61 protein-coding genes (1 of these 61 cut by a window edge) are annotated in these 54,639 nt (G+C 66.9%); 32 read left to right on the forward strand and 29 right to left on the reverse strand.

Features of this window, described 5'->3' with window-relative positions; translation table 11 throughout:
* Positions 1–75: 75 nt before the first annotated feature.
* A complete protein-coding gene (locus ACLJPD_RS31305) occupies positions 76–483 on the reverse strand; it encodes a MarR family winged helix-turn-helix transcriptional regulator (protein WP_410876994.1) in 408 nt (135 codons plus the stop codon).
* A gap of 100 nt (positions 484–583) precedes the next feature.
* Between ACLJPD_RS31305 and ACLJPD_RS31310 the strand changes: the two genes are divergently transcribed.
* On the forward strand, positions 584–982 hold the full coding sequence (locus ACLJPD_RS31310; RefSeq protein ID WP_410876995.1) for a RidA family protein: 399 nt from the start codon (positions 584–586) through the stop codon (positions 980–982).
* A gap of 6 nt (positions 983–988) precedes the next feature.
* On the opposite strand, the gene ACLJPD_RS31315 is transcribed toward ACLJPD_RS31310, so the two are convergent.
* Positions 989–1,597: a TetR family transcriptional regulator gene (locus tag ACLJPD_RS31315; RefSeq protein ID WP_410876996.1), complete on the reverse strand. Its 609-nt coding sequence runs from the start codon at positions 1,595–1,597 to the stop codon at positions 989–991.
* Between the two features lie 145 nt (positions 1,598–1,742).
* Here ACLJPD_RS31315 and ACLJPD_RS31320 point away from each other — a divergent pair, with 145 nt between their 5' ends.
* Positions 1,743–3,530 carry an acyl-CoA dehydrogenase gene (locus ACLJPD_RS31320; protein WP_410876997.1) on the forward strand — a complete coding sequence of 596 codons (1,788 nt, stop codon included), beginning with the start codon at positions 1,743–1,745 and terminating at the stop codon, positions 3,528–3,530.
* Here the strand turns inward: ACLJPD_RS31320 and ACLJPD_RS31325 are convergent.
* Positions 3,437–3,910, reverse strand: coding sequence for a cold-shock protein (locus tag ACLJPD_RS31325; protein WP_410876999.1), 474 nt, complete (start codon positions 3,908–3,910; stop codon positions 3,437–3,439). The two genes, ACLJPD_RS31320 and ACLJPD_RS31325, sit on opposite strands and share 94 nt — an antisense overlap.
* A gap of 154 nt (positions 3,911–4,064) precedes the next feature.
* Positions 4,065–4,484 carry an Hsp20/alpha crystallin family protein gene (locus ACLJPD_RS31330; RefSeq protein WP_410877001.1) on the reverse strand — a complete coding sequence of 140 codons (420 nt, stop codon included), beginning with the start codon at positions 4,482–4,484 and terminating at the stop codon, positions 4,065–4,067.
* A 158-nt stretch (positions 4,485–4,642) separates the two neighbouring features.
* On the opposite strand from ACLJPD_RS31330, the gene ACLJPD_RS31335 reads away from it, so the two are divergent.
* Positions 4,643–4,951 (forward strand): MerR family transcriptional regulator, encoded by a 309-nt coding sequence (locus tag ACLJPD_RS31335; RefSeq protein WP_410877003.1) that lies wholly within the window; start codon positions 4,643–4,645, stop codon positions 4,949–4,951.
* A gap of 68 nt (positions 4,952–5,019) precedes the next feature.
* Entirely contained in the window at positions 5,020–5,391 is a 372-nt protein-coding gene (locus ACLJPD_RS31340) for a MerR family transcriptional regulator (RefSeq protein ID WP_410877005.1), read from the forward strand.
* A gap of 7 nt (positions 5,392–5,398) precedes the next feature.
* Here ACLJPD_RS31340 and ACLJPD_RS31345 read toward each other — a convergent pair whose 3' ends face one another.
* Complete coding sequence (locus ACLJPD_RS31345) at positions 5,399–5,824, reverse strand: MerR family transcriptional regulator (protein WP_410877007.1); 426 nt, start codon at positions 5,822–5,824, stop codon at positions 5,399–5,401.
* Positions 5,814–7,334 (reverse strand): SulP family inorganic anion transporter, encoded by a 1,521-nt coding sequence (locus ACLJPD_RS31350; RefSeq protein ID WP_410877009.1) that lies wholly within the window; start codon positions 7,332–7,334, stop codon positions 5,814–5,816. Before ACLJPD_RS31350 ends, ACLJPD_RS31345 begins: the two co-directional genes overlap by 11 nt.
* 306 nt (positions 7,335–7,640) lie before the next feature.
* Between ACLJPD_RS31350 and ACLJPD_RS31355 the strand changes: the two genes are divergently transcribed.
* Together ACLJPD_RS31355 and nhaA are read left to right on the forward strand one after the other, a co-directional pair.
* Positions 7,641–9,746: an acyltransferase family protein gene (locus tag ACLJPD_RS31355; protein WP_410877010.1), complete on the forward strand. Its 2,106-nt coding sequence runs from the start codon at positions 7,641–7,643 to the stop codon at positions 9,744–9,746.
* 206 nt (positions 9,747–9,952) lie between these two features.
* On the forward strand, positions 9,953–11,254 hold the full coding sequence (gene nhaA / locus ACLJPD_RS31360) for a Na+/H+ antiporter NhaA (protein WP_410877011.1): 1,302 nt from the start codon (positions 9,953–9,955) through the stop codon (positions 11,252–11,254).
* 55 nt (positions 11,255–11,309) lie between these two features.
* Here nhaA and ACLJPD_RS31365 read toward each other — a convergent pair whose 3' ends face one another.
* A complete protein-coding gene (locus ACLJPD_RS31365) occupies positions 11,310–11,489 on the reverse strand; it encodes a hypothetical protein (protein WP_410877013.1) in 180 nt (59 codons plus the stop codon).
* A 173-nt stretch (positions 11,490–11,662) separates the two neighbouring features.
* On the opposite strand from ACLJPD_RS31365, the gene ACLJPD_RS31370 reads away from it, so the two are divergent.
* Both ACLJPD_RS31370 and ACLJPD_RS31375 read left to right on the forward strand, forming a co-directional pair.
* The gene (locus ACLJPD_RS31370) at positions 11,663–12,166 is read left to right on the forward strand and encodes a GtrA family protein (protein ID WP_410877015.1); all 504 of its coding nucleotides are present in this window, start codon (positions 11,663–11,665) and stop codon (positions 12,164–12,166) included.
* 114 nt (positions 12,167–12,280) lie between these two features.
* Positions 12,281–13,087 (forward strand): sulfotransferase family protein, encoded by an 807-nt coding sequence (locus ACLJPD_RS31375; protein ID WP_410877017.1) that lies wholly within the window; start codon positions 12,281–12,283, stop codon positions 13,085–13,087.
* Positions 13,088–13,094: 7 nt separating this feature from the next.
* On the opposite strand, the gene ACLJPD_RS31380 is transcribed toward ACLJPD_RS31375, so the two are convergent.
* Positions 13,095–14,036 carry an SDR family oxidoreductase gene (locus tag ACLJPD_RS31380; RefSeq protein WP_410877019.1) on the reverse strand — a complete coding sequence of 314 codons (942 nt, stop codon included), beginning with the start codon at positions 14,034–14,036 and terminating at the stop codon, positions 13,095–13,097.
* A 141-nt stretch (positions 14,037–14,177) separates the two neighbouring features.
* On the opposite strand from ACLJPD_RS31380, the gene ACLJPD_RS31385 reads away from it, so the two are divergent.
* Positions 14,178–15,023: a helix-turn-helix transcriptional regulator gene (locus ACLJPD_RS31385; RefSeq protein ID WP_410877021.1), complete on the forward strand. Its 846-nt coding sequence runs from the start codon at positions 14,178–14,180 to the stop codon at positions 15,021–15,023.
* Between the two features lie 9 nt (positions 15,024–15,032).
* Here ACLJPD_RS31385 and ACLJPD_RS31390 read toward each other — a convergent pair whose 3' ends face one another.
* From ACLJPD_RS31390 to ACLJPD_RS31405, 4 genes are read right to left on the reverse strand one after another with little or no spacing between them, the layout of a single operon-like run.
* Positions 15,033–16,070 (reverse strand): zinc-binding dehydrogenase, encoded by a 1,038-nt coding sequence (locus ACLJPD_RS31390; protein ID WP_410877022.1) that lies wholly within the window; start codon positions 16,068–16,070, stop codon positions 15,033–15,035.
* A 46-nt stretch (positions 16,071–16,116) separates the two neighbouring features.
* Entirely contained in the window at positions 16,117–16,743 is a 627-nt protein-coding gene (locus ACLJPD_RS31395) for a DUF4203 domain-containing protein (protein WP_410877023.1), read from the reverse strand.
* Positions 16,744–16,771: 28 nt separating this feature from the next.
* On the reverse strand, positions 16,772–18,454 hold the full coding sequence (locus ACLJPD_RS31400) for a SulP family inorganic anion transporter (RefSeq protein ID WP_410877025.1): 1,683 nt from the start codon (positions 18,452–18,454) through the stop codon (positions 16,772–16,774).
* A 12-nt stretch (positions 18,455–18,466) separates the two neighbouring features.
* On the reverse strand, positions 18,467–19,123 hold the full coding sequence (locus tag ACLJPD_RS31405; protein ID WP_410877027.1) for a GAP family protein: 657 nt from the start codon (positions 19,121–19,123) through the stop codon (positions 18,467–18,469).
* A 123-nt stretch (positions 19,124–19,246) separates the two neighbouring features.
* Between ACLJPD_RS31405 and ACLJPD_RS31410 the strand changes: the two genes are divergently transcribed.
* Both ACLJPD_RS31410 and ACLJPD_RS31415 read left to right on the forward strand, forming a co-directional pair.
* Positions 19,247–19,669, forward strand: a complete 423-nt coding sequence (locus tag ACLJPD_RS31410) for a DUF6325 family protein (RefSeq protein WP_410877029.1) — start codon at positions 19,247–19,249, stop codon at positions 19,667–19,669.
* Positions 19,670–19,682: 13 nt separating this feature from the next.
* A complete protein-coding gene (locus ACLJPD_RS31415) occupies positions 19,683–19,994 on the forward strand; it encodes an SHOCT domain-containing protein (RefSeq protein WP_410877031.1) in 312 nt (103 codons plus the stop codon).
* Positions 19,995–20,045: 51 nt separating this feature from the next.
* Here the strand turns inward: ACLJPD_RS31415 and ACLJPD_RS31420 are convergent, their stop codons facing one another.
* The 3 genes from ACLJPD_RS31420 to ACLJPD_RS31430 form a co-directional block, all read right to left on the reverse strand.
* On the reverse strand, positions 20,046–21,011 hold the full coding sequence (locus ACLJPD_RS31420; RefSeq protein ID WP_410877114.1) for a DUF389 domain-containing protein: 966 nt from the start codon (positions 21,009–21,011) through the stop codon (positions 20,046–20,048).
* Between the two features lie 12 nt (positions 21,012–21,023).
* A complete protein-coding gene (locus ACLJPD_RS31425) occupies positions 21,024–22,655 on the reverse strand; it encodes a SulP family inorganic anion transporter (RefSeq protein WP_410877032.1) in 1,632 nt (543 codons plus the stop codon).
* Positions 22,656–22,734: 79 nt separating this feature from the next.
* A complete protein-coding gene (locus tag ACLJPD_RS31430; RefSeq protein ID WP_410877116.1) occupies positions 22,735–23,112 on the reverse strand; it encodes an SHOCT domain-containing protein in 378 nt (125 codons plus the stop codon).
* 170 nt (positions 23,113–23,282) lie between these two features.
* Here ACLJPD_RS31430 and ACLJPD_RS31435 point away from each other — a divergent pair, with 170 nt between their 5' ends.
* Positions 23,283–23,717, forward strand: coding sequence for a hypothetical protein (locus ACLJPD_RS31435; RefSeq protein WP_410877034.1), 435 nt, complete (start codon positions 23,283–23,285; stop codon positions 23,715–23,717).
* A 16-nt stretch (positions 23,718–23,733) separates the two neighbouring features.
* Here ACLJPD_RS31435 and ACLJPD_RS31440 read toward each other — a convergent pair whose 3' ends face one another.
* The 4 genes from ACLJPD_RS31440 to ACLJPD_RS31455 all read right to left on the reverse strand — a co-directional run bounded on the left by ACLJPD_RS31440 (position 23,734) and on the right by ACLJPD_RS31455 (position 28,004).
* Entirely contained in the window at positions 23,734–24,132 is a 399-nt protein-coding gene (locus tag ACLJPD_RS31440) for a nuclear transport factor 2 family protein (RefSeq protein WP_410877036.1), read from the reverse strand.
* Positions 24,133–24,261: 129 nt separating this feature from the next.
* Complete coding sequence (locus ACLJPD_RS31445; RefSeq protein ID WP_410877038.1) at positions 24,262–24,837, reverse strand: TerD family protein; 576 nt, start codon at positions 24,835–24,837, stop codon at positions 24,262–24,264.
* A gap of 82 nt (positions 24,838–24,919) precedes the next feature.
* On the reverse strand, positions 24,920–26,926 hold the full coding sequence (locus ACLJPD_RS31450; protein WP_410877040.1) for a hypothetical protein: 2,007 nt from the start codon (positions 26,924–26,926) through the stop codon (positions 24,920–24,922).
* 37 nt (positions 26,927–26,963) lie between these two features.
* A complete protein-coding gene (locus tag ACLJPD_RS31455; protein WP_410877042.1) occupies positions 26,964–28,004 on the reverse strand; it encodes an acetyl-CoA carboxylase biotin carboxylase subunit family protein in 1,041 nt (346 codons plus the stop codon).
* A gap of 395 nt (positions 28,005–28,399) precedes the next feature.
* On the opposite strand from ACLJPD_RS31455, the gene ACLJPD_RS31460 reads away from it, so the two are divergent.
* The 3 genes from ACLJPD_RS31460 (at position 28,400) to ACLJPD_RS31470 (ending at position 29,786) form a co-directional block, all read left to right on the forward strand.
* Positions 28,400–28,678, forward strand: coding sequence for a hypothetical protein (locus ACLJPD_RS31460; RefSeq protein WP_410877044.1), 279 nt, complete (start codon positions 28,400–28,402; stop codon positions 28,676–28,678).
* Positions 28,679–28,729: 51 nt separating this feature from the next.
* Positions 28,730–29,311 carry a TerD family protein gene (locus ACLJPD_RS31465; RefSeq protein WP_410877046.1) on the forward strand — a complete coding sequence of 194 codons (582 nt, stop codon included), beginning with the start codon at positions 28,730–28,732 and terminating at the stop codon, positions 29,309–29,311.
* Between the two features lie 145 nt (positions 29,312–29,456).
* Positions 29,457–29,786, forward strand: a complete 330-nt coding sequence (locus tag ACLJPD_RS31470; protein ID WP_410877047.1) for a hypothetical protein — start codon at positions 29,457–29,459, stop codon at positions 29,784–29,786.
* Positions 29,787–29,797: 11 nt separating this feature from the next.
* Here the strand turns inward: ACLJPD_RS31470 and ACLJPD_RS31475 are convergent, their stop codons facing one another.
* Positions 29,798–30,835: a beta-ketoacyl-ACP synthase 3 gene (locus ACLJPD_RS31475; protein WP_410877049.1), complete on the reverse strand. Its 1,038-nt coding sequence runs from the start codon at positions 30,833–30,835 to the stop codon at positions 29,798–29,800.
* 89 nt (positions 30,836–30,924) lie between these two features.
* Here ACLJPD_RS31475 and ACLJPD_RS31480 point away from each other — a divergent pair, with 89 nt between their 5' ends.
* Positions 30,925–31,506 carry a TetR/AcrR family transcriptional regulator gene (locus ACLJPD_RS31480; RefSeq protein WP_410877050.1) on the forward strand — a complete coding sequence of 194 codons (582 nt, stop codon included), beginning with the start codon at positions 30,925–30,927 and terminating at the stop codon, positions 31,504–31,506.
* Positions 31,507–31,512: 6 nt separating this feature from the next.
* On the opposite strand, the gene ACLJPD_RS31485 is transcribed toward ACLJPD_RS31480, so the two are convergent.
* Positions 31,513–32,415 (reverse strand): alpha/beta hydrolase fold domain-containing protein, encoded by a 903-nt coding sequence (locus tag ACLJPD_RS31485; RefSeq protein ID WP_410877052.1) that lies wholly within the window; start codon positions 32,413–32,415, stop codon positions 31,513–31,515.
* Positions 32,416–32,515: 100 nt separating this feature from the next.
* On the reverse strand, positions 32,516–33,058 hold the full coding sequence (locus ACLJPD_RS31490) for a YaeQ family protein (protein ID WP_410877053.1): 543 nt from the start codon (positions 33,056–33,058) through the stop codon (positions 32,516–32,518).
* Positions 33,059–33,143: 85 nt separating this feature from the next.
* On the opposite strand from ACLJPD_RS31490, the gene ACLJPD_RS31495 reads away from it, so the two are divergent.
* Positions 33,144–33,575 (forward strand): hypothetical protein, encoded by a 432-nt coding sequence (locus ACLJPD_RS31495; RefSeq protein ID WP_410877055.1) that lies wholly within the window; start codon positions 33,144–33,146, stop codon positions 33,573–33,575.
* 32 nt (positions 33,576–33,607) lie between these two features.
* Here ACLJPD_RS31495 and ACLJPD_RS31500 read toward each other — a convergent pair whose 3' ends face one another.
* From ACLJPD_RS31500 to ACLJPD_RS31520, 5 genes are all read right to left on the reverse strand, one after another.
* A complete protein-coding gene (locus ACLJPD_RS31500; protein ID WP_410877057.1) occupies positions 33,608–33,946 on the reverse strand; it encodes an MmcQ/YjbR family DNA-binding protein in 339 nt (112 codons plus the stop codon).
* A gap of 50 nt (positions 33,947–33,996) precedes the next feature.
* Entirely contained in the window at positions 33,997–34,881 is an 885-nt protein-coding gene (locus ACLJPD_RS31505) for a metal ABC transporter permease (RefSeq protein WP_410877059.1), read from the reverse strand.
* Positions 34,878–35,612 carry a metal ABC transporter ATP-binding protein gene (locus tag ACLJPD_RS31510; RefSeq protein WP_410877061.1) on the reverse strand — a complete coding sequence of 245 codons (735 nt, stop codon included), beginning with the start codon at positions 35,610–35,612 and terminating at the stop codon, positions 34,878–34,880. Before ACLJPD_RS31510 ends, ACLJPD_RS31505 begins: the two co-directional genes overlap by 4 nt.
* Positions 35,609–36,547, reverse strand: a complete 939-nt coding sequence (locus ACLJPD_RS31515; RefSeq protein ID WP_410877063.1) for a metal ABC transporter substrate-binding protein — start codon at positions 36,545–36,547, stop codon at positions 35,609–35,611. Before ACLJPD_RS31515 ends, ACLJPD_RS31510 begins: the two co-directional genes overlap by 4 nt.
* A 67-nt stretch (positions 36,548–36,614) precedes the next feature.
* Positions 36,615–36,989, reverse strand: coding sequence for a cupin domain-containing protein (locus tag ACLJPD_RS31520; protein ID WP_410877065.1), 375 nt, complete (start codon positions 36,987–36,989; stop codon positions 36,615–36,617).
* A 79-nt stretch (positions 36,990–37,068) separates the two neighbouring features.
* On the opposite strand from ACLJPD_RS31520, the gene ACLJPD_RS31525 reads away from it, so the two are divergent.
* Entirely contained in the window at positions 37,069–37,509 is a 441-nt protein-coding gene (locus tag ACLJPD_RS31525) for a MarR family winged helix-turn-helix transcriptional regulator (RefSeq protein ID WP_410877066.1), read from the forward strand.
* Positions 37,510–37,721: 212 nt separating this feature from the next.
* Entirely contained in the window at positions 37,722–37,952 is a 231-nt protein-coding gene (locus ACLJPD_RS31530; RefSeq protein WP_410877068.1) for a hypothetical protein, read from the forward strand.
* 46 nt (positions 37,953–37,998) lie between these two features.
* On the opposite strand, the gene ACLJPD_RS31535 is transcribed toward ACLJPD_RS31530, so the two are convergent.
* Positions 37,999–39,423: an amidase gene (locus tag ACLJPD_RS31535; RefSeq protein WP_410877070.1), complete on the reverse strand. Its 1,425-nt coding sequence runs from the start codon at positions 39,421–39,423 to the stop codon at positions 37,999–38,001.
* Between the two features lie 100 nt (positions 39,424–39,523).
* Here ACLJPD_RS31535 and ACLJPD_RS31540 point away from each other — a divergent pair, with 100 nt between their 5' ends.
* The 9 genes from ACLJPD_RS31540 to ACLJPD_RS31580 all read left to right on the forward strand — a co-directional run bounded on the left by ACLJPD_RS31540 (position 39,524) and on the right by ACLJPD_RS31580 (position 49,392).
* Entirely contained in the window at positions 39,524–40,801 is a 1,278-nt protein-coding gene (locus tag ACLJPD_RS31540) for an ATP-grasp domain-containing protein (protein WP_410877072.1), read from the forward strand.
* The gene (locus tag ACLJPD_RS31545; protein ID WP_410877074.1) at positions 40,798–41,625 is read left to right on the forward strand and encodes a hypothetical protein; all 828 of its coding nucleotides are present in this window, start codon (positions 40,798–40,800) and stop codon (positions 41,623–41,625) included. The genes ACLJPD_RS31540 and ACLJPD_RS31545 overlap by 4 nt, the downstream gene beginning before the upstream one ends.
* Positions 41,622–42,662 (forward strand): PLP-dependent cysteine synthase family protein, encoded by a 1,041-nt coding sequence (locus tag ACLJPD_RS31550; RefSeq protein ID WP_410877076.1) that lies wholly within the window; start codon positions 41,622–41,624, stop codon positions 42,660–42,662. The genes ACLJPD_RS31545 and ACLJPD_RS31550 overlap by 4 nt, the downstream gene beginning before the upstream one ends.
* Positions 42,659–43,990, forward strand: a complete 1,332-nt coding sequence (locus ACLJPD_RS31555; protein ID WP_410877078.1) for an MFS transporter — start codon at positions 42,659–42,661, stop codon at positions 43,988–43,990. The genes ACLJPD_RS31550 and ACLJPD_RS31555 overlap by 4 nt, the downstream gene beginning before the upstream one ends.
* A gap of 5 nt (positions 43,991–43,995) precedes the next feature.
* Complete coding sequence (locus ACLJPD_RS31560) at positions 43,996–44,943, forward strand: hypothetical protein (protein ID WP_410877079.1); 948 nt, start codon at positions 43,996–43,998, stop codon at positions 44,941–44,943.
* A complete protein-coding gene (locus tag ACLJPD_RS31565; protein ID WP_410877081.1) occupies positions 44,940–45,845 on the forward strand; it encodes an ABC transporter ATP-binding protein in 906 nt (301 codons plus the stop codon). Before ACLJPD_RS31560 ends, ACLJPD_RS31565 begins: the two co-directional genes overlap by 4 nt.
* Complete coding sequence (locus ACLJPD_RS31570) at positions 45,842–46,930, forward strand: FecCD family ABC transporter permease (protein WP_410877082.1); 1,089 nt, start codon at positions 45,842–45,844, stop codon at positions 46,928–46,930. The genes ACLJPD_RS31565 and ACLJPD_RS31570 overlap by 4 nt, the downstream gene beginning before the upstream one ends.
* A gap of 71 nt (positions 46,931–47,001) precedes the next feature.
* Complete coding sequence (locus tag ACLJPD_RS31575) at positions 47,002–47,979, forward strand: ABC transporter substrate-binding protein (protein WP_410877083.1); 978 nt, start codon at positions 47,002–47,004, stop codon at positions 47,977–47,979.
* A 111-nt stretch (positions 47,980–48,090) separates the two neighbouring features.
* On the forward strand, positions 48,091–49,392 hold the full coding sequence (locus tag ACLJPD_RS31580; protein ID WP_410877085.1) for an AIM24 family protein: 1,302 nt from the start codon (positions 48,091–48,093) through the stop codon (positions 49,390–49,392).
* Between the two features lie 63 nt (positions 49,393–49,455).
* Here ACLJPD_RS31580 and ACLJPD_RS31585 read toward each other — a convergent pair whose 3' ends face one another.
* The gene (locus tag ACLJPD_RS31585) at positions 49,456–50,748 is read right to left on the reverse strand and encodes a hypothetical protein (protein WP_410877086.1); all 1,293 of its coding nucleotides are present in this window, start codon (positions 50,746–50,748) and stop codon (positions 49,456–49,458) included.
* A 403-nt stretch (positions 50,749–51,151) separates the two neighbouring features.
* Between ACLJPD_RS31585 and ACLJPD_RS31590 the strand changes: the two genes are divergently transcribed.
* The 4 genes from ACLJPD_RS31590 to ACLJPD_RS31605 form a co-directional block, all read left to right on the forward strand.
* A complete protein-coding gene (locus tag ACLJPD_RS31590) occupies positions 51,152–51,712 on the forward strand; it encodes a hypothetical protein (protein ID WP_410877087.1) in 561 nt (186 codons plus the stop codon).
* Between the two features lie 112 nt (positions 51,713–51,824).
* The gene (locus tag ACLJPD_RS31595) at positions 51,825–52,970 is read left to right on the forward strand and encodes an acyl-CoA dehydrogenase family protein (RefSeq protein ID WP_410877089.1); all 1,146 of its coding nucleotides are present in this window, start codon (positions 51,825–51,827) and stop codon (positions 52,968–52,970) included.
* A 228-nt stretch (positions 52,971–53,198) separates the two neighbouring features.
* The gene (locus ACLJPD_RS31600; protein ID WP_410877091.1) at positions 53,199–53,654 is read left to right on the forward strand and encodes a DUF4254 domain-containing protein; all 456 of its coding nucleotides are present in this window, start codon (positions 53,199–53,201) and stop codon (positions 53,652–53,654) included.
* Positions 53,655–53,777: 123 nt separating this feature from the next.
* A protein-coding gene (locus tag ACLJPD_RS31605) for a metallophosphoesterase (RefSeq protein ID WP_410877092.1) crosses the window boundary here: on the forward strand, positions 53,778–54,639 show its 5' portion. Its footprint extends 518 nt past the window's final position; 862 of the gene's 1,380 nt are visible here — the first part of the coding sequence; the start codon lies at positions 53,778–53,780; its stop codon lies off the right edge, out of view.

Raw genomic sequence — 54,639 nt, forward strand, 5'->3', positions numbered from 1 at the left:
GGGCGCCACAGAATTACACGTTATCATTATTATAATGACGATTACCTCTGAAATATATAGCCACCCAGTCTTCGCTCAGGGGCGGAGCTTGGTGACGAGGTCGCTGACCCGGGCGTCCGCGGACGCCTCGGCCATGGCGTCGGCCAGGGCTTCCCGGTAGGTCGGTTCGGCCTGGTCCCGCAGGGCGCGGCCCTTGTCGGTGATCACGGTGTACACACCCCGGCGATCCTTGGGGCACAGGTCGCGGCGGGTGAGGCCCGCCGATTCCAGGCGGGCGGCCAGGCGGCTGACCGAGCTCTGGTTGAGGCCGATCAGCTCGGCCAACTCCTGCATCCGTAGTTCGCCGTCGTCGGCGCGCGCGAGTCGGCACAGGGCCTGATACTCCGACAGCCCGATGCCGTGCCGCCGCTGCACCTCCTTGGCCAGCCGTTGGGTCACCATGCCGTGCAAGGTCTCGACCTGATCCCAGCTCGTCGGGTCCATGATCCCGCCTTCCGTGTTGACGTCAGATTACATGCAGTGCCATTATCTGCATGCACCTACATTAGTTGCATGCACATGCACTATCTGAGAGGAAGTCGCCATGCCCGCGCAGCGCGTCGAGAAGATCGCCACTACCCCCGATTGGTATGAGCCGTACAAGATCTCGCAGGCCATCAAGGCGAACGGCCTCATTTACGTGTCCGGTCAGGCCGGCATCGACGAGCGGGGGCACACGGTCTCCGAGGACTTCCTGACGCAGGGACGTCAGGCCTTCGCCAACATCGGGCGGGTGCTCGCGCAGGCAGGCGCCGACCTGACCGATGTGGTGAAAGTCGGCATCTTCGTCACCGACATGGCCGCCAACCTCGATAACATCATCGCGCTACGCGGGGAGTTCCTCAGTGAGCCCTACCCCGCCGACACCTTGCTCGAGGTGTCCTCCCTCGCCCAGCCCGACTGGCAGATCGAAGTAGAAGTCACTGCCCTCGCCCGCCCCTGACCACACCTAAAGCGGCGGCGCCCCGACGATTCGCAGCGCCATGTCCGCGTACTGGTCAGCCACCTCGACCACCGACCGGTCACCGCCTTCGCGATACCACCGAGCGATGTCGATACCGAGCGAAAGCACAGCCACCACAGCCATTTTGAGATCGCGGATGTCGAAATCGCCGGAGCGGACCCCTTCGGCGACGAGCGCGCGCACCGCGTTCTCGGTTTCTCGCCGAATGCCACGGATCTCGGCCAAATGCTCGGGGCTGAGCGCGGCCAGTTCGTAGTTCAGGATGCGCGCGACAGTAGGTCGGCCCGCGTGCTCGGAAACGAAGGCGTGGACGAGTCCGTACAGCCGCTGAGCAGGCGTTCCATCGACCGCCGCGGCCTCGACGACGAGGCGGAGAATTTGTTCGTGGCCGCCGCGCGAGATGACGTACAGCAACTCTTCTTTGGACTTGTGATGCATGTACAGCGCGGCCGGGCTCATCCCGGCCGCGGCGGCGATATCGCGCGTCGTCGTTCCGTAGTAGCCCTTGGCCGCGAAGGCCGCGACCGCGGATTCGAGCAGGCGGGTCCGCGTGGCCTCCGCCCGCGAGGTATCCGCCTGGGGCGCATCGGTCATGGTTCGATTCTGTCAGCGTGCCGACCGGCCCGAGCGCGGAGGTGCTTGACGACCAGCCGTACCAGGCGCCAAGATAGAAATTAAGCAAGCGCTTATTTTCCGTCTGCCGGGTAGTGGCCGGCTTCGAATCTCAGAACGGACGAACGTGACCGACGACGTACTCTGCCAGCGCGATCTCGAATTCCTGCTCTACGAGTGGCTCGATATCACCCAGCTGACCAGCCGTGATCGGTTCGCAGAGCATTCGCGGGAGACCTTCGACGCGGTGCTGGCCCTCAGCGCCGACATCGCGATCAAGGAATTCGCTCCGCACAACAAGAAGGCCGACCAGAACCAGCCGGTCATGCGGCCCGACGGCACCGTGGAGATGATCGACGAGGTCGCGCACGCGCTCGAGATCTTCGCCAAGGCCGGGCTCATGTCGGGCCAGTTCGACGAAGAGCTCGGGGGCATGCAACTGCCCGCGACGATCGCGCGCACCGCGATGGCCTGGCTGCAAGCCGCGAACGCCGGTACCTCGGCCTACCCGCTGCTCACCACCGCCAATGCCAACCTTCTCGCCGAGTACGGCACCGCGAGCCAGATCGACGAGTACGTGCGGCCGATGCTCGAGGGACGCTACTTCGGGACGATGTGCCTGTCGGAACCGCAGGCAGGCTCCTCGCTGGCCGACATCACCACCCGCGCCACCCGCCAGGACGACGGAACCTATCGCGTGACCGGGACCAAGATGTGGATCTCGGGCGGCGATCACGAACTCACCGAGAACATCGTGCATCTCGTGCTGGCCAAAACCCCTGACGGTCCCCCCGGGGTCAAAGGCATTTCCCTGTTCATCGTCCCGAAGTACCTGCCCGAGGGCGGGGAACGCAATGACGTCACCCTGATCGGCCTCAACCACAAGATGGGCAATCGCGGCACGACCAATACCCACCTCGCCTTCGGCGACGGCACCCACTCCCCCCGCGGCAAGGCGGGCGCGGTCGGATTCCTCGTGGGCGAGCAGGGCCGCGGCCTGTCCTACATGTTCCACATGATGAACGAAGCCAGGGTCGGCGTCGGCATGCTGGCCACCGCTCTCGGCTACACCGGCTACCTCAAATCCCTCGCCTACGCGAAGGTGCGCACGCAGGGCCGGGCTCTCGGGGCCAAAGATCCACTGTCGCCGCCTGTTCCGATCATCGAGCACCCCGATGTGCGCCGGATGCTGCTGGCGCAGAAGTCCTACGTCGAAGGCGCCATGGCGTTGAACCTGTACTGCGCGCGATTGGTCGACGACTCGGCCACCGCGCCGGAGCCCGAGGCCCGCGACGCCGCCGCATTGCTGCTCGACGTGCTGACCCCGGTCGCCAAGAGCTGGCCCTCGCAGTGGTGCCTGGAGGCCAACAGTCTCGCGATCCAGGTACACGGTGGCTACGGCTACACCACCGATTACGACGTCGAACAGCTCTACCGCGACAACCGCCTCAACCCCATCCACGAGGGCACCCACGGCGTGCAGGGCCTCGACCTGCTCGGTCGCAAGGTCGTCATGCAGGGTGGCGCCGGAATGGCGCTGCTCGGCGCGGAAATCGAGAAGACGGTGCAGCGCGCACGCGAGCTCGGCGGGCAGCCCGCGGCCAATGCCGAACAGCTCGATGCCGTGTGGCGGCGGGTCGTCGAGACCACGATGCGATTGTGGTCCACCGGCGACCCCGCGGTCGCGCTCGCGAACTCCTCGCTCTACCTCGAGAGCTTCGGCCACGTCGTGATCGCGTGGATCTGGCTCGAACAACTCGTCGCCACCGGCCACAGGGAAGGGCCGTTCTACGACGGCAAACGCGCCGCCGCCCGCTTCTTCTACACCTTCGAACTACCCAAGATCGCACCCCAACTCGACATCCTGGCGTCCCTGGACACCCTGCTCCTCGACACCGACCCGAACTGCCTCTGATCCGATAGTGACAGCCGGTCCCACCGACACGGTTCTATCGACCGCAAGCCGACCCTCGGCAGGAAGGTCGGCTCGGCGGTGGCAGGCTCGGCGTAGGTCAGGATTCGAACGGCTTCGGGTCCGCGGTCGGTGTCGGTCGCGGTGAAGATCACTCGCTGGCCGGCGTGCAGGGTCTTGTAGCCGGGGGCATCGATGGCGGTGTAGTCGCAGAACACCGCGGGCCCACCGCGGTCGGGCGTCACGAACCCGAACCCCTTCTCGGCGTCGAACCAGGCGACGTGGCCGGGCTGCCACGATCGAGCCTCGGTGGTCTCGTGCCGGTGCGGGTTCGGGTATACGGGCTGGTCAGTAGGCGAGGCAGGAGAAGTCGTCGTCGGCACTGGGAACGCTCCATGCTTGGTCGATACGGTCGGGCGCGGTGGCCGGCCCAGTGCGGGGCTCGGCCACCGCGACGGCGGGAAGCCGGGATCGATGGCCGTCAGCCTCGGCCGTCGTCGACGATCGAGGCTGACATCGTCGATCCCCAGCTCGAGCTCAGGCGTTGATCACCTGGGGTTCGTGGTCGCGGGCGATCTCGATCTTGCGGGGTTTGGCCTTCTCCGCCACCGGGATCGACAGGCGCAGCACCCCACTGCGATAGTCGGCGCGGATCCGGTCGGTGTCGAGGCTCTCGCCGAGGAACAACTGACGGCTGAACACCCCGCGCGGGCGCTCCGCGGCGATCATCGACCGATCGGCATCGAGGCCGGGTCGCGACGCGCGCACGGTCACCACATTGCGTTCGACATCCAGGTCCAGCGACTCCGGGTCGATTCCGGGCAGGTCGAACTCGACGACGAACTCGTCACCTTCGCGCCAGGCATCCATCGGCATCGCCGTCGGCTGCGCTGCTGTGCCGAACATCTGCTGGGTCCACCGGTCCAGATCGCGGAAAGGATCGGTACGCATCAACATGGTCGCCACCTCCAACTCACTCCATTCTCAGTAGGACGGTTATCAGATAACCTCTGTCATCTGACATAGATATTTTTTAGCACTCGACCTAGATGAGTGCAAGTGCCGAAACCAGGTAATCTGAATCAGGATCGAAGGAATCGAGGTGAGTACAAGCGATGGTCTCCCCACACGACGGCATGCCGTCGCCCGCGCATGCGGTGTACGCGATCTCCGTAGCCGCCGAGCTGGCCGGTATCGGGGTCCAGACCCTGCGCCTCTACGAGCAGCACGGCCTGCTCACACCCGAACGCAGCGCAGGCGGAACCCGCCGCTACAGCGGCGAGGACCTCACCCGCCTGCACCGGATCACCACACTCACCGGCGAGGGAATCAACCTGACCGCGGTGGCCCGCATCCTCGAACTCGAAGACACCGTCACCCGCCTGCGCGCCGAACGCGATCGACTCCGCGCGAGGTCGGAGTAGTCCGCCGCACACTCGACCGCAAGGCCTACCATTGACGTCAGAGGGAAGCATTTGCGAAGGAGGTCTCGGTGCGGATCGGTCAGCTGGCGGAGCAGGCAGGGGTGAGTGTTCGCTCGCTGCGCTACTACGAGGAACAGGGACTGCTGACCAGCACGCGCAGCCCCAGCGGCCAACGGACCTACGTCGACGGTGCTGTCGAGCGGGTCCGCCTGGTCCAGCACCTGTACGCCGCCGGACTACCGAGCCGCACCATCGCCGAGCTACTCCCCTGTGTCGACGCGCCGAGCGCCGAGCAGACCGACGAAACCTGGGCGCGCCTGCTGGCGGAACGCGAGCGCCTGGACGCGCGCATCGCCGACCTGCTCCAGGCCCGCGACGCCCTCGACGCGGTCGTCACGACCAACCGCGACCATCGCGAAACATACGCCGAAAAGCCGTGAGCCCGACTCAGTCTCGTGCCTTCGCGGAACGGCGCGCGATGAGCAGCTCGGTGAATTCCTCAGCGTAGTCGAGCTGTCGGCGCAGCTTCTCGCAGCTCTGTGTCGCGGTCGCGTGGTATTCGAGCACGACCGCGCTCGCTCGCTCGCGTTGTTCGTGTCCACCGGCGGAATCGGCGAGAACCGCCAGCGCTTCGAGGAGTTCACGCATCTGGTGCAGGGTGAAACCGAGCGGCTTCATCCGCCGGATGACGAGCAGACGTTCGACATCGGCCTCGGTGTAGAGGCGAAACCCACCCGCGCTGCGTGCCGACGGTGTCACCAGGCCGACTTCGTCGTAGTGGCGGATCGTCTTGATCGACAGTTCCGTGCGGTCGGCGACCTGGCCGATCTGCAGGTGCGCGCGAGTGGGTTCGCCGGGCAAGTCAGTGTCCACTCGACAAGTGTCCGCTGAGGCGGTCGTGGCGTTGCTCGGAGGCTTCGTTGAGACCGACGATCTCGACGGTCTTGCCCTTGGACTCGTACTTGGTGGTGATCGCGTCCAGCGTGGCGACGGTCGACGCGTCCCAGATATGGGCGTCGGTCATATCGATGACGACATTGCTCGGATCGTCGACATAGTCGAATTGGTAGATCAGGTCATTGCTGGAGGCGAAGAACAGCTCGCCGCGCACCTTGTAGACGCGGGTGTCGATGTCGCCGTCGTGGTCGATGTCCGCGTCACCGATCTTCACCACCTCGGTGAAGTGCGCGACCCGATGGGCGAAGGCGACCATCGCCGTGAGCACACCCGCGATCACGCCGTAGGCGAGGTTGTGACTGATCACGGTGACCACCACGGTGACGCCCATGACCGTGGTCTCGGCAATCGGCATGCGCCGCAACGTCTTCGGGGCCACCGAGTGCCAGTCCACGGTGCCGACCGAGACCATGACCATCACCGCGACCAAGGCGGCCATCGGGATCAGTGCGACGACATCACCAAGGCCGACCACCAGGATCAGCAGGAACACACCGGCCAGGAACGTCGAGATCCGCGTGCGCGCCCCCGACACCTTCACGTTGATCATGGTCTGACCGATCATCGCGCAGCCGCCCATGCCACCGAAGAACCCGGTGACCACGTTCGCGACACCCTGACCCCAGCCTTCGCGGGTCTTGTCGGAGTGGGTGTCGGTGATGTCGTCGACCAGCTTCGCCGTCATCAGCGATTCGAGCAGCCCGACCAGCGCCATGGCCAGCGCGTACGGGGCGATGATGCGCAGCGTCGCCAGGTCGTACGGGACATCGGGGATCAGCCACGACGGCAGACTCGACGGCAGTTCGCCCTCGTCACCGACGTCGGGCACGTTCAGCGAGAACACCAGGGTCGCCGCCGTGAGCAGCACGATCGCCACCAGCGGAGCCGGGACGACAGTGGTCAGCTTGGGCAGAAACACCATGATCACGATGCCGAGCGCGACCATCGGATACACCAACCACGGCACCCCGATCAGGTGCGGGAACTGGGCGGTGAAGATCAGAATCGCCAAGGCGTTGACGAAACCGACCATCACACTGCGCGGGATGAACCGCATGAGTCGCGCCACCCCGATCACGCTGAGCACGATCTGGATCACCCCGGCCAGCAGCACCGTGGCGATCAGGTAGTCCAGGCCGTACCGCTCGACGACGGGGGCAATCACCAGTGCGACAGCGCCGGTCGCGGCCGAGATCATCGCCGGACGGCCCCCGACGATCGAGATCGTCACCGCCATCGTGAACGAGGCGAACAGCCCGACCCGCGGATCGACCCCGGCGATGATGGAGAACGAGATCGCCTCCGGGATCAGCGCCAGCGCGACCACCAGCCCGGCGAGTACCTCGATCCGCAGCCGCTTCGGGCTCCGCAAAGCGCCCAACACCGACACGTCGGTTTCCTTTGCGATGGACACGACTGTCCCCATCAACGATCTCCATTCGGTCGTTTACGCAGGCGGCCGGATTGTCCGGGAACCTCGACGAGAAGAATCTACTCTCCCGTACGGGTAGATTTGCGATCGACCGGGGTCGACGGACACCCGCGCTGTCGACCACGATCACGGCAGATTTCGACGCCGCCATGGCGAAACTCCTTGTAGCACAGGGCCGCCGAATGGACCTGGCGGATTCGACCGTGGTAGGAGAGTCGTCATGTCGTGGTCATCGTCTGTTCTCCGAGGTACCCGCTCGCCTGTGCCCGATGTGAGCGCGCCGAGGCGGTGTTCGGGACTGTGAGCAGTGTCGATACCGCTTACTCGGTCGGACATCCGCCCCACCCCACCGCGACGGCAACCGGTCCCGGGACGGAGTACCGCTTCGATTTGGACGGCTTGCGGGGGCTCGCGATCGCGTTGGTCGTGGTCTTTCATGTGTGGTTCGGTCGTGTTTCCGGTGGTGTAGACGTCTTCCTGGTGCTTTCGGGATTCTTCTTCACCGGCTTGCTGCTGCGCCGGGCAGAGTCCGCGGAACCGTTCTGGGCGTGGTCGATCGCGCGCCGCACGCTGCGGCGTCTGGTCCCCGCCATGACCGTCGTACTGGCGGCGGTCGTCGTCGCGACCGTACTGCTACTGCCGTACACACAATGGTCGACAGCGGCAGCGCAGGTTCTGTCGTCGCTGTTCTACTACCAGAACTGGCAACTCGCCCTGACCTGGTCGGACTACCTTGCCGCCGACCCTTCGGTCAGTCCGCTGCAACATCTGTGGTCGATGTCGGTGCAGGGGCAGTTCTACCTGGTCGCGCTGTCGGCGGTCGCGGCTACCGCCTGGTTGTGTACTCGGCTCGCACGTCCGGGTCGGATTCGCGCGGCTGTCGGCGCGCTCGTGGTCGCGATGTCGGCGGCCTCGTTCATCTACGCCGCCTACGGCGCCGCCACGCATCAAGGATGGAACTACTACGACAGCTTCGCCCGCGCGTGGGAGTTGTCGGTCGGCGCCGGACTCGCTGTCGTCGCACCGTCTCTGGTGCCGTGGCGTCGGCTGCGCGTCGCGCTCTCGGTGTTCGGTGTGCTCGGTGTCGTGCTGTGCGGGTGGCTGATCATCGACGGCGCCAACCGATTCCCCGGGCCCGCGGCACTGCTCCCGGTCTGCGCGACGGCCGCGGTGATCCTTTCGGCGTCGCGTCTGCGGTACGCCGACTGGCCGCTGCCGAATCGGCTACTGGCTCATCCGACCATGCGGTGGCTCGGCGAGATCGCCTATCCCCTGTATCTGTGGCATTGGCCGATCCTGATCTTCTTCCTCGCCGAACGCGGCAACACCCACGCCGGGCTCGTTGGCGGCACCGGCGTGATCGGACTGTCGGTCGTGCTGGCCTGGATGACACACCGCTGGATCGAAGAGCCACTGCGGCAGCGCATTACGCGCGTCGACGGCGGATACGCACGATCGCGGCACCTGGTCGCCGCCGCGGTCGCGGTGGTACTGGTGGCAACCGTCACCGTCACCGGCGGCTGGCAGTTCACTGTCATTCGCGTCAATCCACCGGTCGTGGCCGGGCAGCTCGGCCCGGCGAAATACCCCGGCGCGGAGGCATTGGCTTCCGGCGCCGCGACACCCGACGAGCCGATGAAACCCTCCGTCTTCGAAGCGCCGACCGAAGTCCCCCCGCCAACGGCGGACGGGTGTATCGCGGACTGGAACACCCGTGACGTGGTCACCTGCACCTATGGTGATCCGGATGCCGATCGGACACTGGCACTGGTCGGTAGCTCCCACGCCGAGCACTGGCTGCCCGCGCTCGAGGTGCTCGCCACCGAATATCCGTTCCGCATCCAGGTGTACTTGAAGATGGGCTGCCCGCTCACTCTCGACGAAAACGCCATGGACAACGGCGAACCCATCCCGGACTGCCGGGACTGGTCGGCCGAAGTGATCGACCGCCTCGGTGCCGACCGTCCCGACTGGGTGTTCACCACCGGTACCCGCCCTCGCGACGAGGGCGGCGACGAGACTCCCGCCGACTATCTCGCCGTCTGGGCAGCCCTGTCCGACCGCGGTCTGAAGGTGATCGCCATCCGTGACACCCCGTGGCTACGCCGCGGCACCGTCCGCTACAAGGCCACCGACTGCTTGGCCGGTGGCGGGAACCGCATCAGCTGCGGAATGCGGCGCGAAGACGCGCTCGCCCCGGTCAACCCTGCCCTGGCACCGGCCTCGGCGTTTCCCGGCGTCTTCCCGATCGACCTGACAGACGCGGTCTGCGAACCCACGCTGTGCGCGGTGGCGGAAGGCAACATCCTGATCTATCACGACGAACACCACCTCACGGCGAGTTACTCCCGATCCCTGGCGGGCGCACTCGGCCGAAAGCTGCGGCCCGTGCTCGGCTGGTGGTGAGGCACCCGATCAGCGTGCGCCGAGCGCGTTTCAGTTTGCGGTGGGTGTGCTCTTTACGGCATCTTTACGGATAGGTGCGCCGGGAAGTCTGGTCGGCAACCCTGCTCGAGCTCCGTCGAGTGGGGTTCGATTGGTGACGGGTACCCACTCTTGCTGATTCTGCGTAGCTCGCAATCGTCCGACCGCCTCGACACCGAGGAGATCCGATGACGCCGCCGACGCGGCGCACGGTCCTCACCCGTGGCAGTTGGCGCGAGACCCAGCGCCTCGCCTCCGTGCTGCGGCGCGAAACCGTCGGTGGGGTCCTGCTGATCATCGCGGCGGCCATCGCGCTGATCTGGGCCAATACGCCCTGGGCAAGCGCGTATGCCGCGCTGCGTGATTTCCACATCGGGCCCTCCGCGCTGCATCTGAACCTGTCGCTGAGCGAGTGGGCCGCCGACGGACTGCTGGCGATCTTCTTCTTCGTGGTCGGTCTCGAACTCAAACGCGAGTTCGTGGCGGGCGATCTGCGTGACCCCCGCCGTGCCGCGCTCCCGGTCGTGGCCGCGGTCGGTGGCATGGCGGTGCCCGCTCTGATCTATGTGCTGGTCAACCGCGCCGGCCCGCCCGGCACGCTCGACGGCTGGGCCATCCCCACCGCCACCGACATCGCGTTCGCCCTGGCCGTGCTGGCGGTGATCAACACCCACCTGCCCGCCGCGTTGCGGACTTTCCTGCTCACCCTCGCCGTCGTCGACGACCTGCTCGCGGTCACCGTGATCGCGATCTTCTACACCAGCGAACTGAACCTGCCGTACCTGGCCGCCGCCGCGGTACCCATCGCGCTGTTCGCGCTCGCCGTGCAACGCCGCATCAGTTCTGCCTGGCTGCTGATACCGCTCGCGCTCGTCGCGTGGTGGCTTGTCCACTCCTCAGGTGTGCATGCCACTGTCGCCGGGGTGCTGCTCGGATTCACCGTCCCGGTGCTCGCCCGCGGCGAAACCGACGAACACGGGCTCGCCGAACGGTTCGAACACGCGATCCGACCGTTGTCGACCGGGTTCGCGGTGCCGGTGTTCGCGTTCTTCGCCGCGGGCGTCACCGTCGGTGGGCTCAGCGGACTCACCGATTCCCTCGGCGACAAGGTGACGCTCGGCATCATCGCCGGCCTGGTCGCGGGCAAGCTGATCGGTATCACCGCGACGACCTATCTCACCGCCAAACTCACCCGCGCCGAACTCGACGCGGAACTGTCCTGGATCGATGTCGCAGGTGTGGCGTTACTCGGTGGCATCGGTTTCACAGTGTCGCTGCTGGTCGGCGAACTAGCTTTCGCCGGTGACCACACCCGTGCCGACCACGTTCGCATCGGCGTGCTGTTCGGCACCGTGACGGCGGCGATCCTGGCCACCATCGTGCTGCGCGCGCGCAACCGCGTCTACCGCGCACTCGAGGAAGCGGAAACACGCGACGACGACGGCGACGGCATCCCCGATGTGTACCAACGGCCCCAAGCCCCGAGCTGACGCCGCCCCACCACTTGACCCCGCCCCACCCACGGGGCGCATCAGGTTCGCAGCGTCAGTGCGAGTAGTCCCGGAACGTCATGACACCGCCGACCAGGACGGCCATCACCGTGAGGATGTAGACGGTGACGCGGACCCACGTCGGCCCGTAATAACTGACCGCCATCGACGCGCCGAGCGCTACGAGAATCAGCACCACCCCGTAGAAGGGTGTGCGTTGCTCCCTGTCCACCATTCCTCCAGTGTCCGCCGACTGTGACGGCATGCCAATGCCACTACCGCGATCGTGACCATGCGCCTGATGGTCGTGGTCGAAGAACAAAGACTTGTTTATACGTATACATCTACGTATAGTCACAAGCGTCGCCCGGCCACCGCGCCGAATCCGCACGCTCGATCGGAACGAACATGACCGCACCGCAGATCACCCACCCGGGAATGCTCCCCACCAGCGTGTTCGCCGATCCCGCACTGCGCATCGATCTCGTCCGCACGCTGCGATTCCTGCGCGGCGACCACACCTTCGCCCAGCTGATCCGCTTCGCGCTGGTCGGCGGCGCCAGCAATATCGCCTACGTGCTGCTGTTCATGACCATGCACGGCAGCGGCCCGCTGATCGCCAATGTCGCCGGGTCGATGGTGAGCACGGTGATCGCGAACGAACTGCATCGGCACCTCACCTTCCGCGCGGGCGCCAGGGTCGGCGGGTTCACCGCGCAGTGGGAGGGCGGCGGGCTGGCGCTGCTCGGGCTCGGGATCAGCACGGCGGCGCTGGCCGGATTGGATGTGCTGGCACCGGACCTCGGCGAAGCCGCGCAGGCGGGCGCCGTGATCGCGATCATGGCCGTGGTCGGCGGACTACGCTTCCTCGCCCTGCGCAGTCTCGTCTTCGGAAACCGAGCTCGTCGGTAAACGCAATCAATAACACCGGAAACACTATCGTTCCAGGACGAATTCCATTGGGCAGCAACAGTTTATGCCCCGATGGCGCGATCGATGCCGCCACGAAATCTCGCCCTGCCAGAAATGTCTGATGAATGGTCCTCTGTCGAGCCCACAGCCGTGAAGCAGGCAACGGCGAATCGCTTGGTGCCCGCGCCGATCTTCATCCTGTCGGCGCCCCGATCCGGTTCGACCCTGCTGCGTTCGGTCTTGAACAGCCACGCCCGCATCCACGCCCCGCACGAATTGCACCTGAATCTGCTGACCGTCCGAGAACTCGAGTGGGCCGCGGGTGATGTCACCGAGCGCTACGCGAGCATCTCGCTGGACGCGCTCGGCCTGACGATTCGCGAGCTCGAACATCTCCTCTGGGACCGCCTCCTGCACCACGAACTGGAACGCAGCGGCAAGGACCGGATGGTCAACAAGACCACCAGCAGCGTGCTGACCTGGCGACGGATCGCAGCGTGCTGGCCTGATGCCCGCTATGTGTTCCTGTTGCGCCACCCGGTGCAGATCGCGAGCTCCCTCGCCCGCGCCTGGACCGAACGTCACGAAATCGACCCGGTACGAAGGACTTCGGAGTTCGTCGAGGCGATGAACGCGGCCCGCGCGGAGCTGAACGGCCACGAGGTTCGGTACGAGGACTTGACCCGCCACCCCGAGGAAACCATCCGCGGCCTGTGCCACTTCCTCGAGGTGGAGTGGCAACCCTCGATGCTGGACTACGGGCGTTTCGACCACGGAAATTACGTCCGCGGGATCGGCGACTGGAGTGACACCATCCGCTCCGGTGTCATCCAGCCTGCTCGCCCGCTACCCGTCGGCGAGACGATCCCGGACGCGCTGACGTCGGCGTGCCTGCAGTGGGGCTATCCGGCTCGGCCGTAGTGCCGGGTCAGGCTGAGATCCGGACGCCGGTGAGGTCTTCGGAGATCTGCCAGACGCGTTGGGCGTCTTCGTGACTGCGCAGTCGGCCGTAGAGTTTCTGCTCGGCCGGTGGGCCGCCGAGGTGTCCGGGTCCGCTGGGTCCGTAGAAGCGTTCGGTGGCAGCATCGGGCGAGGTGGCGGCGTAGAGGGCGGGCAGTTTCGCCGACTCGACGGTGCCGACGAGGATGCCGCGGGCCGAAAGCCATCGGATGAGTTTCACCGCGGTGGTGTCGGTGGTGCGCCCGACCTCGGGCCGGGCGGCGAGCAGATTCGTCGGGGCGATACCGGGGTGAGAGAGATTGCTGGTGATGCCCCACCCGTGCGCGCGGCTGCGCCTGCCGAGTTCGAGCCCGAACAGGCCGAAGGCGATCTTCGACTGGCTGTAGGCGCGCCCGCCGTCGTAGGAACGTTCCCAGTTCAGGTCGTCCCAGTTGATCCCGTTCTGGTTGGCCGCGATGCTGACCTGGGACGTGACTCGTGCGTTCCCCGCGCGGAGCAGGGGCATGAGCTGTCCGACGAGCGCGAAGTGCCCGAGGTGGTTGGTGCCGAACTGCAATTCGAAACCGTCGACGGTGACCTGTCGCTCCGGTGGGGTCATCACGCCCGCGTTGTTGATCAGCAGATGGATCGGGCGATCCTCCGCTCGTAGGGACTTGCCGAGATCCGCCACCGAAGCCAACGAGGAAAGATCGAGTTCACGAAGCGAGACCGCCGCGTCGGGGGCCGCCTCCCGGATACTGGCGAGCGCCGCCTCGCCCTTGCGCTGATTGCGCACCGGCAGCACAACTTCGGCGCCGGCGGCCGCCAAACGCGCCGCGATCCCGACCCCCATGCCATCGCTGGCTCCGGTGACCACGGCGCGCTTACCGGTGAGGTCGGGAACAGTGATGTCGGATTGCCGACGTGGCATATCGCTTCTCCTGAGTCTCGATGTGCTGGGCTCGTTGCCCGCTATCCACGCTCGCCTGGTCGAGAGGCGACATCCAGGGACTGTCGATCCGTGGATACTCGCAGGCCTCGACGGTAGAACCGAACAGGACACGGGAAGGAGATGCTGGTGATCGATCGCACGGAGCTGGCGGAGTTTCTCAGACAACGCCGGGAATCGCTACAACCCGAGGATGTCGGCCTGCCGCGTGGGCGCAGGCGCCGGACGAGCGGGTTGCGACGGGAGGAGGTCGCCGCCCTGTGTCATATGTCGACCGACTACTACGCGCGACTGGAGCAGGAACGCGGTCCGCACCCGTCGGAACAGATGATCGCCGCGATCGCCCAGGGCCTGCACCTGACCCTCGACGAACGCGACCACCTGTTCCGCCTGGCGGGCCACACCCCGCCCGCGCGCGGCACGATCAGCGAACACATCAGCCCCGGCCTGCTGCGGATTCTCGACCGCCTCCACGACACGCCCGCCGAAATCGTCACCGAGCTCGGCGAGACGCTGCGACAGACACCGCTCGGCAAGGCGCTGACCGGCGACACCACCCGCTACACCGGCCCGGCCCGCAGCATCGGCTATCGCTGGTTCACCGACCCCACCGAACGGGACCGCTACGCACCCGAGGACCACCCGTTCCTGTCGCGGATGTTCGTCTCCGGACTCCGCGAAGTCACCACCCGGCGCGGCCCCGATTCCCGCGCCGCCCACTTCGCGACCCTTCTCCTGGCCGAGTCCGAGGAATTCCGAACCCTGTGGCACACCCATGAGATCGGCGTCCGCCCGCACGACGTGAAGCGTTTGCGTCACCCCGAGGTCGGCACCATGGACCTGAACTGCCAAACACTGCTCGACCCCGCCCAGTCCCACCTGTTGCTCGTCTACACCGCGACACCCGGCACAGAGAGTTACGAGAAACTGCAGCTGCTGTCCGTGGTCAGCACCGAGATGCTCCGCTGAGCAAGATCGTCAGGGCCGGACCAGGACTTTGAGGGCTTCGCGGTTGTCCATCGCGCGGTAGCCATCGGGGACCTCGTCGAGACCGATCTCGCGGTCGAAGACCTTGCCCGGATCGACGGTGCCGTCGAGGACACCGGGCAACAGGGTGTCGATATAGGCACGGGCCGGGGCCGGACCGCCGGTAAGAGTGATGTTCGGGCCGAACAGGGTGCCGAAACCGACTGGGGCATCGGCATATTGGGGAACACCGACCCGACTGATCACGCCGCCCGGTCGGACCACACCGAGGGCCTGCTGATAGGCGGGCATGTGGCCGACGGCTTCGATGACCACATGGGTGCCGTCGCCGCCTGCGAGTTCGCGCACCGCCGCGATGCCTTCGTCACCGCGTGCGGCGACGACCTCGGTGGCACCGAAATCACGCCCCAGATCGGTGCGCTGCTTGTGCCTGCCCATCAGAATGATCTGCTCGGCACCGAGCTGACGGGCCGACAACACCGCCATCAGCCCGACCGCACCGTCACCGATCACCGTGACGGTGGTGTCCGGGGTGACGCGCGCCTTCACGGCGGCGTGATGGCCGGTGCCGTAGACATCGGACAGCGTCAGCAGCGACGGAATCAGCGGCGAGTTCTCCTCGACCGGCACCGCCACGAGCGAGCCGTCGGCGAGCGGCACCCGCACCGCCTCGGCTTGCAGCCCACCGACCTTCCCACCGCCCCAGAAACCGCCGTGCCTGCACGAGGTCTGCAAACCCTCACGACAGAACTCGCAGGTCCCGTCCGACCACGCGAACGGTGTGATCACCAGATCGCCCTTCTTGACGGTGGTCACGTCGCGCCCGATGTCCTCGACGACGCCGACGCATTCGTGCCCCATCGGGCTGCCCTGCTCCGACGGCCGCATGGAGTGGTAAGGGTGCAGGTCAGAACCGCAGATGCAGCTACGGACGATGCGCACCACCGCATCGGTCGGGTCGATGATCACCGGGTCGGCCACCTCGATGACGCGGACGTCGCCGGGGCCGTACATGTAGGTCGCGCGCATGCGCAGTCTCCTCTCTGAGGAAAATCGGATCGATTGTCGGCCTGAGCTATCGCGTTGGCCACCCGCCGTTGCGGTCACTCATGTCCGGCTCGCCGTCGTCACCGACCACCAGGTGCTCGATGCCGAGTTTCTCGGCGAACAGGTGACGCTGGGTGATCCAGCCGAGTACCGAAAGGCCCGCCCAGGCCAGGGTCGCGGTGACCTGCTGCCAGCCGGGTTCGGGGTCGCGCAGAAACGACAGCGAGTCATCGAACCGCGCCACACCGCTGCAGACCATGCTGGCGCCACCGATCGAGGTCAACCACAACAGCGCGCGGGAACGGAACTTCTGCGCCAGGAACGCACCCGCCACACCCATCGCGAGGGCGACGATCATGCTCAAGGCGAAGTTCTTGTCGCCCGGTTGCAACACCGTCGCCAGCTTGGTGCCGATCATCGCACCGGTGAGACCACCGATGAAATAGGCGGCGAAGCGGAACACCAGCGAGGTGATGGCCCAGACCGTGACCGCGCCGATCAGCGCGACCAGCAGCGACCACCAGAAATTCGCGTGGAACAGATCGGCGATCAGCCAGCCGAGGCCGAACCCGATCGCGAGTAGGCCCAGGTTGACCGAGCGAATCCCGTAGAAGCACAACAGCGCTCCGACGAGGGCGACCAGAATGCCGTTCATCTGTGTTCCTTTCGGCAGGCGGGCATGATCACGACCCGGACAGGTCGGCGGACGCGGCCGCGACGGTGGGATAGATCGGGATCGGGACGTCGCCGTGCTCGGCCGAGCCCAGCGCGTCACCGAACTGGGCGATCGGTCGAGCGATCGCGAACCTGATTCGTTTGGCAGCCAACGAGTCACGCAACGCCAGCAGCATCGCCGCGGCGGTCACATCGACCGACGGTGAGGTCTCGGCGTCGAGGACCACCATCCTGGTCCGGTCGGTGCACAGGGCCTCGATCCGGTCCTTCACGAAATCGGAGTTGGCGAAGAACAATCCCGACTCGACCCGGACAACGAGCAGATCGGGGCGTGTCGTCGCGTCCGGATGACGCTGGGCGTCGACCCACAGCGTCCCGTCCTTGCCGAGCTCGGCCACATGCGGTTGCGACGCCCGATACACCAGCAGAACCATCGCCACCCCGATGCCGATGAGTAGCCCCGGCAACGTGTCGAAGATCAACACACCGAACATCGCGGCCATCGCGGCGAGGAAATCGGCGCGCGCCGCCTTGCCGTAGATGCTGCCGAGCATGTGGGTCCAGACCCGGTAGAGGCGGCGCATCGCGGCGATGTCGACCAGTTCGACGACGGCCGCGATCACGACGGCTGCCAGCGTCGCCTCCGGCAGTTTCTCGAACAGCCCGGTCAGAAACAGCAGGGTGATGAGCGTGAGCCCCGCCACGACAAGACCGCTGAGCTGTGTCTTCGCCCCGGCACCGCCGTTCACCGCCGTCTTGGACAAGCTGCCGTTCACGACCATCCCCGAACTCACCCCCGCGCCGAGGTTGGCGAGGCCGAGTCCGAGCAGCTCTCGGTTCGGGTCGATCGGGTAACCCGCTTTGGCCGCATAGGTTTTCGCCGCGCCGAGACCCTCGGCGAAACCGATCAGCAACACCCCGACAGCCGGTCCGAGCAAGTCGAGACAGTCGTGCAGAGACACCCCCGACGGCATCCCGAGGGCGGGCAACCCGGAGTCGATGTGACCGACGATCTCGACACCTTTGTCGTCGAGTCCGAACACCGCCACGGCGACGATGCCGAACCCCACCGCCACCAGCGCGCCGGGAACGAACGGCAGCCAGCGGCGCAGCGCGAGCACCAGCGCGAGGCTGATCAGACCGATCGTCACAGTCCGCCACTGGGTGTGTCCCAGCTCGGTGATGATGCCCCACGCCTGCTCGAAGAAGTTGCCTTCGTGTTTGTCGACGCCGAGCAGTTTGGGCACCTGGCCGATGATGATGACCAGGGCGAGTCCGACGATGAAGCCCTTGAGGACCGGTTCGGAGATGAACGCGGCGATGAAGCCGAGCCGCAGCAGGCCGGCGAGCAGACCGACGATGCCGGTCGCGATGGCGAGGGCGGCGGTCAACGCGATGTAGCGGCCGTTGTCGGCACCCGCGAGCGGCGCGATGATGGCCGCCGACAGCGCCGCTGTGGCCGACATCGGGCCGACCACCAGGTGCCGCGAACTGCCGGCCAGCGCGTAGAGCACCAGTGACGGCACCGCCGCGTACAGGCCGACGACCGGCGGCACCCCGGCGATCGACGCGTAGGCCAGCGCTTCGGGGACGAGCACCGCCCACACCGTGAGACCGGCGATCACATCGGGACGCAGCCAAGCCCGCCGGTAGCCGTGCAGTGACTCGAACACCGGAAACGACAGTGCCACGATCTCTCCTCGCTACAGGCCGCCGATGCCCTTGCCGACCACCACGGTGCCCATGATCAACAGCACGATCGCCATCACCGCGTGATTGTTGAGCTGCAACCACTCCCGCAGCCGGTCGAGCGTTGGACCGAGTTTGTCGGCGGCGATCATGTACCCGATCACCACCGCGAGGACCGTGGTCGACGCGAGCACGGTGAACACCACGATCGCGACCACCTCACCGCCGGCACTCAACCCGCCGGACCCGATCGCGACACCCGCCGACACGCACAGCAGCAGATTCTTCGGGTTCACACCCGACAGCAGCGCGCCCAGCCCCACTGCCTTGACCGGGGTGAGCGTGTCGATCGCCTGCATCCAGCCGGGCACCTCGGTCTGCGACCGTTCCTGCCACTGGATCACCGCCAAGACAACGAGGGCGGCGCCCAGCACGATCTTGACCAACGAGGCCGCCGTCGACGGTTCGGAGTCGGACCCGCCGAGCACCCCCGCCAGCAATGTCATCACACCCGTCACGACAACGATGCCGCCTACCCAACCCGCGGCGAAGCCCTTGGCCGCACCGCCGGCATTCTTGGACAGGATCATCAAGATGGCCGCGATGATCGGGACGGGCGAGAGCGCCACACCCACCGCGAGTGGCAAGAGACCGCCGAGTACTGAGCCCATGTCACGACGCTAAGCGGCCTGCTCACCCGCGCGCCTCACACTTTCCGGGTGAACTACACACCCGGTGTTTTCATCCGAATCGGGTGAAGCAGCCGGGGACCGGTCGGCGGCATGATTCGGCGTATGGGATCACCACCAACACTCGGGCCGGTCGAATTCCTCGCGCTCACCTTTCCCGGCACCGACATCGACACATCCGTCTCGACGGCGCTGGCCGAGGTCGTCGCAAAAGGCACGGTCACCTTGCTCGATCTGATCGTGCTGTCCATGGACACCGCGGGCGCCGTCACCGAACGCGAGATCGACGACGACATCGCCGCGGTGGGTCTGACGGGCCTGACGGCGGCCGACATCGACCTGGTCAGCGACGACGACCTCGATGTCATCCGTGCGTCGATGGAACCGGGAACCACCGCTGTCGTCGTCGTTTTCGAACAGACGTGGGCCGTTCACCTGGCACGCGCGGTGCGCGCGGCCGACGGTGAGGTGGCGCTGCACGTGCAGGTACCGCGCGACGCCGTCGACGCCGTGCTGGCCCTCGCCTAGAAAGGGAACCGATATGCCACTTCGGATGGGTCGCGTCGGGCGACCAGGACTGCTCGGCACGGTGGCCAGGACGGCCGTTGTCGCGGGGACCGCCACCGCTACCTCGAACGCGATGAACCGCCGAGGAGCGCGCCGCGCCGCCGAACAACAGGCCTACGTCCAACAGCAGGCACCCCCTCCTCCCCTGCCGCCGCAAGCTCCCCCGCCGCCCCCCGCGGCCGGCAACGACACCGTTGCCCAGCTCGGCACCTTGGCCGAACTGCATGCCTCCGGCGCACTGTCGGACGCCGAGTTCGCCACCGCGAAAGCCAAACTGCTCAGCTGAGCGCCCACCGAAGACGCCCCGGCGGTCACCGCCGGGGCGTCCTTCGTGCGCCTATTGGACCCGACCACCGACCGTGTGGATGATGACAACCTTCGGATCCCACGGAACCAGCTCGTTCACCTTCTGCTGCAACACCGCGCGCGGCGGCAGCTGCTGGGGACCGAGCACCGAGACCGTCGCGATATCGCCTTGCAGATTGACGTCGATGACCTGTGCGTCCGGCGAGTCCCGCAACCAGTCGCGGGCCGCGTCAGCGATCTGACCGGCCCACAACGTGGACAGCGAATTGAGCACCATCGGAATCGCCACCAGCACCAGCGCCGCGCCGAGCGCGACATAGGCCCGGCCCCGCCGGACGGTCGCCGGATCGGCATCGCCTGCGTATCCCGCGATGATCAGCACGATCGTCGAGGTGATGATCATCGCGACGACATTGGACGCGAACAGCACGAACGCGCCACCGGCCAGCGCGGGCGCGCGCGAACCCAGACACACCCCGACCACCCCGAGCGGCGGCACCAGCGAAATCGCGATCGCCACCCCCGGCAGCACATCGCCGACATCACGGCGAGTGATCGCGATGGCGGCGACCAGACCGGTCGCCATCGCGGCGGTCAGATCCATCAGCTTCGGCGAGGTCCGCCCGACCACCTGCGCGTTGGACAGCACATTGACGGGATTGGGCAGCAACTGCGCGAACAGGAAACCGAGCGCGATCACCACGAGGATCCCCGACACGACCAGCAGCAGGCTCCGCCCGAGCAGCGGCGCACGACCGGTCACCACTCCCAACGCCACCCCTAGGATCGGAATCGACAGCGGTGCCACGATCATCGCGCCGATCACCGTCGCGGTGGAATCGCCGATGACGCCGGAGATCGCGATCACCGCCGACATCACCAGCATGATCCAGAACGCCGACCGCTTCGACGTGACCGCGCCCACCGACAGATCCAGTTTGTCGGTCAGCTCGTCCAACGATCGACGTTGGTCCTGCGGGACCAGAAAACTCAGCATGGCAGGCATAGGTCACAACCTCCGCTCTCGGTGGATCCGAACCTCGGCATCGGCATAGGCGGCCAGTGTCGACTCGCCGAGAGTGCTTGTCGCCGGGAAGAATTCGATGCGCATGCCTTGCGCGTACAGCAGATCGTCGGTCCAGACGTCGCGGATTCGTGGGTCGATACCGCTCAGATACAGTCGCCCGCCGAGCGCGTCCAGCCGCCGGGCGTAGTCGCCGATCACGTGCAGGAAGGTCGCGCTCACGCTCGTGCGCCCGCGCAATCGCAGAATGACCACCGAGTCGTGTGCGCCGCCGGGGTCGGGCAGCTTGGCTTGTAGCGTGCGCGCCCCCGCGTAGAACAGGCTGCCGTAGACATCGAGGACGACGATCTCGTTGTCGGACACCGTGCGCGGCGCCTTCGCCTCGACGAGATGATCGCCCTCGACCCGCAACCGGACCACCTTCAAGTCGATGGCTTCCTGGTTCAGCTGCAACAGCAACGACAGCGCGACACCGACGCCGACCGCCGCCGTCACCGGCAACAGCAGCGTGGCGACAAAGGTCACCACCAGCGCGGTCCGCGAAATCGCGCCACTGCTCCAGATGGCGATCAGGCGATCCTGATTGATCGAGCGGGCGGCGGCGACCATCAGAATCGCGGCGAGCGTGGGCAGCGGCACCCGGCCGACCACCGCGGCCAGCCCGACCATGATCACCAGAATCCACAGACCCGACCACATCCCACCCCAGCGGCTGCGCGCACCGGAGGAGACGTTGATCGCGGTCTGGCCGACCGATCCACCCACCGGCATCCCCCGGAACAACCCGGCGAAGATATTGCCGATGCCCTGCGCGGTGAAGTCGCGATCGACCGAGGACCGCGTGCCGCCCGGGTTGGGCGCCGACTCGGCCACCCCGGTGCCCTGCACCAGCACGATGACGGTCACCGCCAATGCCCCGGTCACCAGCGCCGGCGACAGCGCACTCAACTCCGGTAGGTGCGGCATCGGGAACCCGGTCGGGATCTCACCGGTGTCGGCGACCGTCCCGATCTGGGTCCAGCCGAAGACGAGCACCACGATCATCGGCACGATCAACGCGAACAGCGAGGCGACCGTGCGCAACTTCGTGTACGCGAGCGAGATGATCAGCAGCATCGCCAGCACCCCGACAACCGCCGCGCGCCAATCGAAGTCGAACGGATGCAGCACCACGTGGAGGGCTTTCGTCAGCGCGATCGACCCCCGCACCGGTGCGCCGAGCAGACTCGGCAACTGGCCGAACAGAATGTTGGCCGAGATGCCGAGCAGGAACCCGGTCATCACCGAGTGCGAAACGAACCGGGTGTACTTGCCCAGCCGCAAGATCGCGGCGACGATCATCATCGCGCCCGCGATCAACGTCAGCATGACGATGGCGGCCGACCGCTGATCGGGTTCGACGTCGGTCAGCGTCGAACCGACCGCCAACGCGGACGCGCTCGTCGTGGTGACCACCATCAGCTGTGTGCTCGTGCCGAAACCACCGAAGAATCGCCCGGCCATGCTCGCGTACAGCCCGTGCACCGGGCTCACCCCCGCGAGTACGCCCGCCGCCATCCCGTCCGGTACCCCGCCGATCGCGCCCGGAATCCCCGCGACGACATCGGCTTTCGACATTCGCTCGGTCCTGAGCCAGCGCCGGACCCGCTGCACGAGCACCTGCGCGACCCGAATCCGCGTTCGGCGGTGAGCGATCTCAGGCGAGGGCCTTGGCTTTGAGCTGCTGGAATTCCGCCTCGGTGATGGCTCCGGCGTCGAGCAGCTTCTTCCCGTCGGCGATCTGGGCGGCGGAATTGGTGCCCGCGGCCTGCTTGATGTAATCGTCGGCCTCGGCGCGTGCCTGCTGCTGCGCCTGCGCGGTCCTATGCGTCATCCCGTCGCCGCGGAAGATCAGATACACCAGCCCGGTGAGCAGCGGGAACAGGATCAAACACAGCACCCAGAGCGCTTTCACCCAGCCCGAGGTGCTCCGATCGCGGAACAGATCGGTGATGATCATGAACATCAGCATCAGGTAGGCGACAAAGGCGAAACTCACAATGATGACCCAGAGAACATCCCACACCGACATGATTCGACCCTCACTTCCGTGACGCGTGGCACCGGCCGGTGCCACCGCCGCCATCGTCGCGAAGATCTGACCCACCCACATCATCCGAATAGGGTGAACTCGACCCGACCTGCCGCAGGTTCACCCATAACGGGTGATCCGGGCCGTCGTCGACAGTCCCTATCGTCGAATCCATGACGACCGCCGCACATCCTGTCCGCCAGGGGCTCGCCGCGACCATCACCATGCTCGCGGCGATACTGCTCCTGGTCGCAGGCATATTGAGCATCCTGCGTGGCATCGCCGGCGTCACCAAGGACGAGATATTTCTGATACCAAGCGAATACAGCTACCAGCTCGATGTCAGCACCTGGGGTTGGATCCACCTCGCGCTCGGTGTGCTGCTCGTAGCCGTCGCCATCGGAATGATGCTGACCGCGACCTGGGCCCGAATCTTCGCCTACTGCCTGGCCGCCCTGTCGATCATCGCCAATTTCCTGTCGCTGCCGTACTACCCGTGGTGGTCGGTGATCCTCATCGTGCTCGATGTCATCGTCATCTGGGCCGTCTCCGCCTGGAATCCCCAACCTGCGCTGAGTGCCGTCCCCGCAGACCGGCGGCCCCGGTAACTCCCACCGGGTGTGCCTATATCTTCGTGGCGGTGATCTGTGTCAGCAGGCACCGCCACCGGCCGTCCACGTGGATGAACGCGTCGGTTGTCCATTCATCGGCGTCGAATCGAACGCCTTGAAAATGGGCGGTATTGGTGATTCGGGTCGTCAGCAGGGCGAGCTCGCCGTGATAGCGGATTCTCGGGTCACCGACTCGCTGCATCGCCGAGTGGGTGAGGTCGCCCGATCGGACGAACGCCAGGAACCGCTCAGCCGTGGTGATGCCGTTCTCGGAGACCATGATCCACTCGTCGGCCATGTACGAGCCGATCCGATCCGCGTCGTTGGCGACGATCGCCACCTGCCACTCGTCGAGCACGGCCAGGAGCTGGTCGTCGACCGTGGAACCGGGGGATGTAGGTGTTGTTGTCATGCTTGAACGCTAGGACCGATAGTCCGCCCGGTCTTGGACGAATGGAACGGCCGGGCCCGCCGACGTGCTGGTCAGCTGCGTGAATACCGCGGGTTTCGAGGAATTCCGCAGCCGACCGGCACTATCGGATCAGAGGCTGACGCCGAAATCGCGGGCGATGCCCTCCAGGCCGGAGGAGTAGCCCTGGCCCGTGGCGCGGAACTTCCACTCGGCCCCGTTGCGGTAGAGCTCACCGAAGACCATGGCGGTCTCGGTGGACGCGTCCTCGGAGAGGTCGTAGCGCGCCAGTTCCTCACCGTTGCTGCGGTCGAGCACGCGGATGTAGGCGTTGCGCACCTGGCCGAAGGACTGGCTGCGGGCGGCCGCGTCGTAGATCGAGACCGGGAACACGATGGAGTCGATGGTCGCCGGGGTGTTGGCCAGGTCGACGTTGATCGTCTCGTCGTCGCCGTCGCCCGCACCGGTGGTGTTGTCGCCCGCGTGCTCGATGGCGCCCTCGGGCGACTTCAGGTTGTTGAAGAAGACGAAGTGTCCGCTCGACACCACCTTCTTGTCGGCGCCGAGGCCGATGGCGCTGGCATCGAGGTCGAAGTCCGTGCCGGTGGTGGTCCGCAGATCCCAGCCGAGGCCGACCGCGACGGCGGTGAGGTTCGGCGCCGCCTTGGTCAGTGAGACATTGCCACCCTTGGACAAGCTGACACCCATATCGAGTACTCCCGTACATCATCGCGGCACACAGCGCACCGTCGCCCCCACCCTAACGCTCGACTCTGAACGTTTGCTGTGATCAATCCTGTTCGGCCGCACCCGCTTCCACGGGCATCCGATCGGCGCCCCAACTCCGGTGGAGGTAGCCGATCACCCGGTCCAGTTCCGCGCGCTCGACAGCGGCCAGTTCGCCCGGCTCGAGCGGATCGAAATGGAAGATGTAGAGGCGCGAGGCGAATTGCTCGAAGGGCAGCGAAGCCTCGCCGAAACGCTCACCGTGCCCGGCGGTTCCGACGACCACCCCGTCGCCCCAGTCCTGGCCGCTGTCGTTGTTCGGATTGTAGAAATACACCCGCATCACTTCCTGCGGGTCGAGACTGACCCGCAGGACCGTGATCGCGTGCCAGCCGACGAAGCGGGCCGCGCTGTCGGTGACGGCGATACCGGCGGGCTGCGGGTGGATCACGGGCTGGTTGCCGTTGTAGAAGGGGTGGTAGCCGGCGTAGAAGTGGCGCAGGAATTCGTCGAGGTCGGTCAGGTGGCCGGTGGCCACATCGACATTGATCCGGAAGCCGCGCCCGGACCACCAGCCGTGGAACTCCGGGTTGATCCAGCGGTGTGGATCGCCTTCGCGGCCGATGCAGCTGCGTCCCATCTCGGCGTAGATCCGGTCCAGGTGCGGAACCACCAGCAGCGAGACCGGGTCCAGATCGAGTTGCAGCGCAGCCGGTTGCCCGTCTGCAGTCTCTCGCGAGGAGATCGGCTGACCCTCGAAGTGCATGACGATCTCGTCGTCGCGCGCGGCCCAGACCACCGTTTGCAGCAGATAGTCGGGGTCGTTGTACGCCCACATCGACAACGCCCGCGCCGACTGGCAGGTGGGATTGTCGCCCTGCCCGATCCCGAGCGGCAGACCGAGCACCGACAGCAACCCGGACAACAACCACGCCCGCGGATCCGGCGTCGGCCCGAACACCTGGGTCAGCCGCTGACACGAGTGCGGCGAAAGTCGCAGCGCCAGTTGACGCCACAGCGCGGGCGCCACCGGCGGCTGATAGAGAATGCCGCGCTCCAGCATGAGGGTGAGTCCGTAGACGCACTGCGCCGTTTCGACATGGACGGCATGCTCGACGAGGTTGCGCACCAGCTCGTGATAGCAGAGCAGGCTGTCGCGGCCGGTGCTCGACAGGCCCATCGCCTCGCCGAGCAGGTAGTCGCCCTTGGTGAGCAGAAAGCGCAGCAGCACAGCGTGATACGGCGAGACCAACCCGGTGTCGTGCATGGACCGCGCGAATCCTGTTGCCTCGTACTGCAATGCGCTGTCGTCCATCGATTCCAGCCGCGCACGGTAGATCTCGACGCCCGGATCTTCCCGGCAGCCCTCGGTGGTGCCGTAGAGACTGCTGATCAGCCGGTCGGCGCCGAGACCACTGGCGCCCAGATCCACATCGGGATTCGCCCGCGCGACGGCGATCTGGGTGATCATCCGCTTCACCCCATCGACCTGGATGGGCCGCTGCCGCAGGATGCGCCAGATCTCGTCGACCAGGTTCTCCAGCACCTTCTCGTACCCGACCTCGGCGACGAGGTAGTGCAGCAGCTCCCGCGAGACCTGCGCCATCCGCCCCTGCTGTTCGCGTTCGGCCTCGCTGGGCGGGGAGAACAGCAGCGACAGATTCACCGCGAGTACTTGCGAGAGATGATCGTGGGCCTGGTCGGTCGAGATCAGCGCGTGCTGGTAGTCGCCCTTGGCGACCGCGAGCAGCCGCAGATTACTCACCGCCTCCAACACCATGGTGTCGGCATTGGGGCTGCGCAACGAGCCCGTGCTCAGCGCCGGGATGAGGATCTGCGGCTGCGCCCAGTCCGTGCCGAGGAACAGGCCCGCGGTCTCCAGCTTCTCGGCGCGGCCACGGACCGCGGCGCAACCGCCGGGCAGCAGCAGCACCCGCCGCAGGGCGTCCATGACCCTGGGCAGTTTGACCTGCTTACCGAAGTCGCCCGCGTCCGCGAGGGACTGCGTGGCCTGGTCCAACGTCGCCAGGCGCCGGGCCGAGCTCGCCGGGTCGTTGCCATCCGGACTCAATCGCCGATCCCTTCGCATCCCGTTGCCTGGCAACGGATCAAATGTAGAAGTCGAGCTCTTCTTGTCGCTTCAACAGATCCCGCAGAGTGTACGGGTCTTCGCCGAAGAAATAGAGCAGACCCCAGTGATTACCGAACGCGGTCCGCTTGGTGACCATTTCGGCCAGTGGTGCGGTGAGCTCGTGTGAGTCGAAGTAATCGTGGTCCTCGGTCTCGGCCGGCACCGACAATCGACTGACCACGCGTCGACGTGGATACACGCCGAAGCACCCCGCGTGACCGGTGGCATCCACCACTTCCTTCGGGAAGAAAGCGTCGATTTCCTCGTCGGTGGTCTTCGGGTCGAAGGCCAGCACCAGCGCGTGGTAGGCGTTGAAGCCGTAGGTGCGTTCCAGCAGCTCGAACACCTTGAAGCCCGGTGGCCGGTAGGCGACCTCGCCGAAATACATCTCACCGTCGCTGGTGACGAAGTACTCGGGATGAATGAAGCCGAAGTCGATGTCGAAGGTCTTGATCAGCTTTTCGACCTGCCGAGTGATCTCTGGACGATACTTCTCCAGCTCCGGCGTGGCGGGCACGAACACCGAGTATCCGAGCGTCACGTACTCCGAGATGTTCAGGAAGCAGATGCGCCCGTTGTGGACCCAGGCCTCGACCGCGAACTCCCAGCCGTCCAGATGCGATTCCATCAGCATCGGGAACTCGTCGTCGGGGATCGCGTCCACCTCGTCGGGGGTCCGGATGATCCGATGACCGAGGCAGCCCGCCTTGTCGAACGCCTTGAGGTGAATCGGATCGTTGGGATCACCGTCGAGTTTCAGCAGCGTTTGATTGACGCGCTTGAGGAATCGGATCACGTCGTCGCGTTCGTGCGCCTCTTCGAAGATGCCGACCCGGATACCGCCGAGCTGCGCGCGCCGCTTCATCAACGATTTATCGCGTAAAAGCATGGACTGGCCGAGCAGGCGAGGATTGTCGAGCAGGACCGAATTGATCGCACCCGCCCATTCCACCGTCTCCTCGAAGATCGGAATGGCGACGTCGACACCCTTGGCCTTCAGTGTCTCCGCGATCTCCATCGAACGATCGTTGAGCCGCTCGAAATCCCAGGGGATATAGGGAATGTTGTGCTCTGTGCAATATTCTTGCGCCCATTCCGGCGCGACCACGATATAGCGGCGATCGAACCGATCAACCGCCTCGACTGCGTTCAAACTCCAGCCGAGCAGAGCTACGTAACCTTTATTCGGGTTTCGACTTTTCGATTCGCCAGCTGAGATCGACAAACCTAATCCCTTCTCGAACTCCACAGCCCGGGCTCCGGTATCCGGGAAGAATCCCGGCAGGGCTGCTCATCTGTCTGGAATACCCCGGCCACTGCGGGGACAACCATGACGAAGCTGTGACGCCGGGCGCCGACGACCGAGCGCGGGCTCAGCCGACACCCACCCCGCAGCCCGACTACGCTCATGGAATGCCAGGTCCCGAGACGAATCCGTCGCCGCGCAACGGTGTCGGCCTCGCGGCGTTGGTGCTCGGCATCATCGCCTGCGCGGTCTCGTTCATCCCCGTCGTCAGCGAGTTCGTCGCCGCCCCCGCCGGCATCGGCGCCGTGGCGGCGGCGTTCGTCGGCTGGGACCGGATCGAGAACGGCGTGGCCACCAACCGCGCCGACACCATCGCGGGCGGGATCCTGGGCGCGATCGCGCTGGCGGTGACCGCGCTCGTCTACCTCGCCACCCATTCCGGGTGAGGCGCGAATTCTCGCTCTGCACGGCACGAGCGAAGTCCGTAGCCTGAAATCGTGATTACTCTCAAGAAGGAAGACGGCGCAGCCGATCTCGCCGGTATCACCAAGATGAGCGTGGGGGTGAGCTGGGATCCGTCGGCGGGTTCCAGCGGTGGAATTCTCGGAATGGCCCGCCGCAAGCGCGGTGTCGACCTCGACCTGATCGCCGTGCTGTTCCAAGGCGGTGAACCGGTGCGGTTCGCCGGCCTGGATTCGCTCGACCCGCTCGGCAACGGCTCGGTGCTGCACACCGGCGACGAGCAGACCGGCGCGGCCGTTGGCGACGACGAGACCGTGCACGTCACCTTCACGAATGTGCCCCCCGCGATCGACTCCATCGTCTTCATCGCCGTCGCGTTCAAGAAGGGTTCCTCCTTCGAGAAGGCGAACAACGTCTCGTTCAAGATCTACGACGCCACCGGTGGCGACACCCAGCCCGTCGCCGACATCTGGCCGTCACTGCTCGGCGCGGAGAACGCGAACGCGATCGCGCGGACCTTCCGCAACGGCCCGGTGTGGCAGCTCGAGGTCCTCGACCGCAAGGGCAAGATCAAGCAGGGCGATCGTCAGGCGTTGCTGCGCTTCGCGATCGGCTGACACCGCGGCGGCAGGGCCCGGCGCGTGCTGCGCCGGGCTCCGCCACGGCGACCTCCGCTTTCGCCCATTTGCGACATCAGCGAAGTTCGTCAAGACCACGCGATTTCGGTGTTCCCTGAATAGTTGCTGCGCTACGGTTTTCCGCATGGACGACATCGAGTTGGATTTGCCGAGCGTCACCACTTCCCACAACGCCGGACGAATTCTGGAAGTCGGCGCGGTCGGCCTGCGCAACCCACTGCCCGTCGACGGAGAGCAGACCCACGCCTACGTCTGCTGCGTCGACGGCACCACCCTGCAGCTCCCCGATTCGCTGCAGAACTGGGCCATGCAGACCCTCGCCGCGAACTTCGACCTACGCGCGACCGGCCTACCCTCCCTCTTCCCCTGCCGCTTCGAATTCGGTATTCGCGACGGCGCGGCCTACGCGGTACCGGTCACCGAGCGCTCGCTGCGTGCGAAGGCGAACGCGTGACGACCTGACGACTAGGCGATCGGTGGCAGGTGCACCACCTGGCCCGCATAGGCCAGACCGGCGCCGAAGCCGAGCAGTAGTGCGGTGTCGCCAGGGTTGGCGGCACCGGAGCGGACGAGCTGTTCCATGGCCATCGGGATCGATGCGGCGCTGGTGTTGCCGGTTTCGATGATGTCGCGGGCCACGGCGACCTTCTCAGGAAGGGCGAGGGTACGGATCAGGGCGTCGGTGATGCGGATATTGGCCTGATGGGGGACGAACGCGTCGAGGTCCGCGGCCGAGAGGCCCGCGAGGTCGAGCGCTTCCCGGCAGGCCTTCTCCAAAAATGTTACGGCCCAACGGAATACCTCGGTGCCGTTCATCCGGATGTACGGGCGCTGCGAAGTGCCGCCGCTGGCCTCCGCCGCGGCGACTTCGGCGAAGTACTCCGCGAAGTCCTTGTCCTGTTTGATCGCCGAGGTGCGACTGCCGTCGGAGCCCCATGCCACCGGCCCGATCCCCTCCTGTTCCGCCGCGCCCACGACCACCGCGCCCGCGCCGTCGGCGAAGATGAACGCGCAGCCACGATCGGTGGTGTCGAGCAGATCCGACAGCCGCTCCACCCCGATCACCAGCACGTGGCGTGCCTGCCCCGAGCGCACCAGATTCGCCGCATCGGCCAGGGCATAGCAGAAGCCCGCGCAACCCGCGGAGATGTCGAAGGCGGCGGTGTCGTGCATGCCGAGTTCGGTGGCCACCACCGCGCCCGCAGACGGACCGAGCACCATCTGCGACGACGTCGCCAGCACCACGGCGTCCACCTGGTCGGCACCGAGCCCGGCCGCCTTCAGCGCACCCTTGGCGGCCGCCACGCTCATCGAGACGATCGTCTCGTCGGGCTCGGCCCAGTGCCGGGCGGCGATCCCGGAACGGGTCCTGATCCACTCGTCCGAGGACTCGATCGCCTCGACGATCTCGGAGTTGGGCACAACGCGGCGCGGGCGGTATACACCGAGACCACAGATCCCCGCGTGGGTGACCGGAACCGCGGTGGCAATGGGGGTGGGCATGGCATCCTCTCCATATGAACCGATCGGTTCAGGTAGGAACAGGTCTAACATGAACCGATCGGTTCAATCAAGGGGTAGGAGAAGATCGGATGGCCGCCGGACCACGCGCCCGACTCATCGAGCACACGATCAGCACCGTCCAGGAACACGGCGTCCACGCGTCCACGCTCAGCGAGTTGCTCGAGCGCAGCAACACTTCGCGCAACTCGCTGTATCAGCACTTCCCTTCCGGCAAAGGCGAATTGGTGCAGACGGCCGCGCGGATCGTGACCCGCCTGGTGTACTCGCATGTGAGCGCGATGGCCGACTCCCTGCAGACCGCGCCCTCGGCGCAGCAGTGGCTCACCGACCTGCTCGCCTTCTGGCGGATCCCGCTGGAAAAGTCCGATTTCGCCGCGGGCTCGTTCATGATGGCGGCCGCGCTCGACGAACTAGACCCCGCCGTCCAGTCCATCGCGGGTCAGGCCTTCGCCGAATGGACCGCTCGGCTGGCCGACGGGATCGTCGCCGCCGGGATCGAACGTTCGACCGCGGTGTCGCTGGCCGGGTTCCTGCTCACCACCATCGAGGGCACCATCGTTCACAGCCGCGCGCTCAAGTCCGCCCACCCGTTCGATCAGGCGGTCACGCAGCTGACGATCCTGTTCAATGTGCACCTGTCCGAGCGCTAGGTCTGCTCACGAAATGCTGTGCGCCGCATCGAGTTCGGTGCGCAGCGTGGTGATGATCCGGCGGCGGGCCTGTGCGCCCTCCGCGCTGGGAGTCAGCGGATAGACGTGCACGAGCCCGGGTTCCTCGTGATAGTCGAGGTCGACCTCGGCCTTGCGCATCTTCGCCGCCAGCAGGCGGGCGTCGGGGTTGAGGATGTCGTCGGTGCCGGTGAACACGGTGGTCGGACCCAGCCCGGCGAAGTCGCCGAACAGCGGGCTGACCAGGGGGTCTTTCATCGAAAGTTCGCCGCTCCACAGCCTGCCGTACACCAGGCCACCGTCGCGACCCAGCCACGGGTCGCGTGGGAGGACGAGGTCGATCTCCGGGTTCTCGAGGGTGAGATCGAGGGCTGGCGAGATCAGGATCGTGCGGGCGACGACATGCCCCGCGTCGCGCAGGTGCAGGGCAGCCGACAGCGCGATCTGACCGCCCGCGGAGTCGCCGGCGAGGAAGGTCGGGCCGTAGCGCTCGTCGGCTGCCGTCACCAGTTCGGCGATGCGGGGAATCACCTCGGCCGCGGTGCCGAAGGGAATCAGCGGATAGATCGGGACCGTCACGACGAGGTGGGTCTGCGCGGCGATGCGGGCCGCGAGTTGCCAATGTTGCGAAGCGATTTCGCCCACCCAGCCACCACCGTGCGCGTACACGAGACCGCCGCGCGAGATCCCGTCCGACGGCGTCAGCGTGTAGATCGGCCACCCGCGATCGTGTACCACCGAGATCTCGACACCGCGGAGCTTGCTCGGTGGACCATAGGCGACGGGCCGCAGCGCGCGCTCGCGCACATACGCTGTCGCGCGCTCGGCGTCGAGGTAGTTCCGGTTGCGCCGGGTGACCCGCAGGACTCCCGGAATCACGAATCGACTCATCCCACCGGGCACCGCGACCTCCACTCGACAACGACACCGGCACAGTAGAAGCGCTCGGGTCGAGCGTCGCCGGTGGACGCCAAGTTACTCCGTGCCCGCGTCAGCCGAGGGGTTGCTCGGTGATATCGGTGCGCAGGCTGGTGCCGTTGAGGTCCAGATAGAGCACCCCTTCGGTGACCGAGAGGGTGGCGGTATTGCGACGATCGACCAACCCCGCCGCTTCAGCGATGAACTCCCGATCGAAACTGAACAGCGGAATCCGCGCAGCATTGTGAATCTTCTTGCCCGCGTACTGCGCGAGCACCTTCGCCGGATCCCGATGGGTGTAAACCACCGCCCGACCAGCCAGTTTGCTCCCCCGATGAATCCGGTCCGCGTCCGGCGCCCCCACCTCGATCCACGCGGTGGTCCGCCCCGTCATATCCCGCACCTGCACCGCGGGCTCATCGGTAGCCGAGATCCCACCGTCACTGAACACGATCCCCTCCTCGTACTGCAAGCAGTAGGCAAGGATCCGGGTGATCATGTATTCCGGTGTTTCCGAAGGATGCCGAGCCACCCGCAACTCGAGATCCTCGTACACCCCCCGATCCACATCGGCGAGCTGAACGGCGAAATTGTGCAGTGTTGCGCTGAGTGCCATAGGAGTTGCGAGCCTACCGGGCCGTAACATCGATCACTCGCGCGCACCGGTTGCACTTACCGGTCCGGACCGCCAGCATCTCATCATGAGAATTACTCACGTTTCGGCTCTGGCCGCTGTTTTCCTGGCTCTCGGCACGGCAACGGCTGCGGCAGAACCGAATCCGGCCGACTCACCCCGCCAGGCCATCGCCCGCGCGTACCTCGACGCCCTTGTCTCCCACGACGCGAGCGCGGTCCCCTTCGCTCCCGACGCCACCCGTGTCGAGGTCGGTGTCCAAACCGGCTACTCGGGCCCCCAGCTGGCCGCCGACCTGGAGAACGGCCTTCAGTACCGCGTGATCCAAGGGATCCGCGACCTCACCATGTCCGAATCCGGCGACACCGTCACCACCCGTTACTTCCTCGACACCGGAGTGGCTCACATCCGCCTGACCACCGTGGAGATCATCGAAACCTTCGTCATCCCGGTGGACTCCATCCAAACGATCGAGGCCACGATCATCCCGGTGCTGTAATCGATCGCGCGGCCCGGTGGGCTGTCATGCGCTCACTGGTCCGCATCCAGTAGGTCCCGCGGTGCGGCCTGGCGCCAGGAGTCGGTGATGATGGCTGCCAGCTCCTCGCGGTCGTCGAGGGCGGCCAACCGGACCCGCACCCAGGCATTGCCCGCCTCGTGCGCAGCGATCCAGAACTTGGCGGGCTCGGCCAGCACCAGCTCATCGCGCTCGACGATCGGGCAGCGCACCGCCATCGAGGTCTCTTCCTCCGGCAGGGTGAGGAACAGCTTGCCCGCGACCTCGAAAATCGGCATGCCCCAGGCGAATTGCTCTGCGGTCTGCGGTAGTGCGAGCACGTAGGCGCGGACGTCATCCCCGGTGACATTCATGTGCTACATCCTGGCAGCAGCTACCGACAGGAACGGGATCCGCCGGAGCACTAGTCGACGGCCCCGAGAGTGGCGACTGTCTTTCGGGTGCGGGAAGCCGTGATCCGGCGGCCGATCACGCCGTGGCGGGGGGCGAAGAGGTAGACGAAGGTGAAGGCGACGCCCTGGGTGACGACGACCATGCCGCCGGCGGCGGTGTCGAGGTGGTAGCTGATGTAGAGGCCGGTGACCGCGCAGACCACCGAGACGGTGGGGGCGATGACAAGCATGCGGGAGAAACGGTCGGTGAGCAGGTAGGCGGTGGCGCCGGGGATGATCAGCATGGCCACCACCAGGACTACGCCGACGGCTTGCAGGGCCACGACCGAGGTCAGGGCCAGCAGGGCAAGCAGCGCGGTACCGAGGACGCGGGGGTTGAGGCCGATCGCGTGGGCGTGAGTGGCGTCGAAGGCGTAGACGGTGAAGTCACGGCGTTTGAGGATCAGGGCGACCAGGACGATGGCGGCCAGGATCATGATCTGGATCATCTCGCCGCGGCTCACGCCGAGCAGGTTGCCGAAAACGATGTGGTTCAAGTCGGTTTGGCTCGGCGTCACCGACACCAGGACCAAACCGAACGCGAACAAAGTGGTGAACACGATGCCGATCGCGGCGTCTTCTTTCACGCGGCTCGTATCGCGAACGATCCCGATCAACGCGACGGCGAGGAACCCGAAGATCACCGCGCCGACGGCGAACGGCCAGCCGACGATGTAGGCAAGCACCACCCCGGGCAGCACCGCATGCGACACCGCGTCGCCCATCAGTGACCAGCCGATCAGCACCAACCAGCACGACAGCACCGCGCACACCACCGCCGCCGTGACCGTGGTGGCCAGCGCGCGCACCATGAATTCGTAGCGCAGCGGGTCGACGAACAATTCCTCGAGGCTCATCGCTCTCCGTCCGTATCCAGACCGAAAGCCTTGGCCAGGTTCTCCGGTCGCAAGACCACAGCGGGGTCGCCGTGTTCGAGCACCCGACGATTCAAAAGCACTGCCTCATCGGCTAATTGGGGTAGCGCGTGCAGATCATGGGTGGAGACCAGGATGGTGGCCCCGTCGGCGGCGAGCTCACGCAACAGCGCGGTGATGGTCGCCTCGGAAGGCTTGTCGACACCGGCGAACGGCTCGTCGAGCAGCAGGATCGTGGCCTCCTGGGCGATGCCGCGGGCCACGAACGTGCGCTTCTTCTGACCACCCGACAGCCTGCCGATCTGCCGGTCGGCCAGCTCGGTGAGGTCGACGCGGGCCAGCGCCGCGTCGACGGCGGCGCGATCGGCCTTGCTCGCCCGACGGGTGAATCCCATTTTCCCGTAGCGCCCGGTCATCACCACATCGCGCACCGACAGCGGGAAACTCCAGTCCACATCCTCGGATTGCGGCACATAACCGAGGCTGCCCGCCTTGCGCGCGGCGGCGGGGGCGCGACCGTTGATCAGCACCCGGCCGCGGTCGGGCGTGACCAGGCCCATCACGGTCTTGAACAGCGTCGATTTGCCCGAGCCGTTCATGCCGATCAGCCCGCAGACCCGGCCGGATTTCAAGGTCAGTTCGACGTTGTCGAGAGCGAGCACGTCACCGTAACGGACTGTCACGTCCTGGATTTCGACAACAGGCGCGGTCATTTCGAGACTCCGGCGAGTGCGGTCGCGATGATCTTCGCGTCGTGGCGGATCAGGTCCAGGTAGGTCGGGACCGGCCCGTCGGCTTCGGAGAGCGAGTCGACATAGAGCACGCCACCGAACCGCGCACCGGACGCCTCGACCACCCGCTGCATCGGCGCGTCCGACACCGTCGATTCACAGAACACGGCGGGCACACCACGCTGGCGGACGAAGTCGATGGTCGAGCCGATCTGCTGCGGGGTGGCCTGCTGTTCGGCATTCACCGGCCAGATGTACTTCTCGGTCAGCCCCGCATCGCGAGCGAGGTAGGAGAACGCGCCCTCGCAGGTCACCAGGGCGCGCTGGTCGGCGGGCAGCGTGTTCACCGCGGCGACGAGGTCGTCGCGCACGGCGGCGAGCTGGGTCTTGTAGGTGTCACCGTTGGCGCGGTAGGCGTCGGCGTGCTCGGGGTCGAGATCGGTGAACGCGCGGACCATGTTGTCGACGTAGATCTGCGCGTTCACCGGCGACATCCAGGCGTGCGGATTGGGCTTGCCCCGGTAGGCGTCCTCGCCGATATCGATCGGCGCCACCCCCTCGCTGACCACCGCGTGCGGCACATCGAGATCGGCGACGAACTGGTTGAACCAGGCCTCGAGATTGAGCCCGTTGTCCAGGATCAGGTCAGCCTTGGCCGCCTTCTTGATGTCCCCCGGCGTCGGCTCGTAACCATGGATCTCAGCCCCCACCTTCGTAATCGATTCCACCCTCAGGAGCCCGCCTGCCACATTCCGCGCCATGTCCGCGAGCACGGTGAAGGTGGTCAGAACCACCTTTTTCCCGTCGTCATCGGAGGTGATCCCACCGCAGGCAGTGAGCGCGAACACCATGACACTCAGAACACCTGCCGCGAGCACCCGGCGTCGCACCGTCGAACGGTAGAACCCAACCCTCATTCCGGAATTATATTGTTCGGGTACCCGAACTTTCAAGTTCTGGTCTAGAAACAGTCCCGAAGACTGTTCACGATGCCCAGGGCGGGGTGAAGGTGGAGCCGTCGGGCAGTTCCGCCGTGAAGCCCACGCGCACGGTCACCAGCAGGGTGGCCGACTCGTCGGTCGAGTTCGTGAGGGCGATCAGCGAGCCCGCGGGCGCCACGGCCGCGTCGCCCGGTCTCATCGGCGCGGACTCACCGTCGATCGTCATGGTCACCGCGCCCGACAGCAGGACGAAGGCCTCCTCGCCCAGGATGCGATGCGGCACCCCGACCGACCCTGCCCGCACCTCGGTCTGCCAGACACACAGTTCGACACTTCCGGTGCCGGGACGGACGAGCGAGGTGAAGCGGGCGTTGTGCACCTCGTGCACCTGCGCTTGCGAACCAGGAATTACCGGCATTCGAACCTCCATAAGGTCAATCAACTTGTCTATATGGTCAAGTGGATTGACTATTGTGTCAAGTGCCAGAATGACTGTCGTGCCCGCGAACGCAGACCTCCCCCTCCTACTGCTCGCGGCAGCGGCCGAGGTGACCCAGGCGGTGCACACCGGAGTCGCCGCGGCGGGGTTCACCGATATCCGCCCGACGCACGGGTTCGCCTTCGTGCGCATGGCACCCGACGGCGCGACGATCGGGGAGCTCGCCGAACACCTCGGCGTCACCAAACAGGCGGCCAGCCAGCTCGTCGACGAGCTGGTCACCAAGGGCTACGCCGACCGCAATCCACACCCGCGCGACGCGCGCGCCCGCCTGGTCACCCTCACCGACCGCGGCTGGGCGTGCACGCGGGCCGCCGACGCCGCGCTGGCCGAGTTCACCCTGAACTGGTCGGATACCCTCGGCACCACCACGCTCGATCAGGTCAGCAGGGCCCTCGGTCGGGTCGTCACCCCAGGGCGAGTCCGCCCGAGCTGGTGAACTGTCACCACTTCCGTAACCAAACGGTGCGATCCGACGATTTCATATCGGGTACCCAATAATCCGAAGAATTGGATTTTCAAAACCTGCGCGGTGGCACGGCGAGCGGCATACTCTCGGATCGAGCGGTGACGCGCCACCGCAGCGCCCGGGCCGACGGCCCTGGTCGCGCTCCTCGTCATACCACCGTTCGCCCCGATCTCGGAGAGTCAATGTCAGTCCTGGCCATCGTTTCCACTACCGATACCGTCACCCGGCACAAGTACGAGCGGCTGCAGTACACCGGTTCGGCCGGTGTCGTCGCCTCGCTCGAGGACACACGCCTCGTCGATCGCTGGCGCGCCGAATACCCCGGCTGGGACGGTGAGCACTGGGCGTTCGACGCGGGCACCGACAGCCCGGGACGACTGCGCCCGATCAATGTCGCGGTACGCAACAACTGATCAGCGCGGTGTCGAAGGCCTGATCAGCATGGTGCACACCGCCTGATCAGGCTGCTCCCGCGGCAGCGGCCCGATCGACGATGCGCGGGAACGGGCTCGCCGCTTCCAGCTGGTAGGCCAGATCGAGCAGGGTCCGCTCGTCACCCCGGCGGGCGGCGAGCTGGATCGAACCGGGCAGACCGCTCGGCAGCAGCCCGTGCGGCAGCGAAATGCCCGGTCCCCCACCGACATTGTTGAGCGGGGTGAAGCCGACATAGTCGGTGAGTTTGCGGAACAGCGCGTCGAACGGCTGCCCTGGCGCGAGCTCGCCGATGCGCGGCGCCGGATGCGACAGCACCGGCGTGAGCAGCGCGTCGACGTCGGTGAAATGCCTGTCGTAGGCCGCGACTCCCCCGCGTAACCGCCACGTGGACGCGACCACACCGAGCGGATTGCGTTTGGCGAGGCCGATCAGGCCGGTGGTGAACGGGTCGAGTTTGCGCGGATCGAAATACCCGCGGTGCCCCAGCCGGAACGAAAGCGCCATCGCCGCGGCCATCACCGCCCAGTACTGCTTGAAGTCCTCGACGAAGCGCGGGTCCACGTCCAGTCGCATCTCGACGATCTCGTGGCCGAGGCCTTCGAGCACCTTCGCCGCGGACGCCAGGACGAGGCCGTTGTCGGCATGCACGGTCCTGCCGAGGACATCGGCGGTGATCAGGCCGATCCGCAACCGACGCGCACTCGGCCCCTCGACCAGCCCGACCGGCGCGAGCTTCGGATTCGCCTCGAACAGTTCGACGGCCGCCAGGTAGTGCGCGGTGTCACGGACCGAGCGGGTGAGCACTCCCTCGGAAACCAGGTTGACCGGCAGGCTGCGGACACCGGGCTGGTCGAGCAACCGGTTGCGCGTGGTCTTCAGTCCGACGAGTCCGTTGGCCGCGGCTGGGATGCGGATCGACCCGCCCCCGTCATTGGCATGCGCGATCGGCACCACCCCGGCCGCCACCAGCGCCGCCGACCCACCCGAGGACGCACCCGCCGAGTACTCCGTATTCCACGGATTCCGGGTCGGCGCGCGATGAGTGAATTCGGTGCTGGCGGTGAGTCCGAACTCCGGCAGCGTCGACTTGCCGAGCACGATCACGCCCGAATGCAGGAACTGCGCGCCGGGGCCGCTGGTCACCGTGGCCGGGCGCGGGGTGAACGCGGCCGAGCCGTGACAGCTGGGCAGACCGGCGATATCGGTGTTGTCCTTGACGAACGCGGGCACGCCCGCGAACACACCCGCGGTTTCCGGCGTCGACGCGGCGCGCTCGAAACACGTCATCTGCACGGCGTCCAGGCTCGGGTCCACTCGCCGAGTCCTGGCGATCGCGGCCTCGATCACCTCCGACCGGCTCACCTCCCCCGCGCGCAACGCCGCGGCGACACCGACCGCGTCCAGCGTCCCGAGGGCATCATCGGCGAATCCGTGCACGGCAGAGCTCATGTCCGCAGCGTAATCGGAGCCGGCGGCCCTTCGCAGCAGTAACGAACCTGCTCGCCGCTCGACTATCGCAAATCTATTGGTAATGGTTATCATTAGCATCTTGCTCGAGGTTGGAGGACATGTGGGACACCTGCTGATGGTGGAGAGCTGGGTCGGTTCGATGAGCACCCTGCTCCCGGCGGGAATCAAGAACAGCGGATACGAATTCAGCCTGCTGACCCGAGATCTCGGGCACTACCTGCGGCCAGGGACACCCGTCCCCCACCCGCTGCTCGGTGCGGTCAACGTGTTCACCGCCGAGACCAACGACGAGTCGGCCCTGTTGCCCTACGTGCGAAAACTGCACGAGGTCTTCGGTTTCGACGGGGTACTCACCTCGTGCGACTACTACCTGCCGACCGTCGCCGCGATCGCCGCCGATCTCGGCTTGCCCGGCCCCGGCCGGTCCGCGGTGGCCGATGCCTGCGACAAATATCGGACCCGGCTGATCTGCGGTGCCGCCGGTGTCGCGGGCCCCGCCTTCGCCGTAGCGCAGGAATGGGACGAGATCATCGGCGCCGCAGCCGAACTCGGCTATCCCGTGGTCGTGAAGCCGGTCGACCTGTGCGGCGGGATGTTCGTCCGCCGGGTCGACAACGATGTCGAGCTGCGAGCCGCGGTGGCCGCCATCGCCGGATTCCCGGTCAACGCCAGAGGCCAACGCCGATCACCACGCATCCTGCTCGAAGAATGCCTGGACGGACCGGAATTCAGCGTGGAGACGGTCACCGTCGCCGGCTCGACGACGGTGATCGGGGTGACCGACAAACGGATCACCGGCGCCCCCTCCTTCATCGAGTCGGGCCACATGTTCCCCGCCGCCCTCGGGCCCGCCGATACCACCGCCGTGGCCGACCTGGCAGTCGCGGCGATCACCGCGCTCGGTCTCGACGCGACCGTCGCGCACACCGAGGTCAAACTCGGCGCGCGAGGTCCACGCCTGATCGAGGTGAACCCCCGCCCCGCGGGCAATCGCATCACCGAACTGGTGCGACGGGTCACCGGGATCGACCTCACCGCCGTGCACGCCGACGCGGTGGCGGGCGGAAAGCCCGATGTCACACCACGCGACACCGGCATCGTCAGCGCGGCCGTCGCCTTCGCCGTACCTACCGACACCGGCCTGCTGACCGGGGTGGACGGCGCGCAGGACTGGGCGACGGACCCCCGGATCGTGGAGCGAAAACTGGCGACTGCCGGCACCGAGGTGCGCCCCGCCACCGACAACAACACCTACCTCGGCCACGTGATGGTTGTGGATGAAACAGCCGGCACCACCGGCGATCTGGCGCAACAGCTGATCGCCGGCCTGCGCTTCGAACTCAGTGACCCGCGATGATCGAATCCGCCCTACGGCCCACCTCGGTCGCCGAGCTCACCACGTGGGCACGGCGCGGCCGCCTCGGACCGGAGCCGACGACCCTGCGTGCTTCGACGGCGTTCCTCACCACCTACGGCACCCGGCATGCCGGACGGCACCGCAGCTACCGCAACGAGGTGCTCAGCATCCGGGTCGGCGCGGCCGTCGGCTCCTGTGGACTCGAACCCGACACGGCCAGTGGCGATCTGGTCGACGACTGTGTCGCGGCGACGATGGCCGAGTTGCTCGAGCATCCCGTGCCCGCGGTCCGGATCGCCGCGCTCGACGCCTATCTGATGCATGTCCGTCCGCATCCGCACGCGGGTGGGGTGAACGGTGAGCCGGTAGTGATCGACGGGCCGACCTCGCTGACGAAATCACGCCACCGAGCGAGCGCGGTCATCGACCTGCTGCCCGCGGGCGTGTCCCGGGTGCTGGTGGTCGGTGTGGTCGGTTCGCTGCTCGCCGAATTGCGGGCGCGCGCCATCGCGTATCTGCCGTGCGACCTCGCGGGTGGCGTCACCGAATGGGGTGAGCCGGTCTTCGAATCGGTTGCCGACGCGCCGTCGGACTACGACGCGTTGCTGGTCACCGGAATGTCGCTGGGTAACGAGACATTCGATGAATTCCGTGGCGTGGCGAAGCTGCGCGGCCTGCCGCTGGTGCTGTTCGCCCAGACCGGCAGCGCGGTGTTGCCCTGGTTCCTCGGCGCCGGCGTGCACGCGATCTCGGCCGAGCCCTACCCGTTCTTCTCCCTCGACGGCGGGCCGAGCACCATCCTCACCTACCGAGAGCTGTCATGACTCCACCACAACCCGCGCTCCTGCAGTTGATCGGCGGTACGCCTACTGTTCCGATCCCGGCCGGAAAAGGCTGGTACACGGCCAAACTCGAAGCGGCGAGCATCGCGGGCATGAAAGCCCGTGCGGGGGTGTCGATGTTGCGCGCCGCGTCGGCGAGAGGCGAGCTCACACCCGGGGCGACGGTCATCGAATCCACTAGCGGCACTCTGGGATTGGGGCTGGCGCTGGCGTGTAAGGCGCTGGGCCATCCGGTGTTGCTGGTGGTCGACGACGAGCTCGAACCCGATCTGCGCGCGTTGTTCTCGGCCTTTCAGATCCCCCTCGATGTCGTCACCGCACCACACCCGACGGGCGGCTGGCAGCAGGCCAGGCTGGATCGGCTGGCCGAATTGCTCGCCGTCACCCCCGGTGCGTACTGGCCCGACCAGTACGACAACCCCGACAACGCGGGCGGCTATCAGGCGATGGGCGAGGAAATCCTCGCCCAGGTGGACTCGGTCGACGTGCTGGTCGCCTCGATCGGTTCCGGTGGACACTGTGCCGGACTCGCCCGGGTCCTGCGAACACGGTGGCCACGCCTGCGGGTGATCGGGGTCGACGCCGTCGGCTCCCGGATCTTCGGCCAGCCCGACCGCCGCCGACTCATGCGTGGCCTCGGCAGCAGCATCCTGCCTCGCAATGTCGCCTACGCCGACTTCGACGAGGTGCACTGGGTCGACGCGCCCGAGGCGGTCGCGTCGTGTCGTCGACTCGCGGCGTCCACCGGCATCGCGGGCGGCTGGAGCACCGGCGCCGCCGCCATGGTCGCGGGCTGGGTGGCCGAGCGCGAACCCGACACCCGAGTACTGACCGTGTTCCCCGACGGACCACACCGCTACCTGGGCACCATCTACAACGACGACTGGTGCCGCGCGAACGACCTCTTCCGCACCACCGCCACCGAACCCACCACGATCGCCACTTCCGACAGCGCCGAGGTAGTCGGCTGGGGACGATGTTCGCTCGTCCGCGACCCCGCGGCCGAGGTCAGTGCATGACTCGCGCTACCGTCGACACCTTCCGCGCGCTGCCCGGGGCAGTGCGGCTGCTGCTGGTGAATCACCTTGTCGGCCACATCGGCTTCTATCTGCTCGTGCCGTTCCTGGCCGACTACCTCCTCGATGACCTCGCACTGTCGGCGGCGGTTGTCGGGATCGTGCTCGGCGTGCGCAACCTCAGCCAGCAGGGTCTTTTCCTCGTCGGCGGTTCGGCGGCCGACCGGCTCGGTGCGCGCGGTGTGATCATGGTCGGCCTCGCGATCAGGGCGCTCGGCTTCGCGCTGTTCGCCGTCGGCGGTTCGTTGCCGGTGGTGCTGGCGGCCTCGGTGCTCACCGGTTTCGCCGGAGCACTGTTCAATCCGGCGGTCCGCGCGTTCATCGCCAGAGACAGCGGTGCGCATTCGGCGCAGGCCTTCGCGCTGTTCAACGTCTTCGGCAATGCGGGCTCGGCGATCGGGCCGGTACTCGGCACGGTGCTGATAGCCGCGGGATTCCGGATATCCGCCCTGGTCGCGGCGGCGATCTTCGCGGTGCTCGCGGTGGTGCAATGGCTGCTGCTGCCCGCGCGACCGGTGCCCGCACACGAGGGCGGGGTCGGTGCCGACTTCGCGACGGTCTTCACCGATCGCCGGTTCTGGGCGTTCACCCTCGCCCTGATGCCGATGTTCGCCCTGCAGAGCCAGATCTACTTCCTGTTCACCCTGCAAGCGCAGGACAGTGCCGGGCCCGGACACGGCGCCGCGGCGGTGGCCGCGTTGTTCGTGGTCGAGACGATCGCCGTGGTGGCACTACAGGTCCGGGTCACCACCGTGCTGGCACGCCGAGCAGAGCGCGGGCCCGCGATGGCGCTCGGAATGGCGATCATGGGTGCCGCTTTTCTGCTGCCCCCGGCCCTCGCGGGCATCGTCGCAGTCGAGGGAAACAGTGTGGCGGGCACGGCGATCCGGGTCGCCCCCGTGGTCGCGGCCGCGGTGCTGCTGGCGATCGGCGTGACCGCGGTGCAACCCTTCGTCAACGAGGCGATCGGTCGCTTCGCCGGAAACCGGCTGACCGGAACCTATTTCGGCGCGTTCTATCTGGCATCCGGCCTGTTCACGGTCGTCGCCACCTCGATCACCGGCGCAGTCCTCGACCACACCGGCGGCCCGATGAGCTGGCCGCCCGCGCTGCTGTGCGCCACGGCCGGTCTGCTGTCGGCCCTCGCGCTGTTGCGGCTACACCGCCGAAACCTGCTGCCCGGCCCCGAAGCGGTCCCGGCCGAACTCGCGCCGCAGGTACAGCGACCCACCACGGTCGCGGACAACGGCACTCCCAGCGAAAGGCGATGACTCCCATGACGATCGACCTCGCCACGCCGGGGATCGGTGTCGGCCGTGCCTACGGTAGCTGCGGCGAACTGCTGCAGGGCGTCACCGAACAGGATCGACATTTCCTGGTCACGCTGCCCATCCGGCGTGGCACGGTGGCGGTTTTCGAGCCGGGTGGCGACCGCATAGACGTGGTGCCGGCGGGCAAATCGAAGGCAGCGCGTCTCGCGAGCGCGATGGTCGGCAGATCAAGCGTGCTGAGTGGCGGGCGGCTCACCCTGCACAGCGAACTACCCGAAGGCAAGGGGCTGGCCAGCTCCACCGCCGATCTCGTCGCTACTGCCCGCGCGGTCGCCGACGCCGAGGGCCGTTCGGTGCCCGTCGCGGAACTCGAAGCCGACCTGCGCGCTATCGAACCGTCCGACGGCGTCATGTATCCGGGCACCGTCGCCTACTTCCATCGGGAGGTGCGGCTGCTCGCCCGGCTCGGCACCCTCCCGGCACTGACGATCGTCACCGGTGACGAGGGCGGCTCGGTCGATACCGTCGAATTCAACCGGGGCGAACCCGGTTTCGGCCCGGCAGACAAGCGCGAATTCGACAGGCTGCTCGGCCGACTCGGCCCGGCGATCACCCACGGCGATGTCACCGCGATCGGCGCGGTGGCCACCCGCAGTGCTGTGTTGAGCGCGGCATCGCGTGACCGGCCGCATCTGGACGCGGTCATCCGGGCGGCGCACGCCATCGGCGCGGCCGGAGTGGTCGTCGCCCACAGCGGCACGACCACCGGCATCCTGCTCGCCGACAACGATCCGCGGCTGCGCGAGCAAGTCCTCGCCGCGCACGAGATCTGCGCCACCTTCGCCTGCTCGGTCTCGGTGCACCACTCGTGGCGGCCCGGCGTGCGACGCGTTTCCGCCATCGACCACACGCATCCGTTGCCGATTCCCCGAACAGAGAGCTCGCCACGATGATCACCGTCGACCAGATCCACTTCACCTACGACGGCCGAATCACCCTCGACGACATCAGCTTTCACGTCGCACCCGGCAGCACACTCGGGCTGATCGGCCCCAACGGCTCGGGCAAGTCCACGCTGCTACGGCTGATGTATCGGGCCCTGCGCCCGGCGGGCGGATCCGTGGTCATCGATACGACGCCGGTGCAGCGGTTGCGCGGGCGCGAACTAGCGAGCCGCCTTGCCGTCGTCGCGCAGGAAGCGCCCCCGGACACCCCGGTCACCGTCGCCGAGACGGTGCTGCTCGGCAGATCGCCGTGGGTCGGTGCGTTCCAAGGGTATTCGCGCGCCGACCGGATCGCCGCCGCGGCCGCGCTCGAGCACGTCGGGGCGCGGGCACTGGCCGAGCGCCGTTTCGCGACGCTGTCCGGCGGCGAACGCCAGCGCGTCCTGATCGCCAGAGCACTCGCCCAGCAGGCCGACCACCTCCTCCTCGACGAACCGACCAACCACCTCGACATCCGCTACCAACACGAACTGCTCACCCTGGTCCGCAGTCTCACCGCGACCACCACCGTCGTGGTGCTGCACGAACTGAACCTGGCGGCCCGCTACTGCGACCGCCTCGTCCTGCTCGACCAGGGCCGCGTCGCCGCCGCCGGAACCGTCGCCGAGGTACTCACCCCGCAGATCCTCGAGCCCGTCTACCAGATCCCCGTCCGCCGAACCTCCGCCTTCGGCGCCGTCCAACTCCTCTTCGGCCCAGCCACCGAGCCAGGCCCTCTGGCCACGGGCGAGGCAACGGGGCGCCGACACAACGACGACCTCACGGACAACACCACCGCGCCGACACCCGTCATGTCCGCCCCAACCCCCGGTTCGACCACGGCCGATATGAGAGAGGCGGCCACTCGATGACCGCGATCCTGGTGGCCGATCCGGCCATCGACGACCTCGACCATGCCCGGCACCGAGGCCGAATCCTGCTGCTGACCACGGGGCTGACCGTCGCGCTGGCCCTCACGCTGGTGGTCGCGGCCGGGCTCGGTCCCGTCGCCGTTCCGCCGGGCACGGTGGCCCGAATCATCGGCCACCATGTCTTCGGTCACCCGGTAGCCGTCGACTGGAGCGCCGCGCAGGATTCCATCGTCTGGCTCGTGCGGGTGCCGCGCGTGCTGCTCGGCGCGCTCGTCGGCGCCGCACTGGCGATCACCGGTGCGGTCCTGCAGACCATCGTGCGCAATGTGCTCGCCGACCCCCACATCCTCGGCGTCACCTCGGGAGCGTCGACCGGCGCGGCGGTGTACCTGCTGTTCGGGGTCGCCGCGGCGACCACCGCGACGGCACTCGCGGCGAGCGCGTTCGCCGGCGCGCTCCTCGCCACCGCGCTGCTGTTCGTGATCTCGCGGATCAACGGGCAGCTCACCTCGCTGCGGCTACTGCTCGGCGGGGTCACCATCGGCTACATCTTCTCCGCCGCGACCAGCTTCCTGATCTTCGCCTCCGACCGGCCCGAAGGCGCACGCACCGTGTTGTTCTGGCTGCTCGGGTCGCTCGCGCCGGCCGCCTGGTCCTCGGTGGCGACCACCGTGGCGGTCGTCGCGGTGTCCCTGCTCGCGGTGCTGTTGATGGCGCCGCGGTTGGACGCGCTGGCCGCGGGCGACGACACCGCGCGCACCCTCGGCATCGCCCCGAACCGGATTCGCCTGTGGGCGCTGCTGATCGTGGCACTCGCGGTCGGCGCGGTGGTGGCCGTGGCGGGTGCGATCGGTTTCGTGGGGCTGATCGTGCCGCACGTGGCCCGGCTGTGCACCGGCGGAACCCACCGGCACCTGCTCGTGGTCAGCGCGCTCGTCGGGGCACTGTTCCTGGTCGTCGCCGATGTGGCCGCGCGCACCGTCTTCGCACCCCGCGAACTGCCCATCGGCATCGTTACCGCCGCCGTCGGCGCACCGCTGCTGCTCGTGCTGATCCGCCGCTTCCGTACGGCCGGCGAGTCCTGAGTTTCTCTCTCCACTGTCCCCGGTCACGTCGACCAGCCAACCCCCTCCCTTGATTAGGACTGTCGATCACCATGTTCAACCGTGTCATCTCCGCACGCCGCTCCGCTGTCCCCGTACTCGCCCTGCTCACCAGCGCGATCGTGACCGGTTGCGGCACACCAGCTCCCGCCACCACCGCCGCGGCCAGCGGTTTCCCCCTGACCATCTCGAGTTGCGGCCGTGACGTCACCTTCACCTCGCCACCACAACGGGTCGTCACCGTCGGTTCCATCGCCGCACCGTTGATCGCCGCAGCGGGCGCCGCCGACCGCATCGTCACCCGCACCTTCGAAGCCGCCGCCTTCCCCGGCCAGTACGGTGCGGCGTTGCAGAACATCGAAATCACCGCGCCCACCGCGGAACTCGCTCGCGAGGAGATCATCAGCCGATCCCCCGACCTGGTCGTGAGTGTCGAAGGTCTGTCGGTGACCCCCGACGACCTCGCCCAGGTGAACATCCCGCTGATCGTCACCCGTGGCTACTGCCGCGACGCGGCGGGCACCTTCGACGACGTCTTCGCCGACATCACCCTCTACGGCAAACTCTTCGGCACCGCGAACGCCGCCGATGCCGAGGTCACCACGCTGAAGCAGCGAGTACAGGCCGTGACCGAACGGCACAGCGGCACAACGACTCCCCGGCCCGCCGCCGCGCTGATCCTGTCGCGCGACGGCGCCCAGCTCAAGGCCTACGGCGCCAAGAGCACCGTCCACGAACAGATGAGAATCCTGGGCCTGGGCAATGTCTACGGCCAGATCGACAAGCGCAACTTCGAAGCCAACACCGAAACCCTCATCGCCGCGGACCCCGAGGTGATCATCCTGCTCACCCAGGGCGACCAGACGCCCGACTCGGTGCGCACCGCGCTGCGCCAACGTCCCGAACTGGCCGGACTGCGCGCGATCCGCGACAACCGGATCATCGTGGCACCCTTCGGCTACACCGGGCCGGGTCCGGTAGCCGTCGAGGGCCTGGAGGTCCTCGACCGAGAGTTGGCACAGGTGCGATGACCGCCACCGAACAGCCGCATTGACGGGGTGTTGCTGGCGCGGTGACGGCACACACGGCACTATCGAACTCGTGGAACACCTACGAATCGCCCGACCTTCGGGTGTTGTCTCGTGACCGTGCTGGCTCCCGGTGAGAACCGGCCCGCGCCCGGCGATCAGCTGACCGTCACCGTGGCGAGTTCGGCGTCGGTCGATGTGTCGGCACTGCTGGTGAACGCCGCGGGCACCGTACGCTCCGACGCCGACTTCGTCTTCTTCAATCAGCCCACCGGACCCGGCGTGGTGTACCGGCACGGCAACGGCGGGCCCGATGTGGTGGCCGTGCAGACCTCGGCGTTACCCGCCGACGTGGACAAGGTGGTGATCACCGCGAGCCTCGACGGTCGTGGGCCCGCGACCTTCGCCTCGGTCGGCGCCCTGACCACCACCATCGAATCCGGTGCCACCGCACTGACCTTCCCGATTTCAGGGCTCACCACCGAGAGCGGTGTGGTGTGCGTGGAGATCTACCGGCGCGGTGGGGCCTGGAAGGTGCGGGCGATCGGACAGGGATACGACGACGGGTTGGCCGGTATCGCTTCGGCTTTCGGCGTCAACCTCGACGACGAAGTTCCCGCCGCCCAGAGCGCTCCGGTGCCGCCGGCACAGCAGCAACCCTCGTTCTCTTCTCAGCAAGGAGCCCAGCCCGTGCACAGCGACCTTTTCGATGCCTCGCATGCCGAGGTCAACGGCCTCGGTATCCAGAAACAGGGCGGCAAGATGGTGAAGGTCGGCATGAACGGGGAGGTGATGGCGCGGGCCGGGTCGATGGTGGCCTATCAGGGTGACCTGAAATTCGAAGCACTCGGCTCCGGCGGCATCGGCCGCGCCATCCGCCAGCACCTCACCGGCGAAGGCGTGCCGCTGATGAAGGTGACCGGCCGCGGCGACCTGTTCCTGGCCAACAGCGCCGCCGACGTGCACATCATCGACCTCGACGGCACCGACGGCCTCACCATCAACGGCGCCAACGTCCTCGCCTTCGACTCCACGCTGCGCTACGACATCGGCCGCGTCCAGGGCGCCGCGGGCTACGCCTCCAACTCGGGCCTGTTCAACTGTGTGTTCACCGGCCGCGGCCGCATCGCCATCACCACCCACGGCACCCCCGTGGTCCTCACCGTCGACCAGGCCACCTACGCCGACCCCAACGCCGCCGTAGCCTGGTCGTCCAGCCTGCAGACCGGCATCAAACGCAACGACTCCTTCGGCCTGGGCCGCCTGATGGGCCGCAGCACCGGCGAAGCGAGCACCCTGGCCTTCTCCGGCCGCGGCTTCGTCATCGTCCAGCCCTCCGAGCTCCCCCCTGGCGGCCTCATCGGCGGCACCGGCGGCGGCCAACAGGCAGGCACCGGCGGCGGCATCTTCGGCTGACCTCGAACACGGCAAAAGCCGATACCCGCAGGTTCGCGGGTATCGGCCTTTGTGTTGTGCCTGCTAGTTCGCGCGCTCCTTGCGAGCTTGGCGGCGGGCCTCACGCATGTCGTTGAGTTCCTGCTCCAGGCTCTCCGCGATGCGGAACTGGCCGGTGTCGTAGATGCTGGTCGGCTCGATCGCCTCATAGCCGAAATTGGCTTCGGCGAATGCCTTCTCGACCCGAGCCTCGATGTCGGAGATGGCGCTCTTGCGGGCGGCGGGGACCGAGTCGGTGGCCGGCTCCGGCTTGGCCGGCTCCTTCGGGGGCTCGGGTGCTACGACCGGCGTCTGGACGGTCTTCTTGGCTGTGGCCTTGTCGCCCGAAGACGGTTTGCCGATACCGAAACGCTTGCGCTTCTCGGGAACTCGGCCGTTGGTGGTCGGTTCCGGGGGCGTCCAGGCGGGTTCGCGGGTGATGGGGGCGGTGGGTGCGGTGGCGTTTTCGACAGCGGCGACCGCCTCCGCACGGGCCATCCCCGTCATCGGCGGGGTGTAGGTGAGTCGGATGCCCTCGGTGCTCTGGCGGTTGAGGATGTTGTCGGCCGGGTCGGGCAGGTCCCTGACCTGGCTGGTCGCCCGGGTGATCGCGAGCCCGTAGCGAGCGCTGACCGCGTCGTGGATCAACAGCGCCACACCGATCATCACCGGCGCGACAGCGTGCACGGCGACGTCGTACCACCGACCGTCCCGCACGTACGGATAGGTGTTGAGGGTGACGGTGAGGCCGAGCAGTGCGAGCTCGGCGAGCGCGACCTGGCGACGATTGTCGATCACGCCCCACTCGGCGACCTTGTTGGTGCCGACCATGATGATGATCAGACACACGCTGATCATCGCCTCGAGCAGATAGCTGAACCAGAACAGCGGATCACTCGGCCCACCGGGCGCGATGTTCTGCTGCACGTTCACCGCCGACCACAACATGCCGGCGCCGACGACGCCCGCCAGCGCCTTCAGCGACCACGACCGGTGCCGATACAGCGAAGCGAGCTTCGCATGCGGGCTCGATTCGCGCCGCTGGGACGCCATCGCCTTCCTGGCGAGCAGCAGATCGCGCATGTCGGCCTTCTCGATCGCTTCGGTGGTCTGACGGCTGCGGTCCGACGCGGACGCCATCGCCTGGGTGTGCTTCCAGCGCTGTTCGCGATCCTGTTCACGGATGCGTTCGGCGAGTTCACGTTCGGCGCGCAACTCGTCTTCGGAGAGCGCGTCGGTGAGGGCTGGATCGAACTGGTAGGCGAGGCGCCCACGGGCACGTTCGACTCGCTGGGCGAGCTGGCTGACGTCGTCCTCGAGACCGGACTCGATCGTCATGCCAGACCACCGCCCCGGGCGCGCGAAGGCAGGCAGGTGACCACACGTGTGAACGGCACGGACCATTCTTAGTCGATATACCCTCGAGCGCGAAACCGATGCTCGCACACGGCACCCGGAACACGGCGCGCCGCGCGCGACACGCCCAACATTTTCGGTCGGGCACTGGATCAGCGAAGATAATCCCCCGCCGCCTCCGGGACCGGAGTTTCCAACGGTTCGGTGCCCGACCGTTGCCGAACTCCACTCGCGAGCAACCCGATCGGCGCCCCGCACGGCCGCCCGCGGACCTCTTCGAGTGAAACTCCGTTTCGCCGGGCAACGCCCACCGCGGGCACCTAGGGTTGAACCGGGGGTGCCGGGGGGTCGCGTACGCCCGTGAGATCTATCCCGGAGTGACGAATTGACCGAGCACACAAGCGAACTCGACCAAGCGATCGCCGAACGGCTCGAACCGTGGACCGCCCGGCTCGGCGCCGACCGCAAGGCCTACTTCCATCACGTGCTTCGGGTACTCCGCTCGGCCGACCTGTTGTTCGCCCGGAGCGGCGAGCCGGGACCACCACCGAGTGCGCGCGAGGAGTTCCGCACCGCGGCGACCTTCCACGACCTCGGCATCTGGGCAGCGTGCACGTTCGACTACCTCGAGCCATCGTGCGCGCTGGCGGGCGACTGGCTGATCGCGCACGACCGGGAGGACGTCGCCGAACTCGTCGCCGAGATGATCCGCGACCACCATCGCGTGCGCTCCGCGGGCAGCGCGACCGACCCGGTGGAGCTGTTCCGACGAGCCGATCTGATCGACGTGACGTTCGGCGCGCGGCGCTACGGACTGCCCTACGCGGCCTACTCCGCGCTGATGCGGCGATACCCCGACAGCGGGTTCCATTTCAAGCTCGTAGAGCTGACGGTGCGCCGCGCGCTCATCCATCCGCTCTCACCGCTGCCCATGATCCGCTGGTGAGAGGCTATTTCGACAGCACTATTGTCACTACGCCAATACTGCGGCACACTGGTGTCCGTAACCACCGGTCACGCCTGGACCGGTGCTGTGCCGAGCCGAACTAGGAGACTCGATGGCCGCCAATCGGTCCAGCTGGATGAACGAGGACCTGGACGCCCTGCGGGACATGACCCGCGCGTTCATGGCCAAGGAACTGGTCCCCAATATCGACAAGTACCGCGAGCAGCACCACGTCGACCGCGACCTGTGGAACAAGGCGGGCGAACTGGGTCTGCTGTGCATCTCGATTCCCGAGGAGTACGGCGGCGGTGGCGGCACCTTCGCGCACGAGGCCGTGATCCTGGAGGAGCAGGCCCACGCGGTCGACACCTCGTGGGGTGTCAGCCTGCACAACGGCATCGTGGCCCACTACATCCTTTCCTACGGCACCGAAGAGCAGAAGAAGCACTGGCTGCCGAAGATGGCCAGCGGCGAGGTCGTCAGCGCGATCGCGATGACCGAACCGGGCACCGGTTCCGACCTCCAGGCGATCAAAGCCAAGGCGATCCGTGACGGCGACGAGTACGTCATCAACGGCTCCAAGACCTTCATCACCAACGGCGCCCAGGCCGACCTGATCATCCTGGTCGCCAAGACCGACCCCACCCAGGGCGCCGCCGGTGTCTCGCTGTTGTTGGTCGAAGCCGATCGCGAGGGCTTCCGTCGCGGCCGCGTGCTCGACAAGATCGGCCAGAAGGGCCAGGACACCTCCGAGCTGTTCTTCGAGGACGTGCGCGTCCCGGTGGCCAACCTGCTCGGCACCCAGGAGGGCCAGGGCTTCATCCAGCTGATGCAGCAACTGCCCCAGGAGCGCCTGATCATCGCGGTGGGCGCGGTCGCGGGCATGGAGGTCGCCCTCGCCCACACGCTGCGCTACACCAAGGAGCGCGAGGCGTTCGGCCGCGCGGTGTTCGGATTCCAGAACACCAAGTTCAAGCTGGCCGAGGTCGCCACCGAGGCCCGCATCGCGCGCGTGTTCATCGACGACTGCGTCGAGAAGCACCTGCGCGGCGAGCTCGACATCCCCACCGTCGCCATGGCGAAGTGGTGGACCACCGACAAGGCGATGCAGATCGCCGACACCTGTCTGCAGCTGTTCGGTGGCTACGGCTACATGAACGAGTACCCGATCGCGCGCATGTGGGTCGACAACCGCGTCCAGCTCATCTACGCGGGCACCAACGAGATCATGAAGGAAATCATCGCCCGGAGCCTGTGACACTGCCCTCCAGTCGATGATCTCGACCGGCCGCGAACCCTGTTCGCGGCCGGTTTTCGCTGTTGAGGGGTCATTTCGTGACCTATCCGTCGTCCGCGCCGAGACGAATGTCCTTCGACGAGCGGCTACATTTTCGACGACGAGGACGGTGCGGCAACAGTGGACACGGGCGGCGGCGGTTCGACGGGACGACCCGGACCGGAACCGGTACTGCCGGACCGAGCACAGATGATGCAGGCGGTCTGCGGGGTAGCCGTCGACGGTGATCCCGTGCTGGCCGCCGCGCACGAACTCGCCATGCTGCACGAACGCCGCGAACAACAGATACCCGGCGACACCAGCGACATCGACTGGGCGCGTGCGCGTCTGGTCTGCGAGATCGACCGCTGGGTCGTCATCCGTTCACCCACTCCGGCGACTTCGGCGCCGATGCACACCGAGAGCATCGGCGCCGTTGTCGACCGCATGGCCCATTTCGCAGCGCTCACCTATCGCGCGCTGGCCTGCGGCGCCGAAGCCGAACTCCACGCCGCGCAAATCCGCCTGCACGAATTGGCCTGCGGCTACGACGATCTCATCGCCGAAGTGGCCAGCGGGGCACGTCGCCTACCCGACCGACTCGACGATGACTCACCGGAAGACGGTGGCCCGCAACAGCCGCCCATCCGGTCGCCATCTCGGTGACCCCAGCTGCGCGGGCCGCATCGCTCGACGGTCGCTACCTCGGCGATCAACGGCCACATCGCCGTCCACGGGTGTTCAGTCGGGCACCGTACCGTCAGCCGTAGACGGCGAACGGAGCCCGGCATGCTCGATCCGCGACTGCACACCGCATGGTTGGTCAACGCCGCCTCAGGGGCCGCGGCGGCGACGGTGCGAGCGCCGATGGCGCGGCCGTATTCCTGGAGCGGAGTACGGGATCGGCTCGTCGTCACCGATCTCGAGGTCGTCACGGTGACTCACGACACGGCGATCCTCACCTGGTCCACTCATCGACGCGATCGGGCGGGGCAGCTTCGCCCGGCAGCCGCCGACACCGAAGTGCGGCTCGCACCGGCCGACAGCTCGGCCACCCCGGTGACGCGCTACCTCGACGGCCGCCGCACCGCGCACCACTACGCCGAGGTGCGCGGGCTCGAGCCCGGCCGCCGATATCGCTTCATCGCTTGCTCCGACGGCGAAACCGCGGTGCCTGGCCGCACCTGGGTGACTCGACGCCCCGGAACTCCGGAGGCCACGGGTGTTTTCCTGACCGCGCCGCCGCCACCGGGCCGACTGCTGCGCACGATCGCCCTGGCCAACGACCTGCATTGGGGTGAGGACCGCAGCGGTTTGATCGTCGCCGGGTTGCCACCGGGCCTTCGCCACGACGACGGCCACTACCCGCAGGTGATGACCGAGGCCCTGCTGCACGACATCCGCCGACCCGAGCGCGCGGCCGATCACCTCATCGTCGCCGGCGACCTCACTGATTGCGGCACCGCCGAACAATCGGCGGGAATCCGTGCGCGCCTCGATGATTGGGGCATCGCGGGCCGCGACCACTTCGTCTGCCGCGGCAATCACGACGTGCCGCGCGGCCCGGATGATCACTGGGGCAGGGTATTCCAGCCATTCGGACAACTCACCTGCCACGAACTCGGCGGGTTACGCCTGATCGGCCTCGACA

The sequence above is a fragment of the Nocardia sp. A7 genome (assembly GCF_046549215.1).
Classification (GTDB): Bacteria; Actinomycetota; Actinomycetes; order Mycobacteriales; family Mycobacteriaceae; genus Nocardia.

Excerpts from the sequence above, each read along its gene's own strand:
- ACLJPD_RS31595 (WP_410877089.1), top strand. The coding sequence starts at position 51,825 with ATGGCCGCCAATCGGTCCAGCTGGATGAACGAGGACCTGGACGCCCTG.
- ACLJPD_RS31515 (WP_410877063.1), bottom strand. The coding sequence starts at position 36,547 with ATGAGGGTTGGGTTCTACCGTTCGACGGTGCGACGCCGGGTGCTCGCG.
- ACLJPD_RS31455 (WP_410877042.1), bottom strand. The coding sequence starts at position 28,004 with ATGGAGATCGCGGAGACACTGAAGGCCAAGGGTGTCGACGTCGCCATT.
- ACLJPD_RS31460 (WP_410877044.1), top strand. The coding sequence starts at position 28,400 with ATGCCAGGTCCCGAGACGAATCCGTCGCCGCGCAACGGTGTCGGCCTC.
- ACLJPD_RS31365 (WP_410877013.1), bottom strand. The coding sequence starts at position 11,489 with ATGGTGGACAGGGAGCAACGCACACCCTTCTACGGGGTGGTGCTGATT.
- ACLJPD_RS31395 (WP_410877023.1), bottom strand. The coding sequence starts at position 16,743 with ATGAACGGCATTCTGGTCGCCCTCGTCGGAGCGCTGTTGTGCTTCTAC.
- ACLJPD_RS31555 (WP_410877078.1), top strand. The coding sequence starts at position 42,659 with ATGACTCGCGCTACCGTCGACACCTTCCGCGCGCTGCCCGGGGCAGTG.
- ACLJPD_RS31330 (WP_410877001.1), bottom strand. The coding sequence starts at position 4,484 with ATGTTGATGCGTACCGATCCTTTCCGCGATCTGGACCGGTGGACCCAG.
- ACLJPD_RS31600 (WP_410877091.1), top strand. The coding sequence starts at position 53,199 with ATGATGCAGGCGGTCTGCGGGGTAGCCGTCGACGGTGATCCCGTGCTG.
- ACLJPD_RS31585 (WP_410877086.1), bottom strand. The coding sequence starts at position 50,748 with ATGACGATCGAGTCCGGTCTCGAGGACGACGTCAGCCAGCTCGCCCAG.
- ACLJPD_RS31485 (WP_410877052.1), bottom strand. The coding sequence starts at position 32,415 with ATGAGTCGATTCGTGATTCCGGGAGTCCTGCGGGTCACCCGGCGCAAC.
- ACLJPD_RS31550 (WP_410877076.1), top strand. The coding sequence starts at position 41,622 with ATGACTCCACCACAACCCGCGCTCCTGCAGTTGATCGGCGGTACGCCT.
- ACLJPD_RS31385 (WP_410877021.1), top strand. The coding sequence starts at position 14,178 with ATGCTGGTGATCGATCGCACGGAGCTGGCGGAGTTTCTCAGACAACGC.
- ACLJPD_RS31500 (WP_410877057.1), bottom strand. The coding sequence starts at position 33,946 with ATGAATGTCACCGGGGATGACGTCCGCGCCTACGTGCTCGCACTACCG.
- ACLJPD_RS31535 (WP_410877070.1), bottom strand. The coding sequence starts at position 39,423 with ATGAGCTCTGCCGTGCACGGATTCGCCGATGATGCCCTCGGGACGCTG.
- ACLJPD_RS31305 (WP_410876994.1), bottom strand. The coding sequence starts at position 483 with ATGGACCCGACGAGCTGGGATCAGGTCGAGACCTTGCACGGCATGGTG.
- ACLJPD_RS31405 (WP_410877027.1), bottom strand. The coding sequence starts at position 19,123 with ATGGGCTCAGTACTCGGCGGTCTCTTGCCACTCGCGGTGGGTGTGGCG.
- nhaA (WP_410877011.1), top strand. The coding sequence starts at position 9,953 with ATGACGCCGCCGACGCGGCGCACGGTCCTCACCCGTGGCAGTTGGCGC.
- ACLJPD_RS31520 (WP_410877065.1), bottom strand. The coding sequence starts at position 36,989 with ATGCCGGTAATTCCTGGTTCGCAAGCGCAGGTGCACGAGGTGCACAAC.
- ACLJPD_RS31440 (WP_410877036.1), bottom strand. The coding sequence starts at position 24,132 with ATGACAACAACACCTACATCCCCCGGTTCCACGGTCGACGACCAGCTC.
- ACLJPD_RS31315 (WP_410876996.1), bottom strand. The coding sequence starts at position 1,597 with ATGACCGATGCGCCCCAGGCGGATACCTCGCGGGCGGAGGCCACGCGG.
- ACLJPD_RS31505 (WP_410877059.1), bottom strand. The coding sequence starts at position 34,881 with ATGAGCCTCGAGGAATTGTTCGTCGACCCGCTGCGCTACGAATTCATG.
- ACLJPD_RS31425 (WP_410877032.1), bottom strand. The coding sequence starts at position 22,655 with ATGTCGAAAGCCGATGTCGTCGCGGGGATTCCGGGCGCGATCGGCGGG.
- ACLJPD_RS31480 (WP_410877050.1), top strand. The coding sequence starts at position 30,925 with ATGGCCGCCGGACCACGCGCCCGACTCATCGAGCACACGATCAGCACC.
- ACLJPD_RS31420 (WP_410877114.1), bottom strand. The coding sequence starts at position 21,011 with ATGCTGAGTTTTCTGGTCCCGCAGGACCAACGTCGATCGTTGGACGAG.
- ACLJPD_RS31375 (WP_410877017.1), top strand. The coding sequence starts at position 12,281 with ATGTCTGATGAATGGTCCTCTGTCGAGCCCACAGCCGTGAAGCAGGCA.
- ACLJPD_RS31310 (WP_410876995.1), top strand. The coding sequence starts at position 584 with ATGCCCGCGCAGCGCGTCGAGAAGATCGCCACTACCCCCGATTGGTAT.
- ACLJPD_RS31435 (WP_410877034.1), top strand. The coding sequence starts at position 23,283 with ATGACGACCGCCGCACATCCTGTCCGCCAGGGGCTCGCCGCGACCATC.
- ACLJPD_RS31560 (WP_410877079.1), top strand. The coding sequence starts at position 43,996 with ATGACGATCGACCTCGCCACGCCGGGGATCGGTGTCGGCCGTGCCTAC.
- ACLJPD_RS31575 (WP_410877083.1), top strand. The coding sequence starts at position 47,002 with ATGTTCAACCGTGTCATCTCCGCACGCCGCTCCGCTGTCCCCGTACTC.
- ACLJPD_RS31445 (WP_410877038.1), bottom strand. The coding sequence starts at position 24,837 with ATGGGTGTCAGCTTGTCCAAGGGTGGCAATGTCTCACTGACCAAGGCG.
- ACLJPD_RS31495 (WP_410877055.1), top strand. The coding sequence starts at position 33,144 with ATGAGAATTACTCACGTTTCGGCTCTGGCCGCTGTTTTCCTGGCTCTC.
- ACLJPD_RS31490 (WP_410877053.1), bottom strand. The coding sequence starts at position 33,058 with ATGGCACTCAGCGCAACACTGCACAATTTCGCCGTTCAGCTCGCCGAT.
- ACLJPD_RS31390 (WP_410877022.1), bottom strand. The coding sequence starts at position 16,070 with ATGCGCGCGACCTACATGTACGGCCCCGGCGACGTCCGCGTCATCGAG.
- ACLJPD_RS31570 (WP_410877082.1), top strand. The coding sequence starts at position 45,842 with ATGACCGCGATCCTGGTGGCCGATCCGGCCATCGACGACCTCGACCAT.
- ACLJPD_RS31335 (WP_410877003.1), top strand. The coding sequence starts at position 4,643 with ATGGTCTCCCCACACGACGGCATGCCGTCGCCCGCGCATGCGGTGTAC.
- ACLJPD_RS31545 (WP_410877074.1), top strand. The coding sequence starts at position 40,798 with ATGATCGAATCCGCCCTACGGCCCACCTCGGTCGCCGAGCTCACCACG.
- ACLJPD_RS31470 (WP_410877047.1), top strand. The coding sequence starts at position 29,457 with ATGGACGACATCGAGTTGGATTTGCCGAGCGTCACCACTTCCCACAAC.
- ACLJPD_RS31410 (WP_410877029.1), top strand. The coding sequence starts at position 19,247 with ATGGGATCACCACCAACACTCGGGCCGGTCGAATTCCTCGCGCTCACC.
- ACLJPD_RS31510 (WP_410877061.1), bottom strand. The coding sequence starts at position 35,612 with ATGACCGCGCCTGTTGTCGAAATCCAGGACGTGACAGTCCGTTACGGT.
- ACLJPD_RS31370 (WP_410877015.1), top strand. The coding sequence starts at position 11,663 with ATGACCGCACCGCAGATCACCCACCCGGGAATGCTCCCCACCAGCGTG.
- ACLJPD_RS31475 (WP_410877049.1), bottom strand. The coding sequence starts at position 30,835 with ATGCCCACCCCCATTGCCACCGCGGTTCCGGTCACCCACGCGGGGATC.
- ACLJPD_RS31530 (WP_410877068.1), top strand. The coding sequence starts at position 37,722 with ATGTCAGTCCTGGCCATCGTTTCCACTACCGATACCGTCACCCGGCAC.
- ACLJPD_RS31415 (WP_410877031.1), top strand. The coding sequence starts at position 19,683 with ATGCCACTTCGGATGGGTCGCGTCGGGCGACCAGGACTGCTCGGCACG.
- ACLJPD_RS31565 (WP_410877081.1), top strand. The coding sequence starts at position 44,940 with ATGATCACCGTCGACCAGATCCACTTCACCTACGACGGCCGAATCACC.
- ACLJPD_RS31350 (WP_410877009.1), bottom strand. The coding sequence starts at position 7,334 with ATGGGGACAGTCGTGTCCATCGCAAAGGAAACCGACGTGTCGGTGTTG.
- ACLJPD_RS31380 (WP_410877019.1), bottom strand. The coding sequence starts at position 14,036 with ATGCCACGTCGGCAATCCGACATCACTGTTCCCGACCTCACCGGTAAG.